The organism is Aquimonas sp., assembly GCF_044377145.1.
In the GTDB taxonomy this organism is placed as follows: Bacteria; Pseudomonadota; Gammaproteobacteria; order Xanthomonadales; family Xanthomonadaceae; genus Aquimonas.
The window spans coordinates 1-52086 of record NZ_JBILJQ010000035.1 but is presented as its reverse complement, the minus strand read 5'-3'; the positions used below and the strand labels follow the sequence as shown (position 1 = coordinate 52086).

Sequence of the window (52086 nt, the reverse complement as noted above, 5' to 3'; positions counted from 1 at the left end):
CCGTCAACTGCTTCCATTTGCCACACCTCCGATCCAAGACCGAAACCTTGACCGCTGGCGGCGCTTGAAGTTCACGGATAATTGGCGCCGGCTCTATAGTGCAGACCGACGATGCTGGGAAGGTTGCGGCAGATGGATACGAGCGACGATAAGTACCGCGAGTTGCGCAGAGATCAAGCTTTCCCCATCCGATCACCCCGATGCATCAACCACCCCGCCACCACGATCGCCGTGGTGACGAAGGAGATGATCAGGGTCGCCAATGCGTTGATCTCCGGCGTGATGCCGAACTTGACCTTCGAGTACACCACCATCGGCAGGGTGCTGCTGCCAGGGCCGGAGACGAAGCTGGCGACGACCAGGTCATCCACCGACAGGGTGAAGGCCAGCAGCCAGCCGGCGACCAGGGCCGGGAAGATCTGCGGCAGGGTGATCAGGAAGAACACCTTCCACGGCCGGGCGCCGAGGTCCATCGCGGCTTCTTCCAGGCTTTCATCCATCTGGGTCAGGCGCGACTGCACCACCACGGTGACGTAGGCGGTGCAGAAGGTGATGTGGGCAATGGCGATCGTGCTGAAGCCGCGCTGCGCCGGCCAGCCGGTGAGCTGCTGCATCGCCACGAACAGCAGCAGGGCCGAGAGACCGAGCATGACCTCGGGCATCACCAGCGGCGCGCTGGTCATGATCGACAGCAGCGGACGCGCGCGGAACCGGCCCAGCCGGGTCAATGCGGTGCCGGCGAAGGTGCCGATGATCACTGCACAGGTCGCGGCGGTCGCGGCGATCAGCAGGCTGCGGCCAGCGGCCTGCAGGATCTGCTCGTTCTGGAACAGGCGGCCGTACCACTCGGTCGAGAACCCGCCCCACACGGTGACGAGGCGCGAGCTGTTGAAGCTGTACACGATCACCGAAATGATCGGCAGGTACAGGAAGGCATAGCCGAAGGCCATGGCGGTGAACAGCAGGTAGGGTTTGCGGTTCATGCGGGGCGCGCTTTGCGCGGGTCTGGCCGCTGTGGCGAGCAGGCGGGATTGGGGACTCGGGATTGGGGATGGCCGAGGGTTGGCGAGTTGGCGCCGGGGTGCGGGGCGCGAGTTGACCCATCGCGTGCACCGAGCGCCCATAGGGTGGGTCTTGACCCACCACGCGCATCGAACACGCATGCGGTGGGTGTTGACCCACCGAAGCTCGGCGCTTGCGACACGATGAATACGTGCGCGCCGCTTCGCCTTTCCTGTACGGCGCAGCGCAGCGCTCCCCCCGAGCGGCCCGCACCGCGGCGGACGTCCAGAGCCGGTGGGTCAAGACCCACCCTTTGGGCGCGCGTTGGAATCAGCAAGCCATCACGCAGGCTCTGAATCCCCAATCCCGAATCCCCAATCCCGGCCGTCATTGCTTCGCCTCCTTCTCGGCACGCCGGTTCTGCACATGTTCGAACAGCAGCACCGGAATGACGATCAGCATCAACATCGCCATTGCCACCGATGCGGCCACCGGCCAGTTGCGGTTGTGGAAAAACTCTGTCCACAGCACCTTGCCGATCATCAGCGCGTCCGAGCCTCCCAGCAGATCGGGGATGACGAACTCACCGACCGCCGGGATGAACACCAGCAGGCAGCCGGCGATCACGCCCGGCAGCGACAGTGGCAAGGTAATCCGCCAGAACGCCTTGAATGGCCGACAGCCGAGATCGAAGGCCGCCTCCAGCAGGCGGCGATCGAGCTTCATGAGGTTGGCAGCCAAGGGCAGCACCATGAACGGCAGGTAGGAATAGACGATGCCGATATAGACCGCAAAGTCGGTATTGAGCATGCGCAGCGGCTCGTCGATCAGGCCCAGCCACTGCAGCAGCTGGTTGATCAGGCCGTTGTTGCGCAATAGACCGATCCAGGCATAGATGCGGATCAGAAAGCTGGTCCAGAACGGCAGGATCACCAGCATCAACAGAATCACCCGCACCCGCGGCGTGGCGCGGGCGATGCCGTAGGCCATCGGATAGCCGACCAGCAGGGCGAAGAAGGTCGAGATCGCGGCGATCTTCAGCGAGTTCAGATAGGCCGCTACGTACAGCGAGTCCTCGAACAGCTGCAAGTAGTTGGCGAAGTTCAGCGTCAGCTGCAGCCGCCAGTGTTCGCCCCAGCTCAGCAGATCGCCGTAGGGCGGCCGCGCGCCGGGCATCGGATCGGTCAGGCTGATCTTGGCCAGGATCAGGAACGGTACGAGGAAGAACACACCCAGCCACAGCATCGGCACGCCAGCGACGAAAATCCGCCCGCGGCGCTGGCGCAGTTCGCGGCCGAGCAGGCCGATGCGCTGGTACATACCCAGAAACACCTGGTACCACAGGGCCAGCCAGTTGAAGTTCGCGCCGTTGCTCATGCCCTGCCCCCAACCGCCTGCTCGCTGCATCCAAACGAGCGCAACACGCGAATCCCATAGGGTGGGTCTTGACCCACCATGTCAACAGCACGCAGTGCGTCTCGACCCACCATCGGCCCAAACCCTCCGCAGGCCGCAGGCTCCGACCGATGAATCAACCGACTCCGCAGGCGCATCGCGTTCGCGAGAATGTTCATGCCTAGCTCGTCAGCACCACGCCGTCATCGGGATCCCAGCTCAGGTACAGCTCGTCGTCCCAGCTGTAGTGCGGGCGCGCATAGCGGGCCTCGTGCGTGATCTGCACGCGCACGCTCTGGCCGTGCTCGGTGGCGACGTGGTAGATCGAAACATCGCCGAGGTAGGCGATTTCGACCACCCGCCCGCGCACGCAGTTGCGGCGGTCGGCCGGCGGGTCGTCGTGCACGCTGATCTTCTCCGGGCGCACCGCGACCGCCACCGGCGTGCCCAGCGGGAGCGGATCGGAATGCCACATCAGGAATTCGCCGCCGAGTTTCTCGCAGGCGAACTCGAGTTCCTCTTCGCGTTGAGCGGAGACGCGGCCCTCGAAGATGTTGACCGCGCCGATGAATTCGGCCACCAGCCGGTTGGCGGGGAACTCGTACAGCTGCGCCGGCGTGGCGACCTGAACGATGCGGCCGGCATCCATCACCGCCACGCGGCTGGACATGGTCATCGCTTCTTCCTGGTCGTGGGTGACCGTGATGAAAGTGACGCCGACACGCTCCTGGATGCCGACCAGCTCGAACTGGGTGTGCTCGCGCAGCTTGCGATCCAGCGCGCCGAGCGGCTCATCCAGCAGCAGCAGTTTCGGCTGCTTGGCCAGTGCGCGCGCCAGCGCCACGCGTTGACGCTGTCCGCCGGAGAGTTGATCCGGCTTGCGCCGATCGAAATCCTGCAGCTTGACCAGCTCCAGCATCTCGGCAACCCGATCGCGGATCTCGCCGCGGCCGAGCTTCTCCTGCTGCAGACCGAAGGCGATGTTCTGCGCCACGGTCATGTGCGGGAACAGCGCATAGCTCTGGAACATCATGTTGACCGGCCGCTCGTAGGGCGGCAGGTTGGTGATGTCGCGGTCACCCAGCAGAATGCGACCTTTGTCGGCGGTCTCAAGCCCGGCCAGGATGCGCAGCAGGGTCGACTTGCCGCAGCCGGAACCACCGAGCAACGAGAAGAACTCGCCCTGATAGATGTTTAGGCTGACGTCATCAACCGCGTAGGTCTTGCCGAAGGTCTTGGTGACGCCTTCGATGCGCAGGAAGGGCTGCGCGTCGGGCTTCTGCCAGGGTTCGATCGGTGCCTGCTTGCGTCCGGGTTGGGCCATTGCCTGGGGCTCGATGCGTGGGTGCCGCCCGCATCGAAACGCGGCGGCGCAAAACCAGATGAAGGCGCTGATGTGGGCAGCGTCGTGCCGGCGATACGGCGTACGCAGCGATCAGCGAAGGCAAACAGTGTGTGTCCGCGGTCGCGGGCGGCGCGTGTCCGCCCACGCTCGTGCCGATCAGCGTCCCGACTTGATCTGCGTCCAGGCGCGAATACGCGCCTGTTGCGCATCGTCGGGCAAGCGCTTGAGATCCTGCAGCTTGGCCATCACTTCGGCAGGCGGGTAGATGCCCGGATCAGCGCTGACCTCCGCGTCCAGCAGCGCGGTGCTGACCGGGTTGGGGTTGGCGTAGGCGACGTAGTTGCTGATGCCGGCGATCACTTCGGGCTCCAGCACGTAGTTGATGAAGGCATAGGCGCTGTCGGGGTGCGGCGCATCGGTGGGAATGGCCATTACGTCGACCCAGCGCACCGCGCCTTCCTTCGGGATGATGTAGGCGATGTCCAGCCCGGTTTCGGCCTCTTCGGCGCGCGCGGCCGCCTGCGCGATGTCGCCGGAATAGCCGACCGCCAGGCAGACCTCTCCGGTGGCCAGATCGTTGATGTACTGCGTGTTGTTGAAGGTACGGATGTGCGGACGAATCGCCGCGAACGTCGACCGCACAGTTTCGATCTCGTCACCGTCGGTTTGGTTGGGATCGCGCCCCTTCCAGATGAGCACGGCGCTGAAGGCTTCCTGTTCGTCGTCCAGCATGCTGATGCCGCAATCGGCCAGCTTTTCCGCATTGGCGGGATCGAACAGCAGGCTCCAGGAGTCCAGTGGCGCGTCCGCACCCAGGGCCTCGCGCACTTTCGCGACATTGATGCCGATACCGGTGGTGCCCCACATGTAAGGAACCAGATGCTTGTTGTCGGGATCGGCGTCGGTCATGCCGGCCAGCAGGGCCGGATCGAGATTGCCGTAGTTGGACAGCCGCGCCCGGTCGACCGGGGCATACAGGCCGGCGCTGACATGACGCTGCGCGAACGGCCGCAGCGAGGGGAACACCAGGTCGTAGCCGCTGCCGCCAGCCATCAGCTTGGCCTCCAGCACCTCGTTCTCGCTGTAGACGTCGTAGACGACCTTGATGCCGGTGCGCGTCTCGAAGTTGGCGATGGTGTCTTCGGCGACGTAATCCGACCAGTTGTAGATATGCAGAACCTTCTCGACCGGCTTGGCCTCTGCTGGCGCTGCGGGCGTGTTGGCGGTATCGGCAGGCTGCTGCCCGCAGGCGGCTAGAGCAGCGGCGACCGCAACGGCAAGAACGCAGGTACGCAGGGACATGGGTGGCTCCGGTGGATGAACCCCCGCATGGTGGAATCGCCGGCCGGGGGTGTCAACGCATCTGCGCGCTGTGCCGTCGCGCCGAGAGGCCTCGGCGCTGGGGCGAGCCGAACTATGCCGGCGTCGCGGCCGTCACCACGATCTCGATCTTCCATTCCGGCCGCGCCAGCGCAGCCTGAACAGTCGCCCTTGCAGGGGTATGGCCGGGCACCACCCAGGTTTCCCACACGGCATTCATCGCCGCGAAATCCGCCAGATCTACCAGAAAAATCTGCGCGCGCAGCAGCTGCGATTTATCGCTGCCCGCCTGCGTCAGCAGCGCATCGATCTGCGCCAGCACCTGGCGGGTCTGGCCGCTGATGTCCTCACTGGCATCGTCGGCGACCTGGCCGGCCAGATAGGCGACTCCACGATGGACGGTCATTTCGGACATGCGGGGACCGGTGTCGAAGCGCTTGATCATTGCGGGAGCCTTGAATTGGGATAGGGGATTGCAAATGCGAACGCCGCTGCCGAATTCGGTGGACGATTGCCAGGCCGCTGAGCCGAGCCGCACCGGATCAGGACGGTGTTCGTCGCCTCAGCAGATCCACGCGGATCGATGCGGCCGTATCAGCAGCGGCGGTGGGGCGATTCACTCGAGAGTGAACCACTGCACTTCGACGCGACGATTGAGTTCGCTGTCGGCGCCGGCCGGCTCTTCCCAGCCGCGACCGACCAGCTCAAGCCGATTGGCCTCGATTGTCGGGTAGCGTGCCAGCAGGGCTTCGCGCACGGACTCGGCGCGCTGTCGCGACAGTTCCATCGCCTTCAAGGCCATGCTGCGCACCAGCGCCTGTCCGCCCTGCTGTTCGAATTCTTTCAGGCGTGCGCTGTCGACGTGACCGCGCAGCACCACCACCGAGCCGGGGCTGACCTGCAGGAAACCGCGGATCACCTCCAGGAACTCCTGGTTCTCTTTCGAGCTTGCATCAAGCTCGGCCGAGTTCGGCTGATAGAAGAAGCGGATGTCGCGGCTGAGCAGGGCGTCGCCCTCCAGCGAGACCGCACCGCCGGAGCTGCGGATCGGCGCGATCGCGATTTTCTGCGCGGCGAACTCGGGCTTTGCGGCGAGCGCCTTCAGCGCGGTGAGATCGATGTAGCGCGCCGGGTCGGCCGGGTTGCGGATGATGCCGCCGTAGGCCAGCAGGGAGCTCTGGAAAATGCCCTGATAGCTGCCGGCCGCATCGATCGTGCCTTCGAAGAAGGCAAGATTTTCGGGCAGATTGGAGAAGTGGACCTTGGCCAGCTCGGCGCGGGTTTCTTCCACGCTCCAGCCGAAGGCGCGCGAGACCACACCGAGCTGTGACTCGGCCGAATCACGCAGCTGACGGTTGCCCTCCAGCAGCCCGTGCACCAGGGCCTGTACCTTGTCGGCATTGGCGCGGGCGAACTCGCCGTTGACCAGCAGCAGGTCGGCGATCACCAACAGGTTGCGGTTCGACACCAGCATCTTGGCGCTGCCGCTGCTGCCGGCGATGGTCTCGTCGGTGCTTGGCGACCAGCCGATGCAGCCGTTGAGGCGCGGACGGCTGCCGGCCAGCTGTTCGGCGTAGGCTTCGCAGGCGACCACGGCATCGTCGTAGAACACCAGGTTGACCGCATCGGGCCGCGGCGCGGCATCGAGATCACGCAGCACGTTGACCTGCACGCCGGCCTCCGACGACAGATAGCGCAGGAAGAACTCGCTCTCGTTGAACTGGGTGCCGGCCAGCACCTTGCCGCGCAGGGCGTTGATGCCGCTGATGCCACTATCGACCACGATCATGTTGGCGCCACGCGAGAACGCCATCTGTGCCGGCACCACGATGTCGAACTGGCGACCCAACACGGCCAGCACATCGGCCGTGGTGACGCCGGCTGCAACCTGGCCGTTGTTGATCTTCGACCAGCCCTCTTCCTCGCTGAGCGTGATGCGCAACTGGAAACCGTACTCGCGGGCGAAGAACGAATCCGGGTTCGGCGCCAGGCCGCCGTTGGCGACGATCAGGCCGGCATACCCGGCGTACTCGCTCAAGTCCACGTCCAGGATGCCGTCCTTCATCACGTAGGCCGCAGAACGATCCAGCACCGGCGGTGAAGTCAGCGGTTCGATTGGATCGACGCTGGCGGTTGCGGCCGGTGCCTCGCGGCTGTCGCTGCTGGACGCCGCACCCGAATCATCTTTGCCCATGTCCTGCAGCACCAGCCAGCCGCCCAGGGCCAGCAGGCCGACCACCAGCAGGATGGAAATGAACTTGCCGGCGGCGTTGCCGGATTGGCGCTTGCGCTTGTGCATGGTGAGTCTCCGTCGAACGTGGCGGATGGAAATCCGGGCCTGATGGCTCGGACTACTGCTTGATGGAACCGCGCGCTGGCACCGGCGGCGGCCCGCCCAGCACGCGCTTGGGCAGGCGTACCGGTTCAGGGCCATCGAGGAAGCCGGCCAGATCGCGCTGGCGCTCCAGCCAGCGATTGGCCTCATCAAACGAGGTGGCGAGTGCGTTCAGCGAGTGAACAATGCCCTCGGCATCGGTGGCCAGCAGGCTCTGTTCGCGGATCAGGGCGATCTGCTGGTCAATCCGCGACAGCTCGGCATCGACATGTTCCAGCCGTTCACCGGCGCTGGCGTGGGCAGCCTGGCGTTGGTCGATCACTGCCACCTGCTGCTCCAGACTGCGGCGCAGATCGTGGCCGATGCTGGTGTCCTGCAGGCGCGCCAACAAGGCATCCTCCTGCTGCTGCAGCTTGCGCGCATCGAGGCGGGCGGTTTCAACCACATGGCCGATCGCCATTCGCGCCGCCAGCAGACGCAGGTGCAGCCAGACCAGCTGCTCGACGCTGTCGGCATGCGTGCCCATCAGGCTGGAGGCGCGCAGGCGGGCGAGGATCTCGCGGGCGCGGGCCTCCACCTGCTGATGTCGCAGCGACTCATCGGCGCCGAGCTGGGCCAGCAGGCTGTTGTAGCGCGCGTCCTCGGCACGGTCCTCGACGCGCTGCGCGTGGCCGACCGGCAGTTCACCGGCATCCACCGTTGCCCGGAAACGTTTGCTGTTGGCCAGCGCAGCCAGATAGCCGATCTCAAGCCCGGCGCCGAGCAGCCAGAAGCCAGGGCTGATAAAGGCACCCAGCATTGCAAACGCGACGATGCCCACCCAGTTCGGCGCAATCGGCATGCCGAACGGACGCGCGTTGAAGGCGGCCCACAGGTACTTCATGCCGGCGCGCTACCGTAGCTGCGCAGCCGTTCGGGCACGAACTGCATGTCGGTGGCCTCGCGGATGGCGATGCGCATCTGGAACTCCAGCACGTCCAGGGGCACCGGCGGCTGGTAGCCGATCAGGCTATGGGTGATGGCCTCGATCGCACCGACATTCTCGGTGCGCACGCGCCGATACACCTTCACCGCCAGCGCCTCGGCGGCGCCGGGTGTCAGCAGCAGTGGCAAATCAAGCTTGGTCAGTTCCTCGACGCCGGGGCTGACCTCCAGCCGCTTCAGCAGCGCGTGCAGCAGGCCGGCGCTTTCGTGCTCGGTGCTGGTCGGCAGCAGCGGAATCTTGACGTCGATGCGGCCGGGGCGCTTCAGGTCGACCTCGATCAGGTCGGGACGCGAACTGGCCAGGATCCACATCACCCGGCCGCGGTTCTTACCGTCGCTCATCTCCTGCGCGATCATCGAATACAGCCGACCCGACAGACCACTGTCGCCGCTGCCGGCATCGCGCTTGCCGAGGGTCTGGTCGGCCTCGTCGACGAACACGATGCAGCGGCCGAGCGCACGGATCAGGCGGAAGATCTTCTCCAGATTGCCCTCGCTCGATCCGACCCAGCGGTCGCGGAAGTTCTTCAGCTTCACCACCGGCACGCTGGCCTCACCGGCCAGACACTCGACCAGAAAGGTCTTGCCCGTACCGACCGGGCCACAAAAGATATAGCCCATCGGCAGCGCGCGCAGGTCGGCACTGCGCCACAGTGCCATGTCCTGGCGCAGCCAGACCTTGAGCGCGTCCTGGGCGTGGTAGTCATCAAGCGTGCGCTCGCTGCGGATGAACTCGATGAGGCCGGCAGCATCGTTCTCGATCATGCCTTTGCGGACATTGATCCAGTCGGCATCGCCCAGCACCTGACCGACATGCGCACGCCGCCGCACCAGCGACTGCAGCGCGCTCAAGGAAACACCGGCCAACTGCTGCGCCACCTCGGCGCCCTGCCCTGCATCGAAGGCCGACGCATGATCGACCCGCAGCTGCGCGACCGCCTGCTCGATGTCGGGTGCCTGCGGCAGCGGCAGCTGCACGCGCTCGATGCGCGGGTTGGTGGCCACCAAGGGGTGCAGGTCGTGCAGGTTGTCGGCGATCAGCAGGCTGACGAAGGGCAGCTCGGCGAACGGCGATTCACCGGCCCAGTCGCGGACCAGGCTGGCCAGGCTGGCGGTCTCGAAATCGCCGGCACGGCTGGCCGGCAGAAACTGATCAGCGCCGCGCAGCAGCACAGCGACGGCCTCGGGCTCACCGCGGCCGAGCGCCTTCAAGTTGGCGCGGTAGCGCAGGTAGCGGCTGACCAGCTCGACCGCGGCGCGCGGCGCGTGCCCGACCGTGCTGATCTGCGCCGCGCCCGGCCAGGATTGGAACGCCTCACTGGCGCGCAGCACCGACAGACCATTGCCGGGATCGAACACGAACACCAGCGGAAAACCCGCCAGCAGGCGTGCCTCCAGGTACTCGACCAATCCGACCAGACGTCCGTTCAGCACGTAGCGATCAGCCACGTTGCCGTGCAGCACGAACTGACCGTGGGCACCGCTTTCGTAGGCGAGTTTGAGGGTTTGGGCCCAGGACGGTAAGGACATGGTGTTCGTGCTCAAGTTGGTGGCCTGCCTGGTGATCGTTGCCTGGGTGCGGAGTGTGCTTCTCAAGCGCCTCTCCTGGTGGGAGAGGGGTCGGGGTAACGGTCCGGCCGTGGCCCGCGCCACCAAGCCTGCGAAGCGTGCATCGCGAAGATCCTGCCTATCGAACCCGAGAGGACACCCCGCCCTCTCCCCGACCCCTCTCCCGACGGGAGAGGGGCTCAGCGCGGCAGTTCCCACCTCGCTCAGTGACCGCTGTCGCCCAGCGCTGCCAATCCCTTTGATGACCCGGCGTAGAGCGTGAGACCACCCACTCGAACAACCGGGAACCCAAGCGAAGATCGAGCTTCGGTGGGCCAGGGCTCGCCCTATGGAGGAGCGGAGGGCCCAAGGTCGAAGCCAAACCCGCGCACTTCCCCGGTCACCTCGACTCTCCAACCCCGAATCCCTGCCCCTACTGCGCCTGCTGCTCCGACTGCGGTCCAGCACTCGTCCCCATGCTGCGCGCAGCCGGCGCTGCGACGGGCGCCGCCTGTCCGGGCAGGCTGATGCCTTCGGCGGCGGCGAAGTCGGCCAACGCCTGCGACGCGAGTGCATCCATCTCGGCCTGTTTGACGTTGACCTCGGTCATGTCCAGCGAGTCCTTGGCGACGCGGGCGCGTCCGGCGGCGCGGTTGCGCTCTTCCTCAACCATTTCGTGCAGGCGATTCAGGGTGTCGCCGGAGCCGCCGATCGTGCCGATCATGCCGGCCGCCATCTCGTTCATTTCGGCCACCGCGGACTTCATGCGCATGTCGTTGATCGCGCCCTTGAGCGAGTCGATCTTGGCGCGCGCGGCCTGCACGGCGACGTCGCGGGCCTTGATCAGGTTCTGGTAGGTCTCTTCGGCCGAGGACATCTGGCTGCGGTTTTCGCCAAGCTCACGGGTGACGGTCTGCAGACGCAGCGCGTACTGCGCGGCCGCCTGCTGGTTGCCGGCGCGCAGATGCGCGGTAGTGCTGGCGCGCAGTTCCGATTCGTCGCGTTCCAGCTTGCGCACCTGTGAGATCAGGCGCTCGACCAGGCCAGCGTGCGCGGCCAGGCTCTGGTTGTAGTTGCCGATCTGCTTGCGCAGGTTCTCCTGCTCAAGTTCCAGCAGGGCTTCGGGGTTGCGCTTCTCGATTCCCTTGATGAACAGGGAAAAGAAGCCGCGAACGATATTGGCAAGGCGACCGAACATGGCGACTCCGGGTGTGGCCCGCGATCGGGCATTGATGATGGGAAGGCTTGCTGCAGGCCTGGAGGCCGGACGCAGCGCGCCGGAAGCTGTGACGGCGACACGTTACCGCGTCGGGCCAGCGTGAAAAAGCCTGAGCCGCCGCGGTTGACTAGAAACCGAAGCGCAGCAGCTGGTCGATGGCGAAGGGTTCGCGCACGTTGACGTCGGTCGAACAGGCCTGAAAGCGCCGATCAACCGGCCAGTGCAGCAGGAACAGTGGCCGCGTGCCGGTTTCACGCATGGCTGCCGACAGCAGGCCCAGCGCTTCGCGATCGTTGTAGAAGGTTTCGGCGATGATCAGTGGCATATCGCCCAAACCGATCCGCTGCAGACGGTCGACAATTCGGCGGTAAAGCTCGCCCTCGTCGACACCGTCACGACCGTAGATGTCGAAGGCCAGCGCGCCGGGATAGATCCGCTCGCCACCGTTCATGCGATACACGTAGGAGGTGTGCTCGATGCGCGCGCGCAGACGGTCGGGATCACTGTCTGAAATCGACGAAAACCCGACCGAGCGCTCGGGTCCGAACACGCTGACGTAGTTCTGCCACAGGCGATTCGCATAGCGGCTCCACGCCTCGTTGTCGGGCTCGGTGGGGAACAGCAGCAGTTGGCCCAGCACACGCGCAAAACGTGCCCGCGGCATGCCCTCGGTCATCAGATCGACCCGCCAATCCAGCCCCGAGGCGGCGGCGATCGGCACGACGTTGGCGATCAGGTTCCAGTTCTCTTCAAACACCTCGGCATCGAAGCTGGACCAGCGCGCCGGGTCGTTGATGCCCTGCGGATGAAAGCGCAGCAGCAGCTGGGCAAAGCCGGCATCGCGAATGTCGGACAGGAGATCGGCCAGATTCTGGCGGATGCGTGGGTGCAGATTGCCGCCGGTAGAGTCCAGCAGGGTGCCGTTGTCCCACACTCCCTCGATGGTGGTTCCGGGCGCGCGAAAGTGGAAGATGCCGATGGCGATACTCTCGGCGCCGCGCGCGCGCTGCTCGATCAGCTGCTGCAGCACGCGCTCGCGAACGCCCGGCCGATGCAGCTTGGACAACACCGAGAACTCGCCGGGATCGCAGTTCTCATCCAGATCGAACCAGTTGAAATTGATGCCCGGCCCGGCCTCGGTGCTGAGCCGACCGGACGGCGCATCGGCCAGCCCGCCGGCCTGCCCCAGGCGCTCGCCACGCGGCCGGTTGATCTCGAACGCAAGCCCTGATGGACCGCCCCGCAGCTGCGGATACACCGGCGCCGCAATCGTGAGATCGCCGCTGCCGTCGGCCCACAGCTCCCAGCGCACTGGTTCGGCCTGTGCGGCAGTCACCGTGGCCAACAGCACGGCCGCCAAGCCGACACTGCGTGTCAAAGCACGCAGGCGGCTGGCGGATTCAGAATGCATTGATCCCAGTGACCTCGCGGCCCACAACCAGCTGGTGCACGGTTTCCGTGCCCTCATAGGTGATCACCGATTCCAGATTCAGCGCATGGCGGATCGGGCAGTACTCGGTAGTGATGCCGGCGCCGCCGAGGATGTCGCGCGCCTCGCGGGCGATGTCGAGCGCGATCCGGCAGTTGTTCCACTTCGCCATCGAGACCTGGGTCGGCTGCATCTTGCCGGCATCCTTCAGGCGGCCGAGCTGCAGCACCATCAGCTGGGCCAGGGTGATGCGCCGGGCCATCTCGGCCAGCTTGATCTGCACCGCCTGGGTAGCCGCGATCGGGCGGTTGAACAGAATCCGCTCTTTGGCGTAATTGCTGGCCTCGGTGAAGCAGGCGATGGCGGCGCCGATCGGGCCCCAGGTGATGCCGTAGCGCGCCTGGGTCAGGCAGCCCAGCGGGCCTTTCAGACCCTTGACGTTGGGCAGGCGCTGACGATCGTTGACGCGGACGTTGTCGAAGAACAGCCCGCTGGTGACCGACGCGCGCAGGCTCATCTTGCGATGGATCTCCTGGGCGGTGAAGCCTTTGCTATCGGTCGGAACGATGAAGCCCTGGATGCCGTCTTCGGTCATCGCCCAGACGATCGCGATCTGCGCCAGGTTGCCATTGGTGATCCACATCTTGGCGCCGTTGATGACCCAGTCGTCACCGTCGCGCTTGGCATGGGTTTTCATGTTGGCCGGGTCGGAGCCGCCGTGCGGTTCGGTCAGGCCGAAGCAGCCGATGATCTCGCCGCGCGCCATGCCCGGCAGGTACTGCTGGCGCTGCTCATCGGTGCCGTAGGCGTAGATCGGATACATGCACAGCGAGCTCTGCACCGAGACGAAGCTGCGGATGCCGGAATCACCGCGCTCCAGCTCTTGGCAGATCAGGCCGTAGCTGACTGCATTCAGGCCTGCACAGCCGTACTGCTCGGGCAACGAGGAACCCAGCAGGCCGAGCCCGGCGATCTCCGGGACCAGCTCCTTCGGGAAGCGCCCCTGATCAAAGCAGTCGCCGATGATCGGCAGTACACGCTCATCAGTGAAGCGGGCGACGGTGTCCTGCACCGCGCGCTCCTCGTCGGTGAGCAGGGAGCGGACATCGAACAGATCGGAGGGATTGAGGGGCATGGGAGCGCTGACAGGCGGGGGATGAGCCGCGAATTGTAGCGGACGGGGTCTTCGCAGGTATCAAGGGGGCGTGGAGCGGGCTGGAGCTGTTTCGGGATTCGGGATTCGAAGCCGGCGGTGCAAAGGCTGCTCAAGCTTGGCCGCCGCGCCCGTCTGAAGCGCGCACCCGAGAGGCTGGCGAGGCTGAGCCCCTCTCCCGACGGGAGAGGGGTTGGGGTGAGGGGCCGAGCGGAGCACGGAGAAGAACTGCACGACGGACTACCAGCCCCGACTTCCGGCAGACCCGCCCATCCCCTCCGTCCCCTAACATCGACCAAGGGGATTCGCGCCGATTCGCGGCGCCGTTGCGACACCAACCAGGGGAAGTCCATGTCCGTTCACCACCGCCGCGCCCAGTTCGGCCTGCTCGCCGTTTCACTCATCGCCGCGCTCGCCGCCCAGGCCGCGCCGCAGGTCATGCACTGCGGGCAGGTGTTCGATGCCAACAGCGCGCGTCTGCTGGGCGCGCACAGCCTGGTTGTCGAGGACGGACGGATCACCCAAGTCAGCGAAAACCGAGTGGAAGCGAGCAGCCTGGGCAGCGACGCAACGGCGATCGACCTCTCCGGCCACACCTGCCTGCCCGGCCTGATCGACATGCACGTGCACCTCGGTTCGCAGACCAGCCCGGCGGCGTACTCCGAGGGTTTCCGCATGAACCCGGAGGACTACGCGCTGCGCTCGGTCGGCTATGCGGAAACCACGCTCAAGGCCGGGTTCACCACGGTGCGTGATCTGGGCGGGCTGCAGACGATCGCCCTGCGCAACGCCATCAACGAGGGCCGCGTCGTCGGCCCGCGGATCTTCGCCGCGGGCAAATCGCTGGCCACCACCGGCGGCCATGCCGACCCGCGCAACGGCATCAATCGTGAACTGGCGGAATCACTTGGCTGGCCGGGGCCGGAGGAAGGCGTCGTCGCCGGGCCGTACGAGGCCCGCCGCGCCGTGCGTCAGCGCTACAAGGAAGGCTCGGATGTGATCAAGCTCACCGCCACCGGCGGTGTGCTGAGTTTCGCCAAGAGCGGCGACAATCCGCAGTTCATGGAGGACGAGATCCGCGCGGTCGTCGAAACCGCGCGCGACTACGGCTTCAAGGTGGCCGCCCACGCCCACGGCAAGGAGGGCATGCGCCGGGCAGTGGCTGCCGGGGTCGACTCGATCGAGCACGGCACCTACATGGACGAAGACGTATTCGCGCTGATGCGCGAGAAGGGCACCTGGTATGTGCCGACCATCTCGGCCGGCGTGTTCGTCAGCGAGAAGGCCCGCGAGATCGGCTACTACCCCGAGATCGTGCGGCCGAAGGCCGAGCGCATCGGCGCCCTGATCCAGGCCACCGCCGGCCGCGCGCAGGCGGCCGGGGTGAAGATCGCGTTCGGCACCGATGCGGGCGTGTTCCCACACGGCGACAACGCGCGCGAATTCGTGTTGATGGTCGAAGCCGGCATGCCCGCCAACCTGGCCCTGCAGAGCGCCACCCGCAATGCGGCGGAGCTGCTCGGCGAGTCGGCCAGCCTCGGCAGCCTCGAAGTCGGCAAGTACGCCGACGTGGTGGCGGTTGCCGGCAACCCGCTGGAGAACATCGCCTTGATGCGCGAGGTGCAGTTTGTGATGAAGGCCGGCGCGGTGGTCAAGGCACCCTGAATCCGACCAAGTGATGCAGTGACTCGCCCCGCAGGCGCCCTCCGCCTGCGGGGACCAATGCGCTGGCGCAATTTCGCTTCGGCCCGTGCAATGGCGGTACAGACCTCGACTCCGCAACCGCACCATCGCGTCGGTCAGATTCGACGCACCGCTGTGCTCGCGTCGCGGCCAAGGGCGTTTCGCTCGCCAGCGGCTCGATGCACAGCGCTACCAAGCGCAGGTGCTGCGGACACGAAGCCGCGGAATTTCGCTTCGGCGGAGCGGTGACGGCGCGCTGCATGCGCAGCCGCGGCAGCTGGAAGTGGTCGGGTTCGGCTCGGGTATAGTCGCAGCCCCGGCGGCCGTAGACCGCCTGCGACGGACTGAGACCTGCCGATGAGCCAGACCCCAGCGGTGCCCGCCAAGCGCTCCGCCATCGACACCTTTCTGAACATTGTCGAGCGCGGCGGCAACTTGCTGCCGCACCCGGCCACGCTGTTCGCGATTCTCGCCGTGCTGGTGGTGGTGGCCTCGGGCATCGCCGCACAGTTCGACCTGGTGGTTCAGCACCCGTCCACCGGTGCGGACGTGCGCCCGGTCAATCTGATGAGCATCGAGGGCTTGCATCGCATCCTTGGCGGGCTGGTCACCAACTTCACCAGCTTCGCGCCGCTCGGCACCGTGCTGGTGGCCCTGATCGGCATTGGCGTGGCCGAGCATTCCGGCCTGATCGGCGCTTCACTGCGGCTGCTGGTGCTGAACTCGCCGCGCATGTTGCTGACCCCGATCCTGGTGTTCGCTGGCGTGATGTCGAACATGGCCAGCGAGATCGGCTATGTGCTGCTGGTGCCGCTGGCCGGGTTGATCTTCATCTCGGCCGGGCGTCATCCCATCCTGGGTATGGCGGCAGCCTTTGCCGGTGTGTCGGGTGGCTACTCGGCCAACCTGCTGATCGGGACCATCGACCCGCTGCTGTCGGGGCTTTCGCAGGAAGCGGCGCGCATCGTCGACCCCAACTACACGGTCAGCCCGCTCGCCAACTGGTACTTCATGGCCGTCTCAACGCCAGTTATCACCCTGCTGGGCTGGTTCGTGACCGAGAAGATCATTGCGCCACGCTTTCCGGACCCGGCATCTCAGGCATCCGAGGGCACCGAGTCGCATGAGGATCAGCATCTCAAGCCCGAAGAGAAGCGCGGCATCAAGGCTTCCCTGGTGGCTGTCACTGGGCTCACTCTGTTGCTGTTCTGGGGTGCGATGTCGCCTGGCGCCATTCCGGGCGCCGGGTTCCTTCGCATCAATGGGGAAACGGATCTTCTGCAAGCGCTGGCACCGCTGCTACACGGCGTAGTCGCCATCATCTTCCTGTACGGCGTGGTCGCCGGCATTGCCTACGGCGCCTTCGCCGGCACCATCAAGAACGACAACGACGTGATCAAGGGCATGAGCGCCAGCATGGCCACGCTCGGCACCTACCTGGTGCTGGTGTTCTTCGCTGCCCAGTTCGTCGCCTTCTTCAACTGGACCCAGTTGGGGCTGATCGTTGCGGTCGAAGGTGCGCGCAGCCTGCAGGCCACCGGGCTGTCGGCGGTGCCGCTGTTCATCGGCTTCATCCTGCTCACCGCCTTCCTGAATCTGTTCATGGGTTCGGCCTCGGCGAAGTGGGCCTTGATGGCGCCTGTTTTCGTGCCGATGTTCATGCTGCTGGGCTATTCGCCCGAGCTCACCCAAGTGGCCTACCGCGTCGGCGACAGCGTCACCAACATCATCAGCCCGATGATGAGCTACTTCGCGCTGATCATCGCCTTCCTGCAGCGCTACGAACCCAAGGCCGGCATCGGCACGGTGGTCTCGGTGATGCTGCCCTACTCGTTCGTGTTCCTGATTGGCTGGTCGATCATGTTCGTGATCTGGCTGGTGTTCGGCCTGCCGATCGGGCCGGATGCGCCCTTGAACTACGTGCCGGCCGCAGCGCCCGCCATCCCCTGACGCAAGTCGAGCCCGCCCACCATGCACAACCCCAACCACCCTGGCGCGCCGATCGCCCCGTTCTGGGAACGGTTGCGCGCGATCACCACTTATCCGTTCCGCGGCGACGCGCTGTTCACCCTGCTGATCCTCAGCGCAGCGCAGCTGCTGACGGCGATTCCGGTGCTGGGCCTCTTCATTTGGCTGTTCCTGCTGCTGGCGGCCTACAAGTACGCCTTCAGCGTGCTGCGCGAGACCGCCAACGGGCACATGGAATCGCAGATCGGCGTGCTGGAAGCGCCGGATTCGGTGGTGTTCAAGTTCGCCGGCCTGAACATTCTGATGGTGCTGATGCTGGTGCCGGTGTTCGCCCTGCTCGGCCCGGTCGCAGGCCTGCTGGCGTTCGGCTTGATCACCCTTGTGCAGCCGGCGGCGATCATGTCGCTGGCGATGGATGAGAGCCTGCCGAACGCGCTGAATCCGTCGACCTGGTTCAGCATCATCGGCCGCGTCGGCCTGCCCTACGGCCTGCTGTGGCTGTTGCTGCTGGTGTTCCAGATCAGCGCCGGCAATGCCGAAGACTGGCTCGACCGCTTCATGCCCGGCGTGCTGGCCACCGTGCTCGCCCAGGCCGCGTTTCTGTGGGGCCTGTTCGGTACGTTTCATCTGATGGGCTACCTGCTGTACCAGTTCCACGAGGAACTCGGCTTCGAGCCCAATCGCCACACCCAGGTCGCTGATGTGCCGCGCAACCGCGAGAACGAACTGGTAGCGGCCGCCAGCGCCCGCGTGCGCGATGGCGACAGCGAGGGCGCAATGGCCCTGCTGCGCGAGGAGATGCGCGAACGCGCGCTCAGCATGCCGGCGCACGAGCTGTATCGACGTCTGTTGCGTACGCAGGGCAACAAAGAGGAACTGCTCACCCACGGCCGCAGCTTTCTGCATTTGCTGATGGCCGAAAAGCAGGACCGCAAGGCGATCGGCCTGGCCCGCGAATGCCTCGATTCCGATCCGGCGTTCGCCCCGCTCGACGCTCAGGACGGCCTGCGTCTGGCCGATCGCGCCGAGCAGATGAGCCAGCACAAGCTGGCGGTCGATGTGTTGATCGGCACCGCCCGCAGCCACCCGCGCGAACCGGCCGGCACCGAAGCCGCTCTGCGCGCGGCGCAGCTGCTACGCGAGCGCTACGACCGCGCCAACGACGCACGCCAGCTGCTCGAGTTCGTCCACGCCAACTGCAAGAACGAAGACCGCCGCGGGCAGTTGGCGGCGGCGATGGCGTAGCCGGCGACACTCCGCAACGCCCTCATCAGCAGAACACGCCTGCGAGTGGGGCGCCGTCCGCCCACGCGACCGCTACAACTGAAGTAGCGCCCGGCGACAGCAGTGAGATCGCGTCACGACGACGCGCATCAGGCCGGGGCATGCGCCACTTCAGGGCAGCTCCTCACCTGCGAGCTTGAGTTTGGCGAAACTGCGAGGGCCGGCGCTGGCTTGATCCAAGGCGAACACCTCGCGATCGACGCAGCGGCGCAGGCGGATGTCGATGAGGGTGGTTTCGTTGGGGCGAATCGCCTGCCGCAGCAGCTTAGGGTCGGCGTGGATGGCGCCAGCTCGGAAGTGCACGAAGCCGTGCTCCGGGCGCGGCCGCAGATGCAGGCCCAGGCGGTCGATACCGGGGTGGCGCACGCGCAGTGCGCAGCTGGGATCGCGCGGATCAGCCAAGGCCTCACTGCCGGCCATCAGATCGTGGTTGAAGAAGAGACTCAGCGTGCTGCGCATGCGGCTGTTGCGCTGGCGATCACGCAGGAAACCCTCTGGCAGAAGATCGGGGCTGTCGTTCAAACCGGTCAGCAGCAGATCGAAATCCGCCAGCGCATGGCCCTCGCTGTCGCGCACGCGGAAAATCACCAGACTGCTGCGGTCGTGCACATACACGCGGTCGGGCAGCACCGGCACAGGCTCGATCTCGATCTGCTCGGCCTGCTGGATAGCCGCGGTGTCGTCCGCAAAGCGCTGGACGAGATCCGCGTACTGCGCCGGTGTCTCGACCGCCAGGCTGCGCAGGATGGCGTCAACCACCTGCCCGCCCTGCCCGCCGGGCTGAGCCTCGACGCTGCGCAGGATGCCGTGCGCCTTGCCCGAGTGCGCGGCACCGGCAATCAGGCGGAATGCTGTCTGTGGGGCGCGCTTCATTGCACCCACTGGCACCAGCAGGCGGTCGTTGCCGCTGCGGCCCTGCTCCAGGCTGAGCAGGGCCGAATTCAGATTGGTCGAGGGCACCCGCACTACGCCGTCGGAGCCGAGCTCGCCGGTGTAGCTGTTGAGATGGTCGTAGAGCTTGCGGTCGATGCGCTGGCCGGTCAGCACGATGGGATACACGCCGCGCCCATCGTCACCACCGGGCACGCCGAAGCGGCCGCGTATCCAGGCTTCGTTGAGCGTCCAGGCCTCAGGGCTGCCCTGCTCCAGCCAGTCAAGCACGCCGGCACCGGGCTCGACGCCCTGGGTGAGCGACTTCAAACGGCTGAGGCGGCCCTTGCCCAGCTGGGCCAGCGCGCTGCCGAAGTTGGCCGGCGCCAGCATGATCAGATGGCTCATCGGGCACGGCGCTGCATCACGCGGCTCGGCATGAAAGCGCCACCACCACTCACGCGCCAGCGGCCCGCCGGTGCTGTGGGTAATCATGGCGAAGCGCTTGCCTTGTGCGATCAACCCACCCAGCTCGCGCTGCAGCGCGGCCTGCATCGCGCGGGCAAGATCCTCCATCCGGACTTCGTCGTGGAAGGACACGTAGCGACCGAGGTGCAGCGCATGCTGCGGCAGCGGCCTACCGCCTGCGGACAGCTCGGCCGCCAGCCGCTCCGGCAGACCGCCATAGGTGTCGGTGCTGGTGACCGACCAACCGTGGAGAAACACCAGCGCATCAGGCATCGGCATGCCAACTCTCAGCTTGGTCGGAGAGTGAACAGCCTAGTGTAGTGATTCGTCCTTGGCGAACAGTCGATACGAGTGGCTTTGCGTGGCTGGCAAGGCGCGACGACGAGTCATAGCAGCGCGATCGCGAGGGGGACCGAGCGAAGCGAAGGCGCAGCCGCGAAGCGGCCGAACAACTCCGCCAGCCGCGCAAAGACGCCGCAGCGACGTTCGATCAAGGGCGAAACACCGCACTCGCAGCCTGTCGGCGCGAACTCCGCAGTCAGTTCAAGGCGGGCTCGATGAAGCCGAGCAGTGCCTGCATGAACTCCTGCGGGTGGGTCTCCATCGGGTTGTGTCCGGCCGCGTCGATCCAGTGCAGCTGCGCGCGCGGCAGTTGCTGCTGGGTGCGCGTCGCCATCTCCGCAGGGATCCAGCGGTCCTGCCGGCCCCAGACGATCAGCACCTGTTCTGGCAGGGCGGCGAGATCGATCGCGGGCTCGCTCGGGGCGCGGCGCAGGATCCGCGGCGCGGTGCCCGCCAGCAGCAGCGGCGTGCGATAGCCATCAACCTCGGCCTCGGTCGGCGCGCGCCCGTAGGCGCCGGCCAGGGTCGCCGCGAAGCGCTCGGGTTGCAGCATGTGGTAGTGCGCGGCAACTTCAGCCCAGCGGCCCAGCGGCGGTATCGCCAGCAGATGCGTGAGCAGCCCGGGCTTGCGGTAGCGACCGCCGAGCCCGCCATCGACCAGCACCAGCGCGGCTGCGCTGTCGCCAAGTGCGAGGCTGACCTGCGCCGCCACGCTGGCGCCCATCGAATGGCCAACGGCAACCACCGGCAGCGCGCCGGCTTCGTCGGCAACAATGGTCGCCACGCAGTGCGCAATCGGCCGATCCGGGCTGGTGCGGTCGCTGTAGCCGTAGGGCGGAAGGTCCACCGCCAATACTTCGTAGCCGGCTTCAGCCAGGGCCGGGCCGGTCAATCGCCACGAGAACGTCGAACCGGCGAAGCCGTGAATCAGCAGCACCCGCGCGCGCGCCGGAGCCTGCCCGGGCGACCAGCGCTGCACGTGCCAGCGCAGGCCGCAGACATCGGCGTGACGGCCGTTGACGAAGGGCGACTTCTTCGGCACGGGCTCGCGCGCCGGCATCGGCACCAGGTACGGAGCGATGCACGCCACCACCACCAGTCCGCACAGGACGTAGCCGATCTGTTTGAGCCAGCGCATGGATGTTCCGCCAGTGAATGGACGCGCGAGCATGCCAGCCTGCCTGCGCCGCGACCAGTGCGACCCGGCCAACGCCTGCACCAGACTGGAAGCGCATCCGTGGCGCACAGGCAGCGGATAGAATCGCCACCATGTCCGACCTCGCCCTGCTGCTGTTTGGCGCCGCCTTCGTCAACAACTTCGTGCTGGCGAAGTTTCTGGGCCTGTGCCCGTTCATGGGCGTGTCGACGAGGCTCGACGCAGCCTGGGGCCTGTCGCTGGCGACCGCCTTCGTGCTGACCCTGTCGGCCGGGCTGTCGTGGTCGCTGCAGACCTGGCTGCTGACGCCGCTGGGGCTCGACCATCTGCGCACGCTGGGCTTCATCCTGGTGATTGCGGCCGTGGTGCAGTTCACCGAGCTGCTGATGCGCGCGCGTGCGCCGCTGCTGTACCGGGTGCTGGGCCTGTACCTGCCGCTGATCACCACCAACTGCGCCGTGCTCGGCGTCGCCCTGCTGAACGTGCAGGCCCGCCACAGCCTGATGGAAGCCCTGCTCTATGGGTTCGGCGCGGCGATCGGATTTGCGCTGGTGCTGCTGCTGTTTGCAGCGATGCGCGTTCGCCTGGCCAGTGCAGACGTGCCGGCCAGCTTCCGCGGCAGCCCGATCGGCCTGATTACTGCCGGGCTGATGGCGCTCGCGTTCATGGGATTTGCCGGCATCGATGCAAACTGATCTTATTGCCGCCCGCCCGACCCATCGCTGTCACCCATCCGTCATAAAAGGTACTCAGACTTTGAAGATCCTCCGCAGAGACACCTTCATGAATTCGAGCCTTCGCCTGCTGGCCCTGAGCGCACTGATCACACTCGGCCTGAGCGCCTGCAACTCCGAGTCGCCGTCGACCACGCCCCCGGCCGGAACCGCCGCGGCGCCAGCAGAGGGCACGCAGGCACAGGCGCAGCAGCTGACCGGCGCCGGCTCGACGTTTGTGTTTCCGGTGCTGTCGCGCTGGTCGGCTGAGCACAACCGCCTGACCGGGGCGCAGGTCAACTACCAGTCCATCGGCTCCGGCGGCGGCATCGCCCAGGTCAAGGCCGGCACGGTTGACTTCGGCGCCAGCGACAAGCCGCTGTCGCCGGCCGAACTCGCTGAATCCGGCCTGGTGCAGTTCCCGCTGGTGATCGGTGGAGTGGTGCCGGTGGTGAATCTGGAAGGCGTCCAGCCCGGTCAGATCCGTTTCACCGGCCCGCTGCTGGCGGATATCTACCTGGGCAAGGTGGTGCGTTGGAACGATCCCAAGATCGCCGCCATCAATGAAGGCGTCGCCTTGCCTGACGCCGAGATCCAGGTGGTGCATCGCTCCGACGGTTCGGGCACTACGTTCAACTTCAGCAACTATCTGACCAAGGTCAGCCCGGACTGGGCGGCCAAGGTCGGCGAAGGCACCTCACTGTCCTGGCCCAAGGGCGTGGGCGGCCGCGGCAACGAGGGGGTGGCCGCATTTGTGCAACAACTGCCCAACTCGATCGGCTACGTCGAACTGAGCTATGCGCTGCAGACCGGCGGGGTGTACGGCGCGGTGCAGAACGCTGCCGGCAATTTCGTGGTGCCTTCTGCCGTCAGCTTCCAGGCCGCGGCGGAAAGCGCCGACTGGACGACCGCGCAGGATTTCAATCTGGTGATCACCCAGCCGCCGGGCGAGCAGGCCTATCCGATCGCCGCCTCGGTGTTCGTGCTGATGCCGAAAGTGGTGAAGGACACCGCACGCCAGAAGGCCGCGCTGGAGTTCTTCCAGTGGGCGCTGCAGAGCGGCCAGCCGATGGCGGCCGAACTCGATTACGTCGCCCTGCCGGAACCGCTGGTGCAGCAGGTCAAGGCCTACTGGGCAGCGCAGCTCGCATTCCCGGCGGGCGGCTGATCGCTGCGTCCGCGGCACAGCCCCCTGATCCGCACGAGCCTGCCCATGCATGTTGAATCTGCTTCTCCCACCGCGGCACCGGCGGACGATCGTTCGAGCCGTGATGCTCGCGCCGACCGGCTGTTCAAGTACACCGTAGCGGCCGCCGGATTCTTCGTCCTGCTGACCTTGGCAGGCATCGCGTTGTCGATGCTCTGGGGCGGCGTCGATGCGCTGGCCGAGTTCGGGCCGGGCTTCTTCGTCTCCACCGAATGGAACCCGGTCGAACGCAAGTTCGGCGCGCTGGTGGCGATCTACGGCACCCTGGTGACCTCGCTGATCGCGATCGTGATCGCCGTGCCGGTGAGCTTCGGCATCGCGCTGTTCCTGACCGAGGTCGCACCCGGCTGGCTGCGCGGGCCGGTCAGTTCGGCGATTGAACTGCTGGCGGGCATCCCGTCGATCATCTACGGCATGTGGGGCCTGTTCGTGTTCGTGCCGGTGATGGGCCAATACGTCAACCCGTGGCTGGACACGCATCTGGGCGATGTGCCGGTCATCGGCGCGCTGTTCTCTGGCCCGCCGCTGGGCTTGGGCATGCTGACCGCCGGCATCGTGTTGGCGATCATGATCATTCCCTTTGTCAGCTCGGTGATGCGCGAGGTGTTTCTGACCGTGCCGGCGCGCCTGAAGGAATCGGCCTACGCGCTCGGCTCAACCACCTGGGAAGTGGCCTGGGACATTGTCCTGCCCTATACCCGATCGGCCGTCGTCGGCGGCATCTTCCTCGGCTTGGGCCGCGCCCTTGGCGAGACCATGGCGGTGACCTTCGTGCTGGGTAACGCGCATCGAATCTCGGCCTCACTGCTTGAACCCGCCAACTCGATCACCGCGACGATCGCCAATGAGTTCGCCGAGGCCAGCGATCCGCTGCACATGAGTTCACTGCTGACCCTGGGCTTCCTGCTGTTCGTGATCACCTTCATCGTGCTCAGTCTGGCGAAACTGATGCTGCTCGGTCTCAAGCGTCGGGAGGGCAACTGATGAGCAACTCCATCTATATTCGGCGCAGCATCCGCAACGCGCTGGCGATGAGCTTCGCGACCGGCGCAACCGTGTTCGGGTTGTTCTGGCTGGTGTGGATCCTTTGGACCACGCTCGGTCGCGGCATCGATGCCCTCGATCTCGCCCTGTTCACCGAGATGACTCCCCCACCCGGCCAGGCCGGCGGCATGGCCAATGCGCTGTTCGGCAGCGTGGTGATGAGCCTGCTGGCGGTGGCACTGGGCGCACCGATCGGCATCGCCGCCGGCACCTTTCTGGCCGAGTACGCCAACAAGCGCCTGCTCGGCGAAGTGATCCGGTTCGTCAACGACATCCTGCTGTCGGCGCCGTCGATCGTGATCGGCCTGTTCGTCTATGCCCTGCTGGTGCGCAGTACGCGCTTCTCGGCGATTGCCGGCGCGATCGCCCTGGCCTTCATCGTCCTTCCTGTGGTCGTACGCACAACCGATGAAATGCTGCGGCTGGTGCCGGCACAGATGCGCGAGGCTGCGCTGAGCCTTGGCATCCCGCAGTGGAAGGTCACCGTGCACGTGCTCTACCGCGCCGCGCTGCCAGGCATCGTCACCGGCGTGCTGCTGGCGCTGGCGCGAATCTCGGGTGAGACGGCACCGCTGCTGTTCACCGCTTTCTCCAACCAGTACTGGAGCACCGACCTCACCAGCGCGATGGCGAATGTGCCGGTGGTAGTGTTCCAGTTCGCGATGAGCCCGTTCCCCGCCTGGCAGGCGCTGGCCTGGTCGGGCGCGCTGGTCATCACTCTCTTCGTGCTGGTCCTGAGCCTGCTGGCGCGGGCCATCCTGCTTCGCAATACGGTGCGCAATGACTGAGCTTGCCAATCCCGCCGCGGCACCTGCCGCTGCCACCTCGACGCCGCCGGCCGGCAGCGCCAGCAAGATGGAAGTTCGCGGGCTGAACTTCTATTACAGCGGCTCCCAGGCGCTCAAGGATATCCACCTGCCGATCCCCGAGAAAAAGGTGACCGCGCTTATTGGACCGTCCGGCTGCGGCAAATCGACCCTGCTACGCTGCATGAATCGGATCTACTCGATCTATCCGGGCCTGCAGGCCACCGGCGAAGTGCTGCTGGACCAGAGCAATATCCTCGATCCGAAGTACTCGCTGAACCGCCTCCGCAGCAAGGTCGGCATGGTGTTCCAGAAACCCGTGCCGTTTCCGATGTCGATCCGCCAGAACGTCGCCTGGGGCATCCAGCACCACGAGCGCCTGTCACGCGATGGGACCGAAGCACGGGTCGAATCGGCGCTACGCCAGGCGGCTCTGTGGGACGAGGTGAAGGACAAACTCGACCAGAGTGCGCTGGGTCTCTCGGGCGGCCAGCAGCAGCGGCTGTGCATCGCGCGCGCCGTCGCACTGAAGCCCGAAGTGATCCTGCTGGACGAGCCGACCTCGGCGCTGGACCCGATCGCCACCGGCAAGATCGAACAGCTGATCGCCGAACTCAAGCGGGATTTCACCATCGTCATCGTCACCCACAACATGCAGCAGGCCGGCCGCTGCTCGGACCGAACCGCCTTCATGTACATGGGCCAGCTGGTCGAGCACGGCGACACCGAGCAGCTGTTCACCAATCCCTCGAACCCGCAGACCGAGGGTTACATCACCGGCCGCTTCGGCTGAGGAGCGCGACCATGAGCATCAATGACCCGCACACCGTCCGCAGCTTTGACACCGAGCTGAAACGCCTGGGCGACGAACTGCAACGGATGGGCGAGCTCGCCTGCGCGCAGATCGCTGCGGCAGCCGCCGCACTGGCAGCACGCGATCTTGAGGCCGCCTCGACGGTGGTGGCCGCTGACCGCGCCATCGACCAGCTCGAAACCGACATCAGCCACGACGTGCTGCGCTTGCTGGCGCTGCGGCAGCCGGTGGCGCAGGACCTGCGCGAAGTGCTGGCGGCGCTGCGTATCGCCAGCGTGATCGAACGTATCGGCGACTACGCGGCCAACATCGCCAAACGCACCCGCGCGCTGACGGCTGCGGCCGACATTCCGGCGGCGCAGGGCCTGCCGGCTCTGGCGGCGCTGGCGATCGAACTGCTGCGCGACGCCATGGGTGCTTACGTGCAGCGCGACACTGCGCTGGCCTTGCAGGTGCGCCAACGCGATGCCGAACTCGATGCGCAGTTCACCACGCTGTTCGAATCGGTGCTCGCGCACATGGCGGCGAACCCCGCCAGCCTCACCGCTGGCGCGCACCTGCTGTTCATGGCCAAGAACATTGAACGCATCGGCGACCACATCACCGCGATCGCGGAGAACGTGTGGTTCATCGAGCAGGGCGAGGCCGCACTCGAAGCCCGCGACAAGCGGGATACCACCAGCAGCCTGGGTGGCTGAGCGCGCGCCGCGTGCGCGCAGGTTGCTAGGCCACCGGCCTGCCCGCACCGGCGCTCCACAGCGCATGCCAGTCTTCGGACGACAGCCGCAGCTGGGTGGCGGCAACGGCCTGGGCGATGCCCTCGATACGGCGCGTCCCGGTAATTGGAATCGGCCGGGTCGGATGCCGGCACACCCAGGCGTAGGCGACGGTGGCGATGTCGGAGTGCAGCTCGCCGGCGATGCGTTCAAGCTCAGCGCGCACCCGCAGGGCCTCGGCGCTGTCGCCGGTCAGCAGCCGGCCGCCGGCCAGCGGGCTCCAGATCATCGGCTGCACGCCTAGGCGCTGGCACTGGTCGAGCGTGCCGTCGTGCAGCACCTCGCGGCTGAGCGGACTCAGTTCGATCTGCTGGGTCACCAGTTCAACCGCGCTGTCCAGCAGCTCGAACTGACCCGGGCTGAAATTGGACATGCCAAACCGCAGCACCTTGCCGGCGCGCTGCAGACGCTCGAACACATGCGCGATCTCGGCCACGTCCATCAGCGGGTCGGGGCGGTGGATCAGCAGCAGATCGAGGTGATCGGTACGCAATGCGTGCAGGCTACGATCGACGCTGGCGACGATGTGCGCGGCCGAGGTGTCGTAGCTCTTGATCCGGTGCGCCGGTCGCGCCGATGAGACCAGCCGGATACCGCACTTGCTGGCCAGCTGGATCCGCGCACGCAAGCCCGGCGCGCGCGCCAGCGCTTCGCCGAACAGGGTCTCGACCGCGTAGCCGCCGTAGATGTCAGCGTGGTCGAAGCTGCTCACGCCGTGCTCGATGCAGGCCTCGATCCAGGCGATGCGGGCATCGACATCCAGCCCCCATTCGGCCATGCGCCAGCAGCCGGCGACCACGGGGCTGAGTCCGTGGAAGCGGGGGCGTGCCAAAGCGCGGCTGCTGTGGGTGTTCATCGTGCGCTCAAACCAGCTTGATCTCGCGCAGTCGTTCCATCAGGTACTCATGCGAGCTGATCGGCTGCGGGTAGCGATTCGGATTCTCCGCGCTGATGCACTGCGGCAGGGTCGCGATCATGAAATCCGGGTTCGGGTGCAGGAAGAACGGCGTCGAGTAACGCGGCTTGCGCGCGGCCTCACCCGGCGGGTTGACCACCCGGTGGGTGGTCGACGGGTACACGTGGTTGGTCAGGCGCTGCAGCATGTCGCCGATGTTGACCACGATGGTGTCGGCGTCCGCCGTGAATGCCACCCACTCGCCCTTGCGCGAGAGCACCTCCAGGCCGGCCGCCGATGCACCCACCAGCAGGGTGATCAGGTTGATGTCCTCATGCGCGCCGGCACGCACATTGGGGATGTCGTCGGCGGTGATTGGCGGGTAGTGGATCGGGCGCAGGATCGAGTTGCCAGAATTCGTTTTGTCAGCGAACCAGTCGGCCGGCAGGTCGATGTGCAGGGCCAGCGCCGACAGCACGCGCGAACCGAGCTGGTCGAGCGTGGTGTAGAGGCCGTAGGCGACTTCGCGGAACTCGGCGATCTCGCTCGGCCACAGGTTGGCCGGCATCACGTCGGCGTACTTCGAATCACGCGCGATCTCTCGGCCGACGTGCCAGAACTCCTTGAGATCGAAGTGCTTGGCGCCCTTGGCGGTTTCAATGCCGAACGGCGTGTAACCGCGTGCACCACCGCTGCCGGGCACGTGGTACTGCTTCTTGACCTCTTCAGGCAGGGCGAAGAAGCGCTGGAACACGTCATAGGCGCGGTCGATCTGCGCCTGCGCGATGCCGTGGCCGCGGATACCGCAGAAGCCCCACTCGCGATAGGCCGCGCCGAGATCGGCGACAAAGGCGGCGCGGTCGGTGTCGAAGCGGGTGATGTCGAGGGTGGGGATGGACATTTTGTTCGCCTTCGTTGAGGGCTGTGGCGGTGTGTATAGGGGCCGGGATTCGGGATTCGGGATTGAACTTTGCGGGACTGAGATGGACTTGATGGGTGCGCTGTCGCTGCGGATTCGGGTGCAAAGCGGTGAGCGAAGCCAGGGCCGTCGAACCTCCACGACATCTCCGGGCTCAACAACGAATCCCGAATCCCGAATCCCGCGGCGCCAAAGCGCCGCTAAAGCGCCGCCTCAACCGCCGCCTTCAACCGCTGCTGGGTATCCGCCAGCAGGGCCTCGTCGTCGGCTTCCACGGTGATGCGGATCAGGGGCTCGGTGCCAGAGGCGCGCAGCACCAACCGTCCCTTGCCCTGCAGTGCAGCTTCGGCCGCCGCGGCCGCCGCCTTGACCCCTGCCGACTCCAGCGGCTTGGCGCCCGGGGTGATGCGCAGATTCAGCGTCTGCTGTGGAACCCAATCGAGCCCCTCCAGCAGTGCAGCGAGCGATTTGCCCGAACGCTTGACCGCCTGCAGCACCTGCAGTGCGCTGACGATGCCATCGCCAGTGCTGGCGCAGTCGAGCACCAGGATATGCCCACTGGCTTCGCCGCCGAGCACGCCGCGATGGGCCTTCAGCTGTTCAAGTACGTAGCGGTCGCCCACCTTGGCACGCAGGAAGTCGATGCCGCGCTGCTCGAACGCGCGCTGCAGGCCGTAGTTGCTCATCAAGGTGCCGACCACCGTGCCCGGCGGCCGGCCCTCGGACAGGCGGTCGCAGGCGAGGATGTAGAGCAGGCCATCGCCGTCGACGATGTCGCCCTTGGCATCGACAAACAGCACGCGATCGCCGTCGCCGTCGAAAGCGATGCCAAGATCGGCGCCGCTGTCGACTACCAGATGCTGCAGGCCCTTCAAATGGGTCGAGCCGCAGTCACGATTGATGTTGAGGCCGTCCGGGCTGACCCCGATCGCGCTGACCTGCGCACCCAGCTCGCGGAACAGCTCGGGGCCGATGTGGTAGTTGGCGCCGTGCGCGCAGTCGAGCGCGATCTTCATGCCACGCAAGTCGAAGTCATCGTCGACCGTGGTCTTGCAGAATTCCGTGTAGCGGGCCGCGGCGTCGTTGATGCGCACCGCCTTGCCGAGTTCTTCCGAGCTGACCGTGCTGAACGCTCGCTCGATCTCGGCCTCGATTGCGAGTTCAGTGGCATCCGAGAGCTTCTCGCCGTCGGCCGAGAAGAACTTGATGCCGTTGTCGTAGTGCGGGTTGTGCGAGGCGCTGATGACGATGCCGGCATCGGCCCGCAGCGAGCGGGTGAAGTAGGCCACGCCCGGGGTCGGCATCGGCCCCAGCAGTTTGACGTTGGCGCCGGCCGCGACCAGCCCGGCCTCCAGCGCTGACTCGAACATGTAGCCGCTGATGCGGGTGTCCTTGCCGATCACCACGGTTGCGTGGCCCTTGCGGGCCAGCACGCGGCCTGCGGCCCAGCCGAGCTTCAGCACGAAGTCGGCCGAGATCGGGCCTTCGCCGACCCGGCCGCGAATGCCGTCGGTGCCGAACCAGCGCTTGCCGCTCATGCGCCCGGTGCCGCGGGTTCGGCCACGGCGCCCTCGACGGGGTCCGGGGTCGGCTTCGGCGCGCGCATCAGCATCGCCAGGATCGCGCCAAGCCGCTCGCGCATTTCGCGGCGGTCGACGATCAGATCGATCGCGCCATGGCTGAGCAGAAACTCCGAGCGCTGAAAACCCTGCGGCAGGGTTTCGCGCACGGTCTGTTCGATCACCCGCGGGCCGGCGAAGCCGATCAGGGCATGTGGCTCGGCGACGTTCAAATCGCCCAGCATGCCCAGGCTGGCGGACACGCCGCCGGTGGTCGGGTGGGTCAGCACCGAGATGTAGGGCAGGCCGGCGGCGCGCAGACGGCCGAGTGCGGCCGAGGTCTTGGCCATCTGCATCAGCGAGAACAGGCCTTCCTGCATGCGTGCGCCGCCGGTAGCGGCAAAGCACACGAAGGGCATGCGTTCGGCCAAAGCGTATTCGGCGGCACGGGCGAATTTCTCACCGACCACCGAGCCCATCGAGCCACCCATGTAGCGGAACTCGAACGCGCAGGCGGTGAGCGGCTGGCCCTTCAGACGGCCGTGCATGGCGACCAGGGCGTCACGCTCGCCGGTCTGCTTCTGCGCGGCGACGATGCGGTCCTTGTACTTCTTCTGATCGCGGAAGCGCAGCGCGTCGGTCGGCTCAAGAGCGGCGGCGATCTCGATGCCGCTGGCGGCGTCGAGAAACAGCGACAGCCGCTGCCGCGCGCCGATCGCATGGTGGTGGCCGCATTTGGGGCAGACCTCGAGATTGCGCTCCATCTCCGGGCGGTACAGCACCGCGCCGCAGCTGTCGCACTTGCTCCATAGCCCCTCGGGCACACCGCGCTTGTTGCCGCCCTCGGTGCGAATACGCGAGGGCATCAGTTTGGACAGCCAGCTCATGGGCGATGGACCCGCCTGCCTGAATGAAAGACCGGCGAGTTTAGCAGGCGCGCAGGCTGTGGCTCAGGCCGGTGGCGACTGCTTTCGCACGACGGCTGTGCTCACGCCAGCGCGCGCGTGGCGCGCTGAGCCACGTTGCGCCAGTCGTGACCGCGCACCTGATCGGGCGCCACCTTGATGCCTCCCGCGACCACCAGATCCACCGACTGGAAGCGCGCCAGCATCGACTCCAGCGGCAGCACGCCGCTGCGCCGCGTCACACCTTGGCTCCACCAGGGTTGCTCGACCGATTCGTAGCGCACCACGCCGCCATGGAAGTTGAGGAAGAAGGGCATGCCCGGCAGGGTGCCCTGTCCCGGCTCATCGGGATGCGGGCGCAGCAGACGTTCGTTCTCCAGGTCCAGCAGCCATGGCGTCCAGCTCGGCGAAGCGGGATCGGGCGCATGCACCAGCAGCAGCCAGCGGCCATCGGCAGACCAGATCATTGATGGGCTCATGCCAGCACAGGCCAGGCCGCTGTGGGTGCAGACGTAGGCGCCGAAGCGTGCATCCTGCGGGCGCGGACCGGGGTCATCGTAGCGACCGCGGGCGCCGTGCAGATGCGCCCAGCCGCCGCTGGGCGAGGCGTAGATCAAATCGAAACAGGCCAGCGGTGAGGGCGGCACACGCACCCGCACTGCCCGCGACAGCGGCCCGACCAGGGCGCTGCCATCCTCGTTGAGGGCGTAGCGATCACAGGCGAAGCGCAGCCAGCTGTTGGGGCTCAGCAGCAGAAAGCTGCGGCCCTGTGCGGCGATGGGCGGCAGCCGCTGCAGCTCGGCAGTCGGCGCCGCGGCCGGCACCCGACCGAGCGCGCGCCGCACCTGCAGCACGCCGTCGCACATCGCCACCGGGCGCAGGTCGAAACCTTGCGCAGGGCACGGCAGAATCGCACGGCTGCGCGTATCGACCACCATGCAGGTTTCCGGCACCGCGGTGTCGAGAGACGCCGGCTGAACAATCAGGTGTCGGCCATCGTCCGACCACAGATGCGCCAGCGACAGCGGGCTGACCGGCAGGGTTTCGCCATCCAGGCGAGCGCGCCAGCAGCGGTCGGCCTGGCGCTGGAACAGGACCACCCGGCCGCCCGGGCCGAGGCTTTCGACTTCTGCACCCTGATCGAGGTCTTCAGGATCGCCCAGCCGCAGCCACAACAGGGCCTGCCCGGGCAGATCGCGCTCGGTGTAGCGTGCGGCGCCATCGGGCTGCGCGATCGCCCAGGGCTGTCCCTGCGCGAAACCGTAGCCGGCTTCGGCGCTGGCTGCATCCCACTGCTGCGGATAGCCAGCGCTGACCCGCCCTTGGCGCAGCTCGACGCCGAAGCGCTCGGACTCCAGCACGCGGACCCGGCCGAGGCTGAGTGCAGGGTGGCCGTGGTCGACATCCCAGCGCAGCGAGAACCGTCGCGGAGTGCGGCCGTCCTCATGCAGCCACAGGCCCAACGCATCGTCGGGTGCCAGCAGCAGGGCGCGGCCGTCGGCACGCCACACCGCGGATTCCGGCGACAGCACCGCGAACGGCAGCGCCACGCCGTCGAACAACACGGCATACGCCGGCTGCAGCGCGTACCGCAGCGGCTGCAGCGCCTCGGCGATCTGCTGCGGCTCGCGCCGGGCCATGAACTGCAGCCGAGGACGGCCGGAAGGATCCGGCACATCGAGCCGCTCTGGCGCGGCCTGCAGCCATTCGGCCTCGGTAATCCACAGCCCGAAACGCAGCATCAGCTGCAGATCGAGATCGGCCTTTGCGCGGTAGCTTTCGATCGCCCGCGGCCAGCGCTCATTGGCCTCGATCGCCGACCACAGCTCGGCGCCCTCGTCCCAGACGTAGCGGCGCGCATGCTGCCGATCCAGTGCCAGCACGCCGCCGCCGCGCAGCGCACGCACCACCAGCCAGCGGCCATCGCGCGAGACGTGCAGGCTGCGGTCGCGGCCCTCAAGCACATGGCCATCCTCGAACACCCAGGTGCAGCCCTGTGGCTGCGAGGAGCGCGGCTTGATGCCGGGCACCATCCGGAAGCGCAGGCCGCTGCCGGGCAGACGCGACCACACATGTCCGCCTGCGCCCGACAGCGCGTGTTCGTTGGTGAACGGATAGCGCGCGCCAAGATCGCGCGCGGGCCGGAGCATCCACGCGAACACCCGGCCGTGCAGCAGGACGCCGAGAATCAGCGACGAGAACGCCATCGGCAGGGCCAGCCACGGCCCGTGCAGCGGCCACACCCACACCGCCAGACTCACCGCCAGCGAGACCGGCATCAGGCCCGACAGGGCACGCAGAAAGTGCGGCGCGCGCCCCTGGCCGCGGCGCTCGAACGCGAAGCTGGCGCCAAACGCAGACAGGGCGCCCAGCCAGATGAGGGCCACCAGCCAGGGCGGCAGAAAGGCCACACACACACACAGCAGCACCGCCAAGAGTGTTTCCAGCAGTGCGGGCATGCAGTTGGGGGTCAGAGCGAAGGTGCCGGGAGTTTATCCGCGCAGGCGGCGGGAATGTGATCGCACGCACACGCCAGATGTCAAAGACGCCAAACCTGCGCCGCAGAAGGTCACTCCATTCCCAAGGCCTGGCCTTTCGCCCGCCTGGGCCAGGCTTGCCGGCAGCTACACAGCCGCTGCGCCAGCATCACGGCCGTGAACCCGCCCCTGATCCAGCTCAGCCCGGCCGGCCTGTACTGCCCAGCCGGCGACTTCCATATCGACCCTTGGCGCCCAGTGCCACGGGCAGTGATCACCCATGCCCACAGCGATCACGCCCGCAGCGGCAGCGCGCTGTATTTCGCCCACGCCGATAGCCTGGCCCTGCTGCGCTGGCGGCTGGGTGCGGACTCCAATCTGCAGGGACTGGCCTACGGCGAGCGCTTTGAGCTCGGCGCTGCGACGGTGAGCCTGCATCCGGCCGGCCATGTGCTGGGTTCGGCGCAGGTGCGGATCGAAGTCGACGGCGTGGTGTGGGTGGTGTCCGGCGACTACAAGCGCGATCCCGATCCGACCTGCGCCGGCTTCGAGGTGATTGCCTGCGATGTGTTCATCACCGAGGCCACCTTTGCCCTGCCCGTCTACCGCTGGGCACCGACCGCGACTGTGGCTGCAGAAATCCTCGGATGGTGGGACGCCTGCGCCGCCCGCGGCGAAACCGCCGTGCTGGGCTGCTACGCGCTCGGCAAGGCGCAGCGGGTGCTGGCCGAACTCGGACGATTGAGCGATCGCCAGGTGCTGCTGCACGGCGCGATGGCGCCGGCGGTGGAGATCTACCGCGCCGCCGGCATCGCCCTGCCGCCGACGGCCACGGTGTCCGAACAGGCCAAGGGCCGTGAACTCGCCGGCGAGCTGGTGCTGGCACCGCCGTCGGCGCTGGGCACGCCCTGGATGGGTCGGTTCAAGAACGTCTCGACCGGCTTCGCCTCCGGCTGGATGCGCCTGCGCGGCAATCGGCGTCGGCGCGGTTTTGATCGCGGCTTCGTGGTCAGCGACCACGCCGACTGGCCGGGCCTGATCGACACCATCGTCGCCACCGGCGCGCGCAAGGTGCTGGCCACCCACGGCAGTACCGAGGTGCTGGTGCGCTTTCTCCGCGAGCGCGGCATCGATGCCGCCGCACTGAAGACCGAACTCGGCGGCGAGAACTGATGCGCGCATTCGCCGAGCTCTACCGCGCACTCGAATCGAGCACGCTGACCACTCGCAAGCGCGCCGCACTGGTGGCGTACCTGCAGTGCGCAGCGCCCGCCGACGCGGCCTGGGCGCTGCACTTTCTACTCGGACGCAAGCTCGGCCGGATCGCCCAGAGCGGCGAACTGCGCGCCTGGGGGGCCGAGGCCAGCGGGCTGGACGCGTGGCTGGTCGAGGAAAGCTATGCGCATGTCGGTGATCTGGCGGAAACCCTGAGCCTGTTGCTGCCCGAGCCCGCCAGCCCGGCGGATGAGCGCGCGCTGTCGAGCTGGGTCGAGGACGTCCTGCTGCCGCTGCGCGGTGCCGCCGCCGACACCCGCAAGCACCGGCTGTTGCGCGCCTGGACTGAACTGCCTGCGTCACAGCGACTGGTGCTGAACAAACTGCTGACCGGCGCGCTGCGGATCGGCGTGTCCACTGGCCTGGTGCAACAGGCGCTGGCCGATCTCTCAGGCCTGGCCCCGGCGCTGATCGCGCAGCGTCTGCTGGGAGATTGGGCACCCAGCGCAGATTTCGTCGCCGGCCTGCTGGCAGCGCCCGACGGCTTGGCCGCCGAGGTCGCGATCCAGCCGTTCCAACTGGCGTCGCCGCTGCAGGAAGCGCCGGACTCGCTGGGCGACATCGACGACTGGCAGCTGGAATGGAAATGGGACGGCATCCGCGCCCAACTGCTGCACAGCGCCCAAGGCGTGGTGCTGTGGTCGCGCGGCGAAGAGCGCATGGATGGGCGTTTCCCCGAGCTTGAAGCCGCCGCACTGGCGCTGCCGGTGGGCAGCCTGCTCGACGGCGAGATCCTGGCCTGGCGCGACGGCCCCCTGCCCTTCGTGCAGCTGCAGAAGCGGATCAACCGGCTGCGGCCCGGCCCCAAAATGCTGGCCGAATGCCCGCTGCGTTTCCTCGCCTACGACGCCCTGTTCGACGCCGGCCACGACCTGCGCGCGCTGCCGCTGCAGGCGCGGCGTGCGCGCTTGACTGCACTGATCGACGCCGCCGCACAGCCGCAGCTCGGCCTGTCCGAGACGTTGCAGCCAAACGACTGGGCCAGCGCTGAAGCTCTACGCCACAGCGCGCGGGAACGTGGCGTCGAAGGCCTGATGCTGAAGCGCCGCAGTTCGCCTTGGCAGTCCGGCCGCAAGCGGGGCAGCTGGTGGAAATGGAAGCTCGATCCGCTGTCGATCGATGCCGTGCTGATCTATGCCCAGGCCGGCCACGGCCGCCGCGCCAACCTCTACACCGACTACACCTTCGCGCTGTGGGACGGCGACCAGCTGCTGCCGGTGGCCAAGGCCTACTCGGGCCTGGACGATGCCGAGATCGCCCGGCTCGATCGCTGGATCCGCGCCAACACGCTGGAACGCTTCGGGCCGGTGCGCTCGGTGACACCTGAGCTGGTGTTCGAGCTCGGCTTCGAAGGCGTGAATCTGTCCAGCCGCCACAAGTCTGGCGTGGCTCTGCGCTTTCCACGCATCCTGCGCTGGCGCGAAGACAAGCTCGCGCGCGAGGCCGATCAGCTCGCCGAACTGCGCGCGCTGGCGGCGCAGCTGTCGGCACCCTCGAATCGTTCCGGCGCTGACGCATGAGTGCGGTCGTCAAACCACGCGCGCGCAAGCCGAAAGCCGCGCACGACATCGCCTCAACGCCGCTCGATTCAACCGAGGCCAATGCACGCCTGAACGCACTGTTCGCCGCGCGCGGCTGGCAGGTGCAGGGCTTCCAGCGCGCGCTGTGGCAGCACTGGCAGGACGGTGAATCCGGCCTGCTGCTGGCGCCCACCGGCAGCGGCAAAACCCTGGCGGTCTGGGCCGGTGCGCTGCTTGAAGCGCTGCGAAATCCGTTGCCGAAACCGCGCCTGCGCTGGCTGTGGATCACCCCGCTGCGCGCGCTGGCCGCCGACACCCGCGAAGGCCTGGAGTCGGCTGCGCGCGGCGTTGGTCTGGATCTGCGGATCGAGTTACGCACCGGCGATTCCTCCACCTCGGCCCGCGCCCGCGCCCGCCGCGGCGACTGCGATGCGCTGATCACCACGCCGGAAAGCCTCGCCCTGCTGCTCAGCTATGCCGACACCGCCGACGTGCTGGCCGGCTTGTCCGCAGTCGTGGTCGACGAATGGCACGAGCTGCTCGGAGCCAAGCGCGGGGTGCTGCTGGAGCTGTGTCTGGCGCGCCTGCGCGGACTGAACCCACAGCTGCGCTGCTGGGGCCTGTCGGCCACGCTGGGCAATGCCGAGCATGCGCTGCAGACCCTGTGTCCGCAGCGCGCCGATGCGCGCCTGCTGCGGGTCGACCCGGGCGCCATCGGCCAGGCGCCGCCGCAGATCGACAGCGTGCTGCCGCGCGAACACAGCCGCTTTCCCTACGCCGGTCATCTCGGCCTCTCGCAGCTGGCCCAGGTGCTGCCGCACATCCTGAGCGAGCGCTCGAACCTGCTGTTCACCAACACCCGCGCCCAGGCCGAGCTGTGGCATCGCGCGCTCGGCGCGGTGTGGCCCGAGGACGCAGCCACCCTGGGGCTGCACCATGGCTCGCTCGACCGCAGCCTGCGCGAGCAGGTCGAACACGGCCTGCGCGCGCAGCGCTATCGCTGCGTGGTGGCGACCTCAAGCCTCGACCTTGGCGTCGACTTTCCAGCCGTCGATCAGGTGATCCAGCTCGGCAGCCCGAAGGGCAGCGCGCGCCTGCTGCAGCGCGCCGGTCGCGCCGGTCATCGTCCCGGCGAGGTCTCGCGCCTGCTGTGCGTGCCGACCCATGCGCTGGAGCTGATCGAGTTCGCCGCTGCACGCGCTGCCATCAACGCCGGCGAACTGGAGTCGCGCACGCCGCTGCACGGCTGTCTGGATGTGCTTGCCCAGCACCTGGTCACGCTCGCCGCCGGAGGCGGTTTCGCGGCTGACCCGATCTTCGTCGAGGTGACCACAACGGCGGCGTTCTCCGAGCTCGAACGCAGCGACTTCGACGCCGTACTCCACTTCATCGAACGCGGCGGCCGCGCGCTGAGCCAGTACCCCGAATTCAACCGGGTCGAGCGCGATCCGCAGGGGCGCTACGTGCTGACGTCCCCGCGCCAGCTGCTGCGGCAGCGGCTGTCGATCGGCACCATCACCAGCGATGGCGCGATGCGGGTCAAATTCGTCAGCGGCGGTGATCTGGGCGCAGTCGAGGAGAGCTTTGTCGGTCGGCTGAATGCGGGCGATGTGTTCCTGTTCGCCGGCCGCCTGCTGGAGCTTGTGCGCCTGAAAGACATGACCGCCTACGTGCGCGCCGCGAGCAAACAGAGCGGCTCTGTGCCCCGCTGGATAGGCGGACGGATGCCGTTGTCGACCCTGCTCGGCGCGCAGGTCCGGCGCCTGCTGGCCGCGCCCGAGGATTCGAATGCCGCTGAACTGTCGGCCGCCGCGCCGATGCTCGCCACACAGCGACGGCTGTCGGCGCTGCCGGCGCGGGACGCGCTGCTCGTCGAGGTGATTGCCGAGCGCGGCGGTCTGCTGCTGGTGCTGTATCCGTTCGCCGGCCGGCTGCTGCACGAAGGCCTGGCCGCGCTGCTGGCCGCCCGCTACGCGCGCCTGCAGCCGGCCAGCGTGAGCTTCGCTGCCAACGACTACGGCCTGCTGCTACGTATCGCACCGCGCGCTGACATCGATGAAGCCCTGCTGCGCCGGCTGCTCAGTCCCGATGGTCTGGAAGTCGATGCGCGTGATTCACTGAATCTGGCCGAGCTCGCCAAACGCCGCTTCCGCGATATCGCCCGGATTGCCGGCCTGCTGCCGCCGAACCAGCCCGGCAAGGCGGCGCGCTCGATGCGACAGCTGCAGGCCAGCAGCAGCCTGATCTTCGATGTGCTGCGGCAGTTCGACCCGGATCATTTGCTGCTGCAGCTGGCCGAGCGCGAAGTGCTCGACGGCGAGCTCGCGCTGCCGCAGCTGCAGGCCCTACTGAACCGGATCAGCGTCGAACGCCTGCAGCTGCTGCGGCCGAAGTCGCTGACGCCGCTGTCGTTTCCGCTGTGGGCGGAAAGTCAGAAAGGCGCGCTCAGCAGCGAGGACTGGCGCACCCGCGTCGAGCGCGCCGCCGCCGCACTGGAGCGCCGCCGTGGCTGAGCCCGCCGTGCTCGCGAATTCGACCTGCATAACGTTAGGCGGCGTGCAGCTGCAGCTGCTGCCCGAGCGCGCGCTGTTCTGGCCTGCCGAGCACACCCTGTGCATCGCCGACCTGCACCTCGGCAAGGGCGATGTGTTCCGCCGCGCCGGCATCGCCCTGCCGCGCGGCGGCACCGCGCTGGATCTGGCCCGGCTGACCGCGCTGCTGAGCATCACCGGCGCACGCCGCCTGTTGGTGTTGGGTGACCTGATCCACGGACCGCTGCCGGCCGATGCGCACTGGCGGCAGCTGTGGAACGAATTCGCCGAAGCGCATCCACAGGTCGAGTTCGACGCAGTGCTGGGTAATCACGATCGCCAGCTGCGCGATGCGTCCAGCTTCAGTCGCCTGCAGCGGCTGCCAGCCGCTACGCAGCGCGGTGGTCTACGCCTGCTGCACGAGCCGCCGGCGCTGACCGAGCCCGGCTTCGCTCTGTGCGGCCATGTGCATCCGGTGCTGAGGCTGCGCCAGCCCGGCCTGCCGCCGCGGCTGCCGGCGTTCTGGCGGCGCGGCAATCAGCTGGTGCTGCCGGCCTTCAGCGATTTCAGCGGTGGTTGGGCAGTGCGGCCGAGCGCTGGCGAAATGCTGTGGGCCTGCGCGGGGACCGAGCTGCTGGAAGTTCACGGGTCGGCACGAACCGCGAGCGTCTGAGCCGCGCGCCCAACCGCCTCGGAAAACAATGGGGGCATGTCGTGAGGTCAGTGAATCCCCAATCGGCCTTGGCCAAAGCGTGCAAGAATCGTCTTGAAGTTTGTAATCGAATCCGTATTCAGACATGCATCGGCCAAATGCGATCTTCAATCTGTACCGCAAGCGCCTTGAAGTCGCTCCAAGCATCTCTAACCGCCTGAGAGTGACTGCCGATGGCGCCATCCGCTGAGCTGAGGTGGAAGATGGGTTTGCGGACCTCTTGCGCCATCGGGACCAGACTGCGGTAGTGCTTCAGTCGAGCCAAACAGTCGCCTTCAATTTTATTGCCGGACTGACCCACCTCGGGCTGGCCGATGACGCTCTCTCGATAGGTGCTCGGGATCCGATCTGCCCACTTCTTGTAAGCCTTCACTGCCCGGGACAACCGCTGCATATGCTGCATCAAAACGTAGCCCTCGGGCTTCATTGAACCAGCAGGAAGGTCGAAGTCCGGCTGCTCCCAATTGGCAACTCGCTTTTTCCAGTCCGATCTCCACACCTTCAAGGTGGGCCCCAGGTTGCGCAGACCTTGCAGGGAAAACAGGTCGGCCGCCAGCGGGATCACCACATGATCGCTGCCGATCAGCGCCGAGCGATTGATGGCACCGAGGTTCGGCCCTACGTCCGCAAGAATCAGATCGGCTCCGGTGTTCTGCGCGGCCATTTGCGCCACTTGCCAAAACGAGGTCAACAGTCGGAATGGCCGAAACAGATTTTCCTGGGTTGAGCCCATCGCATCCGTCCATGCACCTGACAACTGATCCTCAAAACCAGCCAGGGCCAGATCGCCAGGAACCAGATGCAGCCGCGGGTGGATCGTATGGACAACGGGCTGCAGGATATCCCCCACCTTGGTCAGCGGCTGAATGCACCTGAAGATGGTTGTACCAACTTTAGGTGGCAATTGCGGGTCCCAGAGCTCCTCCAGTGAATCTTCCGAAAGAAATGCCGAGGTCAGATTGGCTTGCGGATCCAGGTCAATGGCAACCACCCGCTTGCCCATCTCGGCAAACATCCAGGCGAGATGAAACACCAGCGATGTCTTGCCGACGCCGCCCTTGTTGTTGAAGAAGGTCAGAACAGGAACGCTCATGAAACGCCCCTCGCAACAGCAAGCCTCAACGTGGCCAGCACATTGGTAGGTTCAACTTGGAACTCGGGTGGCGGGTTGCCGTTGGCAGCCATGGCACGGCGCGCCTCCGCAATACCAAAACCGAAGCGCTGTACAAAGCCCATATTCTTCAGCGCGGCAGCCAGAATCGGGTTTCTGTAGTCACTAGCACCGGGCCGGCCAAAGTTCTCCTGGGTCACCGCGCCATAGGGCCCACCCGGGTTGGCGATCTCGATCCGATCGTCAAACCAGTAGATCCTCACAGGCGCATTGGTCCCCTCGTAGGTACGATGCATCACTGCGTTGCGCGCGAGTTGCTGCAATGCCGACAAAGGGTAGCCGGCGGCGCGCACTTCGGTTGTTGAACCGGACGTAAAATCCACCGCCACCGCAAGTGTCGCCTTGAGCTTGTCGTCCAGCCTGCGCAACATCGTGTCCAGGTTGCCGTCGATTTCCGACTCGTCCACCACCGGATCGCCCCACTCCGTGCCACGAATGCGCAGGAACTGCACATAGGCGGACGGAACCCACGTGCGGGGGCTCTTCCCCAAGGTCAACAGCCCCACCACCGTTGGGGTAGGCTCGTCTACGCTGGCAATCATGCCCAGGGAAGCAAGTCGCTCCTCGTAGCTGCGGCCATTCACTTCCAGCACATCGCGCGCCACGGCTTGGGGCAGGTACTCATTCTCAAAGTAGCTGCGGCTCAGGTCGTCAAGCGAGCTGCCGCCCACCGGGTGCGTGTCGAAACTCTGGTCGCGGTAGCGCCGCTTTTCATTGAGCACGCGCTCATCTTGGCCTGAGGCCTGACCGCGCCTAGGGCCAATCCGAATCCAGATGCGTCCATCCAGTCTGACCGGGGGCGCGTCGGCGGGCCACACCGTCACCACCGCCACCTCTCGCCCGAGGAGATGGCGTTTGGCGACAGTCAGCGTGGGGGGGGGTGTGATCTTGCCGTCGGTCTTGATGTCGGCAAGGGTCAGCAGCAAGTCATCGCTCACCACAAACTCGGGACCCATAGGCGTTCCGTCGTCTTTGACGCCTACAAACAGCACGCCCGGCAAGCGGTGGTTCGGTAGGTCATTGGCAAACGCACACACGGCCTGCCGGACCTTCTCAGGCGCGTCGCCCTTCCAAGCCTGCTTGCGCTCCGCACGATCACTTTCCAGATTGAGGATCAACGCCAGCAGTTCTTCATCGGTCAACGGTTTCATGGTCGCGTCCAGATATTCAACATCAACCCACGCTCACGGGAATCAGCGTCATCGTATCGTTGCCAAAGATGTCGATAACCTTCACCGCCACTGTGTAGCGGCCTGGCCGCTCGTAGGTGTGCACGGCTGACTTTGCTGACCTCGGGCTCTGACAGGTTCCGCAGCGCCACAGGGCTTTCGAGATCGACAGCCCGGTCAAACAAATGGTCGCGGATGAAAACCTTGACCTTGGGGTAGAGCAGTTCGTACCCACCCACCAGCCGCAACTCTTTCAAAAGCTGGCGAGCGAAGAAAGCCACCACGGAACGGAAGTCGGCCACGCCGCTGGTGTCGAGCTGGATGGTGTGGTCCACCTCCGCGTCGAGCATGGTCTTGAAGACGATCTCGCGGGTCTCTTCGGGCGTGAACGGCTTGACGGGCAAGGGCTTGTTGCCGAGGGCTGACGGGTCCAGCTCGCCCAGGTCCTTGAACTCGCGATTGAAGCGACGAGTAAGCCTGGGCAGGGCGATGTCCAGCTCGTCGATGTTCTTCGTGGTGGCGTCTTTCTCGACCTCCACCACCAACGAGTCCTGACGTTCCTTGCCCCCGTTTCCGCCCATGGGCACCCGCTCGAAGCTCACGCCCTCGCTCTGGATCGACTCCACAAAGTCCATGAAGGCGGACGTGCCCATGACGGACACGGTTTCCCGCTGGTCACTGCCGAAGTACATGCGTCGCAGGCCACGGCCCAAGGTTTGCTCGGGCAGGATGTTGCTCTTGGCTGAGTAGGCCCGGAGGCCGACGATGACGCTGACGTTGCGAACGTCCCAGCCCTCTTTCAGCATCAGTACCGACACGATGGCCTTGTAGGGCGATTTCCAGGTGTCGATCTCGTTGGACTGCTTGCGAAGCAGCTCCAACTCATCCTTGCTCTTGCCGCTGGAAGCCTCCGAGATTTCACCGTTGGCCTTGGTGTGGATCACCAGCACCGCCCCTTGCAGCTCTGGACAGACCTTCTCTAGGTAGGCACCCACCTCGTCGCAATTCTTGGTGTCGTCCACCATCACGAACAGCACGGCCTTCTTGCCCAGCTTCTCGTGCTCGGCATAGCTCTTTCGCCACTCCTCGACGCCGAGGGCGAGGTAGTCGGCGTATTTCTCGCTGATGATGGGGCTGTTTTGTGGGGCCAACTTTGCTTGGCTGGCCGCATCCGGCAACACAGGGTGCTTGACCACGTTCTGGGCGATGGCCTCCACCAGCGGGTAGTCGCTGATGGTCTGCACAAAGATGGCGCCATTGTTGTGCCGAGGTGTAGCCGTAACGTCGATCTGGATGGACAGGCGAAGGTCTTTTTGCAGGAGGCGATGGTGAATGTCCTGGATGCATTGGAACCACGCCATACGAGGATCGTGGATGTGATGGGCTTCGTCGTTGAAGACGGCCAGCTCGTCGATCTCACGGATCAGTTCGCCCAGGTCGGTGTTGCTGTCGGTGGTCTTGCCTATGGGCCTATCACCGAAGGGCGAGAGGAAGTAGTCCCGCAGGTCGTCGTCGTCCAGCGAGGGCTCGGGCACCTCACCGAGGTACACGCGGTGGATGTTGGTCAGGAACAGGTTGCCCGTAGAGCGGACCACCCGCACGTCGTCCTGGATGTGCAGGGCGATCTGAAAGTCATCCCGCCAATTGCAGCCCGCGTGCCCGTTGTCGGGCAGCACGGGGTCATTGAAGAAGATGCGAAGCCCATCGAAATCGGCCCGCAGGCGGTCCAGAACGATGATGTTCGGGGCGATCAGCAGGAAGTTGCGTGAGAGCGTGGAGTCAGGCTCGTAGAGCTTGTGGAAGTAGCTCCAGGCCATCAGCAGCGACAGCACCTTGGTCTTGCCTGCACCCGTGGCCATCTTGACCACGAAGCGGGGCCATTCCTCGTCGAACATGTTGCTCGACACCGCACCCGAGGAGTCGAACCGCAGCAGGTCGTACTTGTCGCGCGCCTTTCGAACATCGTGCAGCCAGATGACCGACTCCACCGCCTCACGCTGGGCGAAGTAATAGCGGAACTCAGATTGCGTCCCGTCTGCCTGACTGACCAGGTGATAGGTATCGAACCACCACTCCAGCAAGGCTTTGGATGTGTTTGACGCGCCTTGGTAGCGCGATTCGCGCCAAGCGGCCACCTCCCTTCGCACATTGGCAACGAGAGGGGGCAGCAGCTTTTCGTAAGCCGTCTCACGCGATTCTTCCGCAGCCGGGAACCAGCGAAGGGATGGATCGAGCATCTCGTACGGCGAGCTTGGGAAGCTGGGGTGAAGTGCCATGTTGCATGACTTCCTGAGGCTGGTAGCACGTGATCGCCCGAAGGTCGGGCGGGAGATGCGGCTAGACCCATTGTCCCCTAGCCAAGCACTCTTGATCCGTCACGAAGAAGATTGATCTTTCGGCACAGCGCGCGCCTGAGATGCGCACCGCGTGAGAATCTTCCAATTCAAATCCCCGCTGGCCGGATCAACACGATCGTTGTGGACAGCTTCCCCCAATGATTCGCTCCTCGGCTTGCTGCCAGTGAGCGCGTGCACGATCTTCCGCACCGCCGCACTGAGCAGTGATTGAACCCGTGGAGGGCACTGGCTCGCGTTCCTGTTTTTCACCACCTGCGCGCTCCGTTCGAGTGCATTGCAAGCACTTCCTCCCTGAGTCATGGCTACAGCCGACCACGCGTCCGCGCCATCACCGTCACCAGCCCATCGCCGCGATGCAGCAGGCTGGCGTAGGTGAAGGGCAGATCGTCCAGCACGATGTCGGCCTCCAGCACGAAGTAGCTGCTGATCACGCTCACCGTTGCGCTGGGCGGCAGCCGGGCCAACCCAAGTCGCTCAAGCTCGCTGTTGATTTCGGGGACTTCGCGGTACTGGGCGCGGCCCTCGCGAGCCAGAATCTCGGCCTGTCGGCGGGTCATCGCCTCGTTCAGGCTCATCCACAGCGCCGGGCTTGCCGTATTGAGATTGAGCGGCGTGCCTTCGGGCAGGGCGCAGACGTGCGGCTGCAGAAGCGTCCAGGCTTCGGCATCCAGCGCCGGCAGCAAACGCAGTTCGGAGACATGGGTCATCGGCCGGTTGGCGGCGCGACGCGGCGGCGCGCTGGCGAGATGCGCGCCATCCTCGGCGCCTCCGGCGCTGCTGTCGATATCGGCATCGATAAAGTCCAGCGCCTGCGCGGCGACCAGCGGATTGACGCCGAGGATGCGCAGCAGACGCTCGAAGCGCTCGATCTGGACGCTGTTGGGCTCGCCGTTGCGCTGCAGGTTGTTGATGTTGAAACAGCCGCCCTGCTCGCGCAGCCGGCCGATGATGCGGCCGCCGGGAATGTCCAGCGGCGGCAGCGGCTGCGCCCACAGGTCGGCATTGGTATCGAAGTTCGGCGACTGGCGCTCGTCCTCGCGCAGCGCTTCGCCGGCCCAGGCCTCCAGGCCCAGCTGCAGCTGCCAGGTCTGCTCGGCGCGCAGGCTGTTGCGGGTGCGCGCCTGGGTGATCTCGCCGGCATCGAGCATGCCGACCACGATCACCGAGGCCAGCGCCAGCACCAGCACCGCGAAGATCAGGGCCACGCCACGCTGACGCAGCGGCGACTGCCGATACCTGCGTGCGACGCTCACGGTATCGCCTCGATTTCGGGCAGCTCCAGCAGCCGGCGAATGCGGCCCAGGCCCTCGACTTCGATCTCGACTTCCACCCGGCGCGGCCGCAGCTCGGTGTTGCCGGGCGCCGGCCAGCGGTCGTACTCACGACCGTTTCGGCTGAAGTAGCGCAGGCGGAAATCACTGACGCCAGTCAACAGTTCGACCTCGTCCGGTCGCGTGCCCGGTGCTCGGTCCAGCACCGGCCAGCGCAGTCGCAGCAGATTCTGCTGCTGGCGGCGGTAGCTGGCGCGCTCGATCTCGGCGCGCGCTGCGCCGAGCGCGTTCGCATAGCCATGGCGGCTCAGCTCGAAACCCGTGCTGGTGCCGAACAAGGCCGGCTGCGACTGCCCCTGCGCATCGCGCACCGGACGATCGGCAATCGCGCGCAGATCGCGCTCGATCTGGCCGACCGCGAACTGAATCCGCGCCAGCGCTGCGGCCTGCTCTGCCATCTGCGCACGCGCCCTCAGCACGCTGTCCAGCCCGCCGTAGGCGAGCGCGGCGATGATCGCGAACAGGGCCACCGAGACCACCACTTCGAGCAGGGTGAAGCCGGACTGTCGGGGCTGCAGGCTGGGCGAGCGCATCGTGCTCAGCGCCCCGCAAACGCGGTCAGGCGCGCGATCGGATCGCCCTCGCCCACGGTCAGACCCTGCTCGGGATCGTCTTCGAACACGCTGATATCGATCCGCCGCAGGCTGTCGACATCGGTGCTCACCACCTCGGCCTGCCAGCGCCAGCGCTGCTGACCCATCTGCGCCTGACCCTGCTGACGGCCAAGCTCGGGCGGGCCTTCGGCACGCAGCTCGGCGGCGACGTTCGACGCCACCCACTGCGCAAGCGTGCTGTCGCGATGATGATTGAAAGCCTGCGCCTGCAGGCCGGCGGTGCGGATCAGGGCAACCAGTACCAGCGACAGGATCAGCAGTGCGATCAGGACTTCGAGCAGGGTGAAGCCGGTTTGGCGGGCATGGGAACAGCGCTGGCGCCGACCGCGCGGCACCGCGCGCGCGCTGACGATTCCCGATTCCCGATTCCCGATTCCCAGCCGTTCAGCGCCCATCGCTCGCCTCCAGCAGCAGGCTGCCATCGACCTGGCCGGCCAGGGTCCAGCGCTGGTCGACGTCGGCGCGGGCGAACATCATCTGGAAGGGGCTGAGCTCGCCGCTGGACAGGCAGGCCAGCTGAGGGTCGACCGGGGCGTCGGGGCCCAGCAACAGGGCTTCGCCATCGCGCTCCAGGCCGAGCTCGATGCCGTCATCCAGCGCGCGCGGGCGCAGCGGTTCGCGCGAGGCATCAGCCAGTGGATACCAGCGGTCGGGGCCGCGCCAGGCGAATTCGATCCGCGCCCGGCTGACGAAGATGCCGAGATCGCGGCCGGTCAGTTCAGCCTGTTCGCAGGCAAGGCCCAGCAGCGCCTCGATGCGCCGGGCCTGGGCCTCCAGCTCACGTGCGGCGCCACCGCCGATCGACAGCATCAGCGCGCCGACCACCACGCCAAGAATGACCATCACCACCAGCAGCTCGATCAAGGACAGCCCGCGCGAGCACGCACGGGCGCCGCGGCGCGGCCGAAGGCGCTGCACGAAGGTGTTCAGCCGCCGTCGCGGCCGACGTCAGCAGCAGGGCCTTCACCGCCCGGTGCGCGATCGGCGCCCAGCGTGTACAGATCGAAGTCACCGCTCTGGCCGGGGCTCAGGAACACGTAGTCGCTGCCCCAAGGGTCTTTCGGCAGGTCCTTCAGATAACCGCCAGTGCGCCAGCTGGCGGCCTCGGGGCGGCCGCCGGGCTTCTGCACCAGGGCGCGCAGGCCCTGCTCGGTGCTGGGGTAGTTGAAGTTGTCCATGCGATACAGATCAAGCGCGGTGCGCAGCGCCTGCAGATCCTGCCGGGCGCGAGTGGCGCGGGCCTCTTCGGGATAGCTCATCAGCTGCGGGACGACCAGGCCGGCCAGAATGGCCAGGATGGTCACCACCACCAGAATCTCGATCAGGGTGAAACCGCGTGCGCGCCGACTGCGCGCGGCGGATGCATGGACAGGGCGGGCAAGGCTGCGGATCATGGCGGGCTGGTTTCGACCCGGTCGGGTCGCCTTGAATCGAATGTGCGCGAGTGTAGCAAAGCGATGTCAGCCCCCATGAACTCCGACACCCTGCAGGCGCAGTGGCGCCAGCGCGATCTCGACGCGCTCTGGCACCCGTGCACGCAGATGCGCGAACACCACAGCGGTGAGCTGCCGCTGGTGCCGATCCGCCGCGGCCAAGGCGTGTGGCTGGAGGACTTCGCCGGCCGCCGCTATCTGGATGCGGTCAGTTCCTGGTGGACCAACCTGTTCGGCCACGCCGAGCCGCGCATCGGCGCAGCGATTGGCGCGCAGGCGTTGGAGCTTGAGCAGGTGATCCTGGCCGGCTTCAGCCACGCCCCGGCAATTGAACTCGCTGAGGAACTGCTGCGGATCGCGCCGCGCGCCGACAGCAGCGCGCCGCTCGCCAAGGTCTTCTTCGCCGACAACGGCTCGGCCGGGGTCGAGGTCGCGCTGAAGATGAGCTTCCACAGCCATCGCAATCGCGGCGATGACCGCCGCACGCGCTTCATCGCGCTGTCCAACAGCTACCACGGCGAGACCCTCGGCGCGCTGGCGGTGTCCGACATTCCGCTGTACCGGCGCATCTACGCGCCGCTGCTGTTGACGCCGCTGTTCACGCCCTCGCCCGATGCCTGGTACGCGCAGCCGGGCGAAAGCGCGCGCGCCTGCGCCGAGCGCGCGGCGCAGGCGCTGCAAGCCCTGCTTGAGCGCGAAGGCGACAGCGTGTGTGCATTGATTCTGGAGCCGCTGGTGCAGTGCGCCGGCGGCATGCGCATGTATCACCCGCATTACCTCAAGCGCGCACGCGAGCTGTGCACGCGCTTCGGCGTGCACCTGATCGCCGATGAGATCGCGGTCGGCTTCGGCCGCAGCGGCAGCCTGTTCGCCTGCGAGCAGGCCGGCATCGCACCCGACCTGATGTGCGTGTCGAAGGGCCTCACCGGTGGATTTCTGCCGCTGGCGGCTGTGCTCGCCACCCAGCACATCTATGAGGCCTTTCTCGACGACAGCCGCGAGCGCGCCTTTCTGCATTCGCACAGCTATACCGGCAATCCGCTGGCCTGTGCGGCAGCGCGGGCAACACTCGACATCTTCCGCAGCGAGCCTGTGCTGGAGCGCAACCGCCACACCGCCGCGCGTATGGCCGCACTGGCTGCGCCGCTGGCCGAGCATCCCAATGTGGCCGAAGTGCGCCAGACCGGGATGATCCTCGCGCTCGAACTGGTCGCCGATCGCCGCAGCCGCGCGCCGCTGCCGGCGGCTCAGCGCGGCGGCTTGCGCGCCTATCGGCACGCGCTTTCGAACGGCGTGCTGCTGCGTCCGCTCGGCGATGTCCTGTACTGGATGCCGCCCTACTGCATCGATGATGCGGCCCTGCAGCAGCTGGCCATAGTGACCGCCGGCGCGATCGAAGCGGCGGTTGAAGGCCTGTAGTCCGCGCGTTCGGGCGCGCCCGGCCCTGCCGCTATACTTCGCCCCTTCACGTCCGCCCAAGGCGCGTCCATGAACCAGAATTTCCTCGACTTCGAACAGCCCATCGCCGAGCTCGAAGCCAAGATCTCCGAGCTGCGCCACGCCAGCCACGGCTCGGCCTTCAACATCGAAGAAGAGATCGGCAAGCTGCGCGACAAATTGCGCGTGCGCACCGAAGAGATCTTCCGTGATCTGACGCCCTGGCAGGTCGCACAGCTGGCGCGGCATCCGCTGCGGCCCTACACGCTCGACTACATCGGCCATGTCTGCGAGGAGTTCGAGGAGCTGGCCGGCGACCGCGCCTATGCCGACGATGCCGCCCTTGTCTGCGGTATCGGCCGCATCGACGGCCGGCCGGTGACGATCATCGGCCACCAGAAAGGCCGCGATACCAAGAGCAAGATCAAGCGCAACTTCGGCATGCCGCGCCCCGAGGGCTACCGCAAGGCGCTGCGCATCATGAAGCTGGCCGAGCGCTTCCGGATGCCGCTGCTGACCTTTATCGACACCCCCGGCGCCTACCCGGGAGTCGGTGCCGAAGAACGCGGCCAGTCCGAGGCCATCGCCCGCAATCTGATCGAGATGGCCGAGCTGAAGATTCCGGTGATCTGCACCGTGATCGGCGAAGGCGGCAGCGGCGGCGCACTGGCGATCGGCGTCGGCGACCGCACCCTGATGCTTGAATACAGCACCTACTCGGTGATCTCGCCCGAGGGCTGCGCCTCGATTCTGTGGAAGTCGGCCGACAAGGCCAAGGACGCCGCCGAGCAGATGGGCCTGACCGCTCCGCGCCTGCTGGAGAACGGCCTGATCGACAGGATCATCAAGGAGCCGCTCGGCGGCGCCCACCGCGACCCGGCCGAGTCGGCCAAGCGGATCAAGGCCGCCGTGCTGAGCGAGCTCGATGCGCTCGATCGGCTCACTCTGCCGGCACTGCTGGACGCACGCTACGCGAGGCTGCGCCGCTACGGATCGCACCAGGCGGCCTGATACTCGCGGACGGCGACCGCGCTGGCGGAGCGCCGCACGACCGTGACGTCAAGCGGTCGACAGCGCGCTTTGGCATGCCGCCTGCATAGGCTGGCATACCCCAACGCCCCGAGATGAACATGAATAAGAAATCGATTGCGGCCGCGCTAGCGCTGGCTTTGGCCGCAGCTGTCCCAGCCGCCAACGCGGGAGTCACGATCAACGGATTTGGACAGGTCATCGCCGGTACGATCGGTGACGACGTGGACACCATGCCGGAGCGCAATTTCAATTCGGACATCGACTTCAAAGAAGAGTCGCTGTTTGCGGTGCAGATCAGCTCGGACATCAATGAGCGCGTCGATGTGGTGGCGCAGCTGCTCGCGCGCGGCTACAACGATTTCGATGCAGAGCTGGCCTGGGCCTACGCTGCGATCAAGTTCGACAGCGGCTGGAACCTGAAGGTCGGGCGTCAACGCACGCCGTTCTATCGATACTCCGATTTCCTGGACGTCGGCTACGCGCATCCTTGGGTACGCACCCCACTGGCTGTCTACAACACCCCATGGTCGAACATGGATGGCCTCGGTCTGTCGCGCAACCGGATGATGGGCGAGAACTGGTTCTCTCAGTTCCAGATCCAGTACGGCGAGTACCGCGGTGATGCTCGATTCGGCGGCATCATCTTCGACGGTACGCTGAAGGATTTCTGGGGGCTGTCGTGGGACATGGAATACAAGGAATGGCTGAGTTTCCGTGCGGCCTACTTCACTGCAGAAACTTCGCTGGACGGAACCTCGCTGGACCAGCTGTCCGCGGTTTTGGCAAGCAGCGGCCTGTCAGCGCTGGCAGACAGGATGGATTACCAGCAGGACAAGGGCGAGTTTTACAACATCGGTTTCAAGGCCGAGCGCGATGCCTGGATGGTGGTCGGTGAGTACGTGTTCGTCAGGTTGGCCGACTCGATCGCCTCAGACAAAAAGGACTGGTATCTCTCAGGGGCCTATCGCTTCGGTGATTTCCAACCCAGCGTTACGCTGGGCCACCGAAAGGCGGACCCGATTACTGAAGTGTACGCAGGCATTCCCGCCACCAGCCCGCTGTTCCCGACCATCTTCGGTGCTGTGCAATCACAGGCCTATGACGACCAGTACTACGGCGTTAGCCTGCGCTGGGATTTCGCCAGCAACATCGCTTTCAAGGCCGACTACACCCGTTTCACGTCGGACACCGATGTGCGCTTCACCTCTCGCGACGGCGCGGATCTGATCTCCGCCGGCCTTGTGTTCACATTCTGAGGATGCCCGTCATGAAAGCCCCCCGCATTCTCATCATCGCCAGCCTCAGCCTGTTCGCCCCGCTCAATGCCCACGCCGGTGCCGTGATCGTCGCTGCCGAATCCCCTGAATCGAACATGGACGCTGCCAAAGTCCAGAGCATCTTTCTCGGCCGTGAATCCAGGGTGGGCGGAAGCCCGGTCGCCCTGGTGTTCCAGAAGCCCGGCCCCGCGCGCACCAGCTTCGACGCAGACATCCTGGGCAAACCGGGCCCTCAGCTGACCGCCCACTGGTCGCGGCTGATCTTCACCGGCCGCGCCAAGCAGCCGGAAGAAGCCGGCAGCGATGCCGATGTGGTCGCCAAGGTCGCCGGCAAACCCGGTGCCATCGGCTATGTCGATGCCGTTCCAGCCGGTGCAGCGGTCAAAGTGGTGTTCGAGTTCTGACGTCCTTCCTCCCCGGGGGACTGCAACGAAAACGGGCGGCCCATGGGCCGCCCGTTCTCATTGCGCATGGCTTGAACGATCGTAAGCGTCCGCCCACCTCACCTACCTTCCTGACCTGATTCTCCCGACCGTCTCCGGTTTCCCCAACGGAGGATCGGTCGATGGCGTGTTCGGAGGTGCGGCGGTGGCGTGCGCATGTGCGCTCGC

The 52086-nt window shown here is 66.4% G+C and carries 43 protein-coding genes and 1 pseudogene; 17 read left to right on the top strand and 27 right to left on the bottom strand.

Features of this window, described 5'->3' with window-relative positions:
• Window positions 1-173: 173 nt before the first annotated feature.
• The 11 genes from ACIQ7H_RS12105 to ACIQ7H_RS12055 all read right to left on the bottom strand — a co-directional run bounded on the left by ACIQ7H_RS12105 (window position 174) and on the right by ACIQ7H_RS12055 (window position 13712).
• Window positions 174-983, bottom strand: a complete 810-nt coding sequence (locus tag ACIQ7H_RS12105) for an ABC transporter permease subunit (RefSeq protein WP_395791766.1) — start codon at window positions 981-983, stop codon at window positions 174-176.
• 406 nt (window positions 984-1389) lie between these two features.
• The gene (locus tag ACIQ7H_RS12100) at window positions 1390-2322 is read right to left on the bottom strand and encodes an ABC transporter permease subunit (RefSeq protein WP_395791772.1); all 933 of its coding nucleotides are present in this window, start codon (window positions 2320-2322) and stop codon (window positions 1390-1392) included.
• A gap of 256 nt (window positions 2323-2578) precedes the next feature.
• Window positions 2579-3721 carry an ABC transporter ATP-binding protein gene (locus ACIQ7H_RS12095; protein ID WP_395791764.1) on the bottom strand — a complete coding sequence of 381 codons (1143 nt, stop codon included), beginning with the start codon at window positions 3719-3721 and terminating at the stop codon, window positions 2579-2581.
• Between the two features lie 177 nt (window positions 3722-3898).
• Window positions 3899-5044: a polyamine ABC transporter substrate-binding protein gene (locus ACIQ7H_RS12090; protein ID WP_395791762.1), complete on the bottom strand. Its 1146-nt coding sequence runs from the start codon at window positions 5042-5044 to the stop codon at window positions 3899-3901.
• 112 nt (window positions 5045-5156) lie between these two features.
• Window positions 5157-5507, bottom strand: coding sequence for a RidA family protein (locus ACIQ7H_RS12085; protein ID WP_395791760.1), 351 nt, complete (start codon window positions 5505-5507; stop codon window positions 5157-5159).
• A 171-nt stretch (window positions 5508-5678) separates the two neighbouring features.
• Entirely contained in the window at window positions 5679-7361 is a 1683-nt protein-coding gene (locus ACIQ7H_RS12080) for a phosphate ABC transporter substrate-binding/OmpA family protein (protein WP_395791758.1), read from the bottom strand.
• A gap of 52 nt (window positions 7362-7413) precedes the next feature.
• Window positions 7414-8280 (bottom strand): hypothetical protein, encoded by an 867-nt coding sequence (locus ACIQ7H_RS12075; RefSeq protein ID WP_395791756.1) that lies wholly within the window; start codon window positions 8278-8280, stop codon window positions 7414-7416.
• The gene (locus ACIQ7H_RS12070; RefSeq protein WP_395791754.1) at window positions 8277-9911 is read right to left on the bottom strand and encodes an AAA family ATPase; all 1635 of its coding nucleotides are present in this window, start codon (window positions 9909-9911) and stop codon (window positions 8277-8279) included. Before ACIQ7H_RS12070 ends, ACIQ7H_RS12075 begins: the two co-directional genes overlap by 4 nt.
• A gap of 451 nt (window positions 9912-10362) precedes the next feature.
• Window positions 10363-11127, bottom strand: a complete 765-nt coding sequence (locus ACIQ7H_RS12065; RefSeq protein ID WP_395791752.1) for a PspA/IM30 family protein — start codon at window positions 11125-11127, stop codon at window positions 10363-10365.
• A 148-nt stretch (window positions 11128-11275) separates the two neighbouring features.
• A complete protein-coding gene (locus ACIQ7H_RS12060; RefSeq protein ID WP_395791750.1) occupies window positions 11276-12559 on the bottom strand; it encodes a hypothetical protein in 1284 nt (427 codons plus the stop codon).
• Entirely contained in the window at window positions 12549-13712 is a 1164-nt protein-coding gene (locus ACIQ7H_RS12055) for an acyl-CoA dehydrogenase family protein (RefSeq protein ID WP_395791748.1), read from the bottom strand. Before ACIQ7H_RS12055 ends, ACIQ7H_RS12060 begins: the two co-directional genes overlap by 11 nt.
• Before the next feature lie 369 nt (window positions 13713-14081).
• On the opposite strand from ACIQ7H_RS12055, the gene ACIQ7H_RS12050 reads away from it, so the two are divergent.
• The 3 genes from ACIQ7H_RS12050 (at window position 14082) to ACIQ7H_RS12040 (ending at window position 18626) form a co-directional block, all read left to right on the top strand.
• Window positions 14082-15395: an amidohydrolase family protein gene (locus tag ACIQ7H_RS12050; protein WP_395791746.1), complete on the top strand. Its 1314-nt coding sequence runs from the start codon at window positions 14082-14084 to the stop codon at window positions 15393-15395.
• A gap of 375 nt (window positions 15396-15770) precedes the next feature.
• Window positions 15771-17363, top strand: coding sequence for an AbgT family transporter (locus ACIQ7H_RS12045; RefSeq protein ID WP_395791744.1), 1593 nt, complete (start codon window positions 15771-15773; stop codon window positions 17361-17363).
• A gap of 21 nt (window positions 17364-17384) precedes the next feature.
• Window positions 17385-18626 carry a hypothetical protein gene (locus ACIQ7H_RS12040; RefSeq protein ID WP_395791742.1) on the top strand — a complete coding sequence of 414 codons (1242 nt, stop codon included), beginning with the start codon at window positions 17385-17387 and terminating at the stop codon, window positions 18624-18626.
• Between the two features lie 150 nt (window positions 18627-18776).
• Here ACIQ7H_RS12040 and ACIQ7H_RS12035 read toward each other — a convergent pair whose 3' ends face one another.
• Window positions 18777-20282: an esterase/lipase family protein gene (locus ACIQ7H_RS12035; protein WP_395791740.1), complete on the bottom strand. Its 1506-nt coding sequence runs from the start codon at window positions 20280-20282 to the stop codon at window positions 18777-18779.
• Window positions 20283-20541: 259 nt separating this feature from the next.
• Window positions 20542-21483, bottom strand: coding sequence for an alpha/beta fold hydrolase (locus ACIQ7H_RS12030; protein ID WP_395791738.1), 942 nt, complete (start codon window positions 21481-21483; stop codon window positions 20542-20544).
• Between the two features lie 131 nt (window positions 21484-21614).
• Here ACIQ7H_RS12030 and rsxA point away from each other — a divergent pair, with 131 nt between their 5' ends.
• The 6 genes from rsxA to phoU all read left to right on the top strand — a co-directional run bounded on the left by rsxA (window position 21615) and on the right by phoU (window position 26783).
• Window positions 21615-22196 carry an electron transport complex subunit RsxA gene (rsxA, locus tag ACIQ7H_RS12025; RefSeq protein ID WP_395791736.1) on the top strand — a complete coding sequence of 194 codons (582 nt, stop codon included), beginning with the start codon at window positions 21615-21617 and terminating at the stop codon, window positions 22194-22196.
• Between the two features lie 88 nt (window positions 22197-22284).
• Window positions 22285-23382 carry a phosphate ABC transporter substrate-binding protein PstS gene (pstS, locus tag ACIQ7H_RS12020; RefSeq protein WP_395791734.1) on the top strand — a complete coding sequence of 366 codons (1098 nt, stop codon included), beginning with the start codon at window positions 22285-22287 and terminating at the stop codon, window positions 23380-23382.
• A gap of 45 nt (window positions 23383-23427) precedes the next feature.
• On the top strand, window positions 23428-24405 hold the full coding sequence (gene pstC, locus ACIQ7H_RS12015) for a phosphate ABC transporter permease subunit PstC (RefSeq protein ID WP_395791732.1): 978 nt from the start codon (window positions 23428-23430) through the stop codon (window positions 24403-24405).
• On the top strand, window positions 24405-25253 hold the full coding sequence (pstA, locus tag ACIQ7H_RS12010) for a phosphate ABC transporter permease PstA (protein ID WP_395791730.1): 849 nt from the start codon (window positions 24405-24407) through the stop codon (window positions 25251-25253). The genes pstC and pstA overlap by 1 nt, the downstream gene beginning before the upstream one ends.
• Complete coding sequence (gene pstB / locus ACIQ7H_RS12005; protein WP_395791728.1) at window positions 25246-26064, top strand: phosphate ABC transporter ATP-binding protein PstB; 819 nt, start codon at window positions 25246-25248, stop codon at window positions 26062-26064. The genes pstA and pstB overlap by 8 nt, the downstream gene beginning before the upstream one ends.
• 11 nt (window positions 26065-26075) lie before the next feature.
• Window positions 26076-26783 (top strand): phosphate signaling complex protein PhoU, encoded by a 708-nt coding sequence (gene phoU, locus ACIQ7H_RS12000; RefSeq protein ID WP_395791726.1) that lies wholly within the window; start codon window positions 26076-26078, stop codon window positions 26781-26783.
• Window positions 26784-26808: 25 nt separating this feature from the next.
• On the opposite strand, the gene ACIQ7H_RS11995 is transcribed toward phoU, so the two are convergent.
• From ACIQ7H_RS11995 to ACIQ7H_RS11975, 5 genes are all read right to left on the bottom strand, one after another.
• The gene (locus ACIQ7H_RS11995; RefSeq protein ID WP_395791724.1) at window positions 26809-27717 is read right to left on the bottom strand and encodes an aldo/keto reductase family oxidoreductase; all 909 of its coding nucleotides are present in this window, start codon (window positions 27715-27717) and stop codon (window positions 26809-26811) included.
• 7 nt (window positions 27718-27724) lie between these two features.
• Window positions 27725-28657 carry an isopenicillin N synthase family dioxygenase gene (locus ACIQ7H_RS11990; protein ID WP_395791722.1) on the bottom strand — a complete coding sequence of 311 codons (933 nt, stop codon included), beginning with the start codon at window positions 28655-28657 and terminating at the stop codon, window positions 27725-27727.
• 218 nt (window positions 28658-28875) lie between these two features.
• Complete coding sequence (gene glmM, locus ACIQ7H_RS11985) at window positions 28876-30213, bottom strand: phosphoglucosamine mutase (RefSeq protein ID WP_395791720.1); 1338 nt, start codon at window positions 30211-30213, stop codon at window positions 28876-28878.
• Entirely contained in the window at window positions 30210-31121 is a 912-nt protein-coding gene (gene accD, locus ACIQ7H_RS11980; protein WP_395791718.1) for an acetyl-CoA carboxylase, carboxyltransferase subunit beta, read from the bottom strand. The genes glmM and accD overlap by 4 nt, the downstream gene beginning before the upstream one ends.
• Before the next feature lie 101 nt (window positions 31122-31222).
• Window positions 31223-33598 carry a hypothetical protein gene (locus ACIQ7H_RS11975; RefSeq protein WP_395791716.1) on the bottom strand — a complete coding sequence of 792 codons (2376 nt, stop codon included), beginning with the start codon at window positions 33596-33598 and terminating at the stop codon, window positions 31223-31225.
• Between the two features lie 186 nt (window positions 33599-33784).
• Here ACIQ7H_RS11975 and ACIQ7H_RS11970 point away from each other — a divergent pair, with 186 nt between their 5' ends.
• From ACIQ7H_RS11970 to pdeM, 4 genes are read left to right on the top strand one after another with little or no spacing between them, the layout of a single operon-like run.
• A complete protein-coding gene (locus tag ACIQ7H_RS11970) occupies window positions 33785-34789 on the top strand; it encodes a ligase-associated DNA damage response exonuclease (protein ID WP_395791770.1) in 1005 nt (334 codons plus the stop codon).
• On the top strand, window positions 34789-36411 hold the full coding sequence (locus ACIQ7H_RS11965; protein ID WP_395791714.1) for an ATP-dependent DNA ligase: 1623 nt from the start codon (window positions 34789-34791) through the stop codon (window positions 36409-36411). The genes ACIQ7H_RS11970 and ACIQ7H_RS11965 overlap by 1 nt, the downstream gene beginning before the upstream one ends.
• Window positions 36408-38924, top strand: coding sequence for a ligase-associated DNA damage response DEXH box helicase (locus ACIQ7H_RS11960; protein ID WP_395791712.1), 2517 nt, complete (start codon window positions 36408-36410; stop codon window positions 38922-38924). Before ACIQ7H_RS11965 ends, ACIQ7H_RS11960 begins: the two co-directional genes overlap by 4 nt.
• Window positions 38917-39615 carry a ligase-associated DNA damage response endonuclease PdeM gene (gene pdeM / locus ACIQ7H_RS11955; RefSeq protein WP_395791710.1) on the top strand — a complete coding sequence of 233 codons (699 nt, stop codon included), beginning with the start codon at window positions 38917-38919 and terminating at the stop codon, window positions 39613-39615. The genes ACIQ7H_RS11960 and pdeM overlap by 8 nt, the downstream gene beginning before the upstream one ends.
• Window positions 39616-39733: 118 nt before the next feature.
• Here pdeM and ACIQ7H_RS11950 read toward each other — a convergent pair whose 3' ends face one another.
• The 9 genes and pseudogenes from ACIQ7H_RS11950 to gspG form a co-directional block, all read right to left on the bottom strand.
• Window positions 39734-40747 (bottom strand): ParA family protein, encoded by a 1014-nt coding sequence (locus ACIQ7H_RS11950; protein WP_395791708.1) that lies wholly within the window; start codon window positions 40745-40747, stop codon window positions 39734-39736.
• On the bottom strand, window positions 40744-41976 hold the full coding sequence (locus ACIQ7H_RS11945) for an ATP-binding protein (RefSeq protein ID WP_395791706.1): 1233 nt from the start codon (window positions 41974-41976) through the stop codon (window positions 40744-40746). The genes ACIQ7H_RS11950 and ACIQ7H_RS11945 overlap by 4 nt, the downstream gene beginning before the upstream one ends.
• Window positions 41977-41998: 22 nt before the next feature.
• Complete coding sequence (locus ACIQ7H_RS11940; protein WP_395791768.1) at window positions 41999-42100, bottom strand: hypothetical protein; 102 nt, start codon at window positions 42098-42100, stop codon at window positions 41999-42001.
• Window positions 42101-43271: 1171 nt separating this feature from the next.
• A pseudogene (locus ACIQ7H_RS11935) lies at window positions 43272-44231 on the bottom strand (DEAD/DEAH box helicase family protein); the annotation flags it as partial.
• Window positions 44232-44653: 422 nt separating this feature from the next.
• Window positions 44654-45604 (bottom strand): type II secretion system minor pseudopilin GspK, encoded by a 951-nt coding sequence (gene gspK / locus ACIQ7H_RS11930; RefSeq protein WP_395791704.1) that lies wholly within the window; start codon window positions 45602-45604, stop codon window positions 44654-44656.
• A complete protein-coding gene (gspJ, locus tag ACIQ7H_RS11925; RefSeq protein WP_395791702.1) occupies window positions 45601-46215 on the bottom strand; it encodes a type II secretion system minor pseudopilin GspJ in 615 nt (204 codons plus the stop codon). The genes gspK and gspJ overlap by 4 nt, the downstream gene beginning before the upstream one ends.
• 5 nt (window positions 46216-46220) lie before the next feature.
• Window positions 46221-46691, bottom strand: a complete 471-nt coding sequence (gspI, locus tag ACIQ7H_RS11920; protein WP_395791700.1) for a type II secretion system minor pseudopilin GspI — start codon at window positions 46689-46691, stop codon at window positions 46221-46223.
• Window positions 46681-47214: a prepilin-type N-terminal cleavage/methylation domain-containing protein gene (locus ACIQ7H_RS11915; RefSeq protein ID WP_395791698.1), complete on the bottom strand. Its 534-nt coding sequence runs from the start codon at window positions 47212-47214 to the stop codon at window positions 46681-46683. The genes gspI and ACIQ7H_RS11915 overlap by 11 nt, the downstream gene beginning before the upstream one ends.
• An 8-nt stretch (window positions 47215-47222) precedes the next feature.
• Window positions 47223-47690: a type II secretion system major pseudopilin GspG gene (gspG, locus tag ACIQ7H_RS11910; RefSeq protein WP_395791696.1), complete on the bottom strand. Its 468-nt coding sequence runs from the start codon at window positions 47688-47690 to the stop codon at window positions 47223-47225.
• A 63-nt stretch (window positions 47691-47753) separates the two neighbouring features.
• Here gspG and bioA point away from each other — a divergent pair, with 63 nt between their 5' ends.
• From bioA to ACIQ7H_RS11890, 4 genes are all read left to right on the top strand, one after another.
• Complete coding sequence (gene bioA / locus ACIQ7H_RS11905) at window positions 47754-49148, top strand: adenosylmethionine--8-amino-7-oxononanoate transaminase (RefSeq protein ID WP_395791694.1); 1395 nt, start codon at window positions 47754-47756, stop codon at window positions 49146-49148.
• A gap of 69 nt (window positions 49149-49217) precedes the next feature.
• On the top strand, window positions 49218-50177 hold the full coding sequence (gene accA / locus ACIQ7H_RS11900) for an acetyl-CoA carboxylase carboxyl transferase subunit alpha (protein ID WP_395791692.1): 960 nt from the start codon (window positions 49218-49220) through the stop codon (window positions 50175-50177).
• Between the two features lie 119 nt (window positions 50178-50296).
• On the top strand, window positions 50297-51454 hold the full coding sequence (locus ACIQ7H_RS11895; protein WP_395791690.1) for a hypothetical protein: 1158 nt from the start codon (window positions 50297-50299) through the stop codon (window positions 51452-51454).
• Window positions 51455-51465: 11 nt separating this feature from the next.
• A complete protein-coding gene (locus ACIQ7H_RS11890; protein ID WP_395791688.1) occupies window positions 51466-51879 on the top strand; it encodes a hypothetical protein in 414 nt (137 codons plus the stop codon).
• Window positions 51880-52086 lie beyond the last annotated feature (207 nt).

Excerpts from the sequence above, each read along its gene's own strand:
- ACIQ7H_RS12105 (WP_395791766.1), bottom strand. The coding sequence starts at position 983 with ATGAACCGCAAACCCTACCTGCTGTTCACCGCCATGGCCTTCGGCTAT.
- ACIQ7H_RS12100 (WP_395791772.1), bottom strand. The coding sequence starts at position 2,322 with ATGTACCAGCGCATCGGCCTGCTCGGCCGCGAACTGCGCCAGCGCCGC.
- ACIQ7H_RS12095 (WP_395791764.1), bottom strand. The coding sequence starts at position 3,721 with ATGGCCCAACCCGGACGCAAGCAGGCACCGATCGAACCCTGGCAGAAG.
- ACIQ7H_RS12090 (WP_395791762.1), bottom strand. The coding sequence starts at position 5,044 with ATGTCCCTGCGTACCTGCGTTCTTGCCGTTGCGGTCGCCGCTGCTCTA.
- ACIQ7H_RS12085 (WP_395791760.1), bottom strand. The coding sequence starts at position 5,507 with ATGATCAAGCGCTTCGACACCGGTCCCCGCATGTCCGAAATGACCGTC.
- ACIQ7H_RS12080 (WP_395791758.1), bottom strand. The coding sequence starts at position 7,361 with ATGCACAAGCGCAAGCGCCAATCCGGCAACGCCGCCGGCAAGTTCATT.
- ACIQ7H_RS12075 (WP_395791756.1), bottom strand. The coding sequence starts at position 8,280 with ATGAAGTACCTGTGGGCCGCCTTCAACGCGCGTCCGTTCGGCATGCCG.
- ACIQ7H_RS12070 (WP_395791754.1), bottom strand. The coding sequence starts at position 9,911 with ATGTCCTTACCGTCCTGGGCCCAAACCCTCAAACTCGCCTACGAAAGC.
- ACIQ7H_RS12065 (WP_395791752.1), bottom strand. The coding sequence starts at position 11,127 with ATGTTCGGTCGCCTTGCCAATATCGTTCGCGGCTTCTTTTCCCTGTTC.
- ACIQ7H_RS12060 (WP_395791750.1), bottom strand. The coding sequence starts at position 12,559 with ATGCATTCTGAATCCGCCAGCCGCCTGCGTGCTTTGACACGCAGTGTC.
- ACIQ7H_RS12055 (WP_395791748.1), bottom strand. The coding sequence starts at position 13,712 with ATGCCCCTCAATCCCTCCGATCTGTTCGATGTCCGCTCCCTGCTCACC.
- ACIQ7H_RS12050 (WP_395791746.1), top strand. The coding sequence starts at position 14,082 with ATGTCCGTTCACCACCGCCGCGCCCAGTTCGGCCTGCTCGCCGTTTCA.
- ACIQ7H_RS12045 (WP_395791744.1), top strand. The coding sequence starts at position 15,771 with ATGAGCCAGACCCCAGCGGTGCCCGCCAAGCGCTCCGCCATCGACACC.
- ACIQ7H_RS12040 (WP_395791742.1), top strand. The coding sequence starts at position 17,385 with ATGCACAACCCCAACCACCCTGGCGCGCCGATCGCCCCGTTCTGGGAA.
- ACIQ7H_RS12035 (WP_395791740.1), bottom strand. The coding sequence starts at position 20,282 with ATGCCGATGCCTGATGCGCTGGTGTTTCTCCACGGTTGGTCGGTCACC.
- ACIQ7H_RS12030 (WP_395791738.1), bottom strand. The coding sequence starts at position 21,483 with ATGCGCTGGCTCAAACAGATCGGCTACGTCCTGTGCGGACTGGTGGTG.
- rsxA (WP_395791736.1), top strand. The coding sequence starts at position 21,615 with ATGTCCGACCTCGCCCTGCTGCTGTTTGGCGCCGCCTTCGTCAACAAC.
- pstS (WP_395791734.1), top strand. The coding sequence starts at position 22,285 with ATGAATTCGAGCCTTCGCCTGCTGGCCCTGAGCGCACTGATCACACTC.
- pstC (WP_395791732.1), top strand. The coding sequence starts at position 23,428 with ATGCATGTTGAATCTGCTTCTCCCACCGCGGCACCGGCGGACGATCGT.
- pstA (WP_395791730.1), top strand. The coding sequence starts at position 24,405 with ATGAGCAACTCCATCTATATTCGGCGCAGCATCCGCAACGCGCTGGCG.
- pstB (WP_395791728.1), top strand. The coding sequence starts at position 25,246 with ATGACTGAGCTTGCCAATCCCGCCGCGGCACCTGCCGCTGCCACCTCG.
- phoU (WP_395791726.1), top strand. The coding sequence starts at position 26,076 with ATGAGCATCAATGACCCGCACACCGTCCGCAGCTTTGACACCGAGCTG.
- ACIQ7H_RS11995 (WP_395791724.1), bottom strand. The coding sequence starts at position 27,717 with ATGAACACCCACAGCAGCCGCGCTTTGGCACGCCCCCGCTTCCACGGA.
- ACIQ7H_RS11990 (WP_395791722.1), bottom strand. The coding sequence starts at position 28,657 with ATGTCCATCCCCACCCTCGACATCACCCGCTTCGACACCGACCGCGCC.
- glmM (WP_395791720.1), bottom strand. The coding sequence starts at position 30,213 with ATGAGCGGCAAGCGCTGGTTCGGCACCGACGGCATTCGCGGCCGGGTC.
- accD (WP_395791718.1), bottom strand. The coding sequence starts at position 31,121 with ATGAGCTGGCTGTCCAAACTGATGCCCTCGCGTATTCGCACCGAGGGC.
- ACIQ7H_RS11975 (WP_395791716.1), bottom strand. The coding sequence starts at position 33,598 with ATGCCCGCACTGCTGGAAACACTCTTGGCGGTGCTGCTGTGTGTGTGT.
- ACIQ7H_RS11965 (WP_395791714.1), top strand. The coding sequence starts at position 34,789 with ATGCGCGCATTCGCCGAGCTCTACCGCGCACTCGAATCGAGCACGCTG.
- ACIQ7H_RS11960 (WP_395791712.1), top strand. The coding sequence starts at position 36,408 with ATGAGTGCGGTCGTCAAACCACGCGCGCGCAAGCCGAAAGCCGCGCAC.
- ACIQ7H_RS11950 (WP_395791708.1), bottom strand. The coding sequence starts at position 40,747 with ATGAGCGTTCCTGTTCTGACCTTCTTCAACAACAAGGGCGGCGTCGGC.
- ACIQ7H_RS11945 (WP_395791706.1), bottom strand. The coding sequence starts at position 41,976 with ATGAAACCGTTGACCGATGAAGAACTGCTGGCGTTGATCCTCAATCTG.
- gspJ (WP_395791702.1), bottom strand. The coding sequence starts at position 46,215 with ATGCGCTCGCCCAGCCTGCAGCCCCGACAGTCCGGCTTCACCCTGCTC.
- gspI (WP_395791700.1), bottom strand. The coding sequence starts at position 46,691 with ATGGGCGCTGAACGGCTGGGAATCGGGAATCGGGAATCGGGAATCGTC.
- gspG (WP_395791696.1), bottom strand. The coding sequence starts at position 47,690 with ATGATCCGCAGCCTTGCCCGCCCTGTCCATGCATCCGCCGCGCGCAGT.
- bioA (WP_395791694.1), top strand. The coding sequence starts at position 47,754 with ATGTCAGCCCCCATGAACTCCGACACCCTGCAGGCGCAGTGGCGCCAG.
- accA (WP_395791692.1), top strand. The coding sequence starts at position 49,218 with ATGAACCAGAATTTCCTCGACTTCGAACAGCCCATCGCCGAGCTCGAA.
- ACIQ7H_RS11895 (WP_395791690.1), top strand. The coding sequence starts at position 50,297 with ATGAATAAGAAATCGATTGCGGCCGCGCTAGCGCTGGCTTTGGCCGCA.
- ACIQ7H_RS11890 (WP_395791688.1), top strand. The coding sequence starts at position 51,466 with ATGAAAGCCCCCCGCATTCTCATCATCGCCAGCCTCAGCCTGTTCGCC.